This window comes from Rhodanobacter sp. FW104-R8 (assembly GCF_001617365.1).
GTDB lineage: Bacteria > Pseudomonadota > Gammaproteobacteria > Xanthomonadales > Rhodanobacteraceae > Rhodanobacter.
Map to the genome: position 1 here is coordinate 1 of NZ_LVJR01000122.1, position 54,222 is coordinate 54,222.

At 68.5% G+C, this 54,222-nt stretch carries 41 protein-coding genes, 1 tRNA gene and 1 pseudogene; 18 read left to right on the forward strand and 25 right to left on the reverse strand.

The genetic code is table 11. From position 1 onward, the window contains the following. Positions 1-1,834, reverse strand: a 1,834-nt coding sequence (locus tag RHOFW104R8_RS16080) for a CehA/McbA family metallohydrolase (RefSeq protein WP_068205469.1), incomplete at its 3' end; no start/stop codon positions are given. Positions 1,835-2,245: 411 nt separating this feature from the next. Here RHOFW104R8_RS16080 and RHOFW104R8_RS16085 point away from each other — a divergent pair. Further along, entirely contained in the window at positions 2,246-3,145 is a 900-nt protein-coding gene (locus tag RHOFW104R8_RS16085) for an EamA family transporter (RefSeq protein ID WP_068096471.1), read from the forward strand. A gap of 16 nt (positions 3,146-3,161) precedes the next feature. On the opposite strand, the gene RHOFW104R8_RS16090 is transcribed toward RHOFW104R8_RS16085, so the two are convergent. Further along, the gene (locus tag RHOFW104R8_RS16090; protein ID WP_068096469.1) at positions 3,162-6,587 is read right to left on the reverse strand and encodes a glycosyltransferase; all 3,426 of its coding nucleotides are present in this window, start codon (positions 6,585-6,587) and stop codon (positions 3,162-3,164) included. Between the two features lie 161 nt (positions 6,588-6,748). Continuing rightward, positions 6,749-8,179 (reverse strand): phospholipase, encoded by a 1,431-nt coding sequence (locus RHOFW104R8_RS16095; RefSeq protein ID WP_068096468.1) that lies wholly within the window; start codon positions 8,177-8,179, stop codon positions 6,749-6,751. 117 nt (positions 8,180-8,296) lie between these two features. Here RHOFW104R8_RS16095 and RHOFW104R8_RS16100 point away from each other — a divergent pair, with 117 nt between their 5' ends. After that, entirely contained in the window at positions 8,297-9,061 is a 765-nt protein-coding gene (locus RHOFW104R8_RS16100) for a YdcF family protein (RefSeq protein ID WP_068096467.1), read from the forward strand. 74 nt (positions 9,062-9,135) lie between these two features. Here RHOFW104R8_RS16100 and RHOFW104R8_RS16105 read toward each other — a convergent pair whose 3' ends face one another. From RHOFW104R8_RS16105 to RHOFW104R8_RS16120, 4 genes are all read right to left on the reverse strand, one after another. Continuing rightward, entirely contained in the window at positions 9,136-10,566 is a 1,431-nt protein-coding gene (locus tag RHOFW104R8_RS16105) for an aldehyde dehydrogenase family protein (protein ID WP_068096466.1), read from the reverse strand. Between the two features lie 13 nt (positions 10,567-10,579). After that, positions 10,580-12,223, reverse strand: coding sequence for an acetolactate synthase large subunit (locus tag RHOFW104R8_RS16110; protein ID WP_068096463.1), 1,644 nt, complete (start codon positions 12,221-12,223; stop codon positions 10,580-10,582). Between the two features lie 67 nt (positions 12,224-12,290). Beyond that, a complete protein-coding gene (gene xseA, locus RHOFW104R8_RS16115; RefSeq protein WP_068096462.1) occupies positions 12,291-13,640 on the reverse strand; it encodes an exodeoxyribonuclease VII large subunit in 1,350 nt (449 codons plus the stop codon). A gap of 92 nt (positions 13,641-13,732) precedes the next feature. Beyond that, positions 13,733-15,199 carry a phosphatidylserine/phosphatidylglycerophosphate/cardiolipin synthase family protein gene (locus RHOFW104R8_RS16120; RefSeq protein ID WP_068096461.1) on the reverse strand — a complete coding sequence of 489 codons (1,467 nt, stop codon included), beginning with the start codon at positions 15,197-15,199 and terminating at the stop codon, positions 13,733-13,735. A 65-nt stretch (positions 15,200-15,264) separates the two neighbouring features. Here RHOFW104R8_RS16120 and RHOFW104R8_RS16125 point away from each other — a divergent pair, with 65 nt between their 5' ends. Continuing rightward, positions 15,265-17,262 carry an acetyl-CoA hydrolase/transferase C-terminal domain-containing protein gene (locus RHOFW104R8_RS16125; protein WP_068096459.1) on the forward strand — a complete coding sequence of 666 codons (1,998 nt, stop codon included), beginning with the start codon at positions 15,265-15,267 and terminating at the stop codon, positions 17,260-17,262. On the opposite strand, the gene ccoS is transcribed toward RHOFW104R8_RS16125, so the two are convergent. From ccoS to ccoN, 7 genes are all read right to left on the reverse strand, one after another. After that, a complete protein-coding gene (ccoS, locus tag RHOFW104R8_RS17920) occupies positions 17,159-17,401 on the reverse strand; it encodes a cbb3-type cytochrome oxidase assembly protein CcoS (RefSeq protein WP_068096458.1) in 243 nt (80 codons plus the stop codon). The genes RHOFW104R8_RS16125 and ccoS overlap by 104 nt on opposite strands. After that, entirely contained in the window at positions 17,398-19,656 is a 2,259-nt protein-coding gene (locus RHOFW104R8_RS16130) for a cation-translocating P-type ATPase (RefSeq protein ID WP_068096456.1), read from the reverse strand. The genes ccoS and RHOFW104R8_RS16130 overlap by 4 nt, the downstream gene beginning before the upstream one ends. Further along, on the reverse strand, positions 19,653-19,889 hold the full coding sequence (locus RHOFW104R8_RS16135) for a hypothetical protein (protein ID WP_068096453.1): 237 nt from the start codon (positions 19,887-19,889) through the stop codon (positions 19,653-19,655). The genes RHOFW104R8_RS16130 and RHOFW104R8_RS16135 overlap by 4 nt, the downstream gene beginning before the upstream one ends. Then, the gene (gene ccoP, locus RHOFW104R8_RS16140) at positions 19,873-20,784 is read right to left on the reverse strand and encodes a cytochrome-c oxidase, cbb3-type subunit III (RefSeq protein ID WP_068096452.1); all 912 of its coding nucleotides are present in this window, start codon (positions 20,782-20,784) and stop codon (positions 19,873-19,875) included. The genes RHOFW104R8_RS16135 and ccoP overlap by 17 nt, the downstream gene beginning before the upstream one ends. Beyond that, a complete protein-coding gene (locus tag RHOFW104R8_RS16145; RefSeq protein ID WP_068096451.1) occupies positions 20,781-20,954 on the reverse strand; it encodes a cbb3-type cytochrome c oxidase subunit 3 in 174 nt (57 codons plus the stop codon). The genes ccoP and RHOFW104R8_RS16145 overlap by 4 nt, the downstream gene beginning before the upstream one ends. Next, positions 20,951-21,601: a cytochrome-c oxidase, cbb3-type subunit II gene (gene ccoO / locus RHOFW104R8_RS16150; protein ID WP_068096450.1), complete on the reverse strand. Its 651-nt coding sequence runs from the start codon at positions 21,599-21,601 to the stop codon at positions 20,951-20,953. Before ccoO ends, RHOFW104R8_RS16145 begins: the two co-directional genes overlap by 4 nt. 127 nt (positions 21,602-21,728) lie before the next feature. Continuing rightward, a complete protein-coding gene (ccoN, locus tag RHOFW104R8_RS16155; protein ID WP_068096448.1) occupies positions 21,729-23,195 on the reverse strand; it encodes a cytochrome-c oxidase, cbb3-type subunit I in 1,467 nt (488 codons plus the stop codon). A 54-nt stretch (positions 23,196-23,249) separates the two neighbouring features. Between ccoN and RHOFW104R8_RS17530 the strand changes: the two genes are divergently transcribed. The 3 genes from RHOFW104R8_RS17530 (at position 23,250) to RHOFW104R8_RS16165 (ending at position 25,664) form a co-directional block, all read left to right on the forward strand. After that, the gene (locus RHOFW104R8_RS17530; protein ID WP_153021751.1) at positions 23,250-23,519 is read left to right on the forward strand and encodes a hypothetical protein; all 270 of its coding nucleotides are present in this window, start codon (positions 23,250-23,252) and stop codon (positions 23,517-23,519) included. Then, entirely contained in the window at positions 23,516-24,775 is a 1,260-nt protein-coding gene (ispG, locus tag RHOFW104R8_RS16160) for a flavodoxin-dependent (E)-4-hydroxy-3-methylbut-2-enyl-diphosphate synthase (RefSeq protein ID WP_068096446.1), read from the forward strand. Before RHOFW104R8_RS17530 ends, ispG begins: the two co-directional genes overlap by 4 nt. Before the next feature lie 88 nt (positions 24,776-24,863). Further along, positions 24,864-25,664 (forward strand): HD-GYP domain-containing protein, encoded by an 801-nt coding sequence (locus tag RHOFW104R8_RS16165; RefSeq protein ID WP_068096445.1) that lies wholly within the window; start codon positions 24,864-24,866, stop codon positions 25,662-25,664. Between the two features lie 2 nt (positions 25,665-25,666). Here the strand turns inward: RHOFW104R8_RS16165 and aat are convergent, their stop codons facing one another. The 3 genes from aat to trxB all read right to left on the reverse strand — a co-directional run bounded on the left by aat (position 25,667) and on the right by trxB (position 28,589). Beyond that, a complete protein-coding gene (gene aat, locus RHOFW104R8_RS16170) occupies positions 25,667-26,395 on the reverse strand; it encodes a leucyl/phenylalanyl-tRNA--protein transferase (RefSeq protein WP_068096444.1) in 729 nt (242 codons plus the stop codon). Further along, a complete protein-coding gene (locus RHOFW104R8_RS16175; protein ID WP_068096440.1) occupies positions 26,392-27,537 on the reverse strand; it encodes a GNAT family N-acetyltransferase in 1,146 nt (381 codons plus the stop codon). The genes aat and RHOFW104R8_RS16175 overlap by 4 nt, the downstream gene beginning before the upstream one ends. Positions 27,538-27,623: 86 nt before the next feature. Next, a complete protein-coding gene (trxB, locus tag RHOFW104R8_RS16180; protein WP_068096436.1) occupies positions 27,624-28,589 on the reverse strand; it encodes a thioredoxin-disulfide reductase in 966 nt (321 codons plus the stop codon). A gap of 214 nt (positions 28,590-28,803) precedes the next feature. Here trxB and ald point away from each other — a divergent pair, with 214 nt between their 5' ends. The 3 genes from ald to lolA all read left to right on the forward strand — a co-directional run bounded on the left by ald (position 28,804) and on the right by lolA (position 33,032). Then, the gene (gene ald / locus RHOFW104R8_RS16185; protein WP_068096434.1) at positions 28,804-29,868 is read left to right on the forward strand and encodes an alanine dehydrogenase; all 1,065 of its coding nucleotides are present in this window, start codon (positions 28,804-28,806) and stop codon (positions 29,866-29,868) included. Positions 29,869-29,898: 30 nt separating this feature from the next. Then, positions 29,899-32,223, forward strand: coding sequence for a DNA translocase FtsK (locus tag RHOFW104R8_RS16190; protein WP_068096433.1), 2,325 nt, complete (start codon positions 29,899-29,901; stop codon positions 32,221-32,223). 143 nt (positions 32,224-32,366) lie between these two features. Next, entirely contained in the window at positions 32,367-33,032 is a 666-nt protein-coding gene (gene lolA / locus RHOFW104R8_RS16195; RefSeq protein WP_068096431.1) for an outer membrane lipoprotein chaperone LolA, read from the forward strand. A 121-nt stretch (positions 33,033-33,153) separates the two neighbouring features. Here lolA and RHOFW104R8_RS16200 read toward each other — a convergent pair whose 3' ends face one another. The 6 genes from RHOFW104R8_RS16200 to hyfB are packed head-to-tail and all read right to left on the reverse strand — an operon-like array spanning position 33,154 to position 40,316. Continuing rightward, positions 33,154-33,666: an NADH-quinone oxidoreductase subunit B family protein gene (locus tag RHOFW104R8_RS16200; RefSeq protein ID WP_068096429.1), complete on the reverse strand. Its 513-nt coding sequence runs from the start codon at positions 33,664-33,666 to the stop codon at positions 33,154-33,156. A gap of 6 nt (positions 33,667-33,672) precedes the next feature. After that, positions 33,673-35,217 carry an NADH-quinone oxidoreductase subunit C gene (locus RHOFW104R8_RS16205; RefSeq protein ID WP_235604208.1) on the reverse strand — a complete coding sequence of 515 codons (1,545 nt, stop codon included), beginning with the start codon at positions 35,215-35,217 and terminating at the stop codon, positions 33,673-33,675. Positions 35,218-35,222: 5 nt separating this feature from the next. Next, positions 35,223-36,674, reverse strand: coding sequence for a hydrogenase 4 subunit F (locus tag RHOFW104R8_RS16210; protein WP_068096427.1), 1,452 nt, complete (start codon positions 36,672-36,674; stop codon positions 35,223-35,225). A gap of 1 nt (position 36,675) precedes the next feature. Next, a complete protein-coding gene (locus tag RHOFW104R8_RS16215; protein WP_007508097.1) occupies positions 36,676-37,344 on the reverse strand; it encodes a formate hydrogenlyase in 669 nt (222 codons plus the stop codon). Next, entirely contained in the window at positions 37,345-38,298 is a 954-nt protein-coding gene (locus tag RHOFW104R8_RS16220; RefSeq protein ID WP_068096426.1) for a respiratory chain complex I subunit 1 family protein, read from the reverse strand. It abuts the gene before it with no gap. Continuing rightward, positions 38,295-40,316: a hydrogenase 4 subunit B gene (gene hyfB / locus RHOFW104R8_RS16225; protein ID WP_068096425.1), complete on the reverse strand. Its 2,022-nt coding sequence runs from the start codon at positions 40,314-40,316 to the stop codon at positions 38,295-38,297. Before hyfB ends, RHOFW104R8_RS16220 begins: the two co-directional genes overlap by 4 nt. 121 nt (positions 40,317-40,437) lie before the next feature. Between hyfB and RHOFW104R8_RS17125 the strand changes: the two genes are divergently transcribed. The 6 genes from RHOFW104R8_RS17125 to RHOFW104R8_RS16250 all read left to right on the forward strand — a co-directional run bounded on the left by RHOFW104R8_RS17125 (position 40,438) and on the right by RHOFW104R8_RS16250 (position 45,206). Then, positions 40,438-40,665: a CopG family transcriptional regulator gene (locus RHOFW104R8_RS17125; RefSeq protein WP_082823673.1), complete on the forward strand. Its 228-nt coding sequence runs from the start codon at positions 40,438-40,440 to the stop codon at positions 40,663-40,665. Between the two features lie 117 nt (positions 40,666-40,782). Beyond that, positions 40,783-42,117 carry a replication-associated recombination protein A gene (locus RHOFW104R8_RS16230; protein WP_068096424.1) on the forward strand — a complete coding sequence of 445 codons (1,335 nt, stop codon included), beginning with the start codon at positions 40,783-40,785 and terminating at the stop codon, positions 42,115-42,117. 129 nt (positions 42,118-42,246) lie between these two features. Next, positions 42,247-42,825 (forward strand): hypothetical protein, encoded by a 579-nt coding sequence (locus RHOFW104R8_RS16235; protein WP_068096422.1) that lies wholly within the window; start codon positions 42,247-42,249, stop codon positions 42,823-42,825. Between the two features lie 306 nt (positions 42,826-43,131). Beyond that, positions 43,132-44,619: a serine--tRNA ligase gene (serS, locus tag RHOFW104R8_RS17925; protein WP_068096473.1), complete on the forward strand. Its 1,488-nt coding sequence runs from the start codon at positions 43,132-43,134 to the stop codon at positions 44,617-44,619. Continuing rightward, entirely contained in the window at positions 44,616-44,999 is a 384-nt protein-coding gene (locus RHOFW104R8_RS16245; RefSeq protein WP_068096420.1) for an LrgA, read from the forward strand. Before serS ends, RHOFW104R8_RS16245 begins: the two co-directional genes overlap by 4 nt. Before the next feature lie 117 nt (positions 45,000-45,116). Continuing rightward, a tRNA-Ser gene (locus RHOFW104R8_RS16250) sits at positions 45,117-45,206 on the forward strand. 175 nt (positions 45,207-45,381) lie between these two features. On the opposite strand, the gene RHOFW104R8_RS16255 is transcribed toward RHOFW104R8_RS16250, so the two are convergent. After that, positions 45,382-45,561, reverse strand: coding sequence for a hypothetical protein (locus RHOFW104R8_RS16255; protein WP_068096419.1), 180 nt, complete (start codon positions 45,559-45,561; stop codon positions 45,382-45,384). 58 nt (positions 45,562-45,619) lie between these two features. Between RHOFW104R8_RS16255 and RHOFW104R8_RS16260 the strand changes: the two are divergent. Next, positions 45,620-46,741, forward strand: a pseudogene (locus tag RHOFW104R8_RS16260) (IS3 family transposase); the annotation flags it as partial. Positions 46,742-47,634: 893 nt separating this feature from the next. Then, positions 47,635-50,298, forward strand: coding sequence for a TonB-dependent siderophore receptor (locus RHOFW104R8_RS16270; protein ID WP_068096414.1), 2,664 nt, complete (start codon positions 47,635-47,637; stop codon positions 50,296-50,298). A gap of 95 nt (positions 50,299-50,393) precedes the next feature. Here the strand turns inward: RHOFW104R8_RS16270 and RHOFW104R8_RS16275 are convergent, their stop codons facing one another. Next, on the reverse strand, positions 50,394-51,680 hold the full coding sequence (locus RHOFW104R8_RS16275; protein ID WP_068096413.1) for an NRAMP family divalent metal transporter: 1,287 nt from the start codon (positions 51,678-51,680) through the stop codon (positions 50,394-50,396). 154 nt (positions 51,681-51,834) lie between these two features. Here RHOFW104R8_RS16275 and RHOFW104R8_RS16280 point away from each other — a divergent pair. Further along, positions 51,835-54,222: phosphoketolase (locus RHOFW104R8_RS16280; RefSeq protein ID WP_068096411.1), on the forward strand; the 2,388-nt coding region annotated here is incomplete at its 3' end.

A 54,222-nucleotide genomic window follows, 5' to 3' on the forward strand; every position in this document is an offset into this window, starting at 1 on the left:
CCAGCGCGTTGTCCACGTAGAACTCCACCTTGGTCACGCCCACGTTGTCGCTGGCGCTGGCCGACAGCGTGATGGTGCCTGAAGTGCCGCTCTCCGACACGCTCACCGTCGGGGGCGTGGTATCGCCGCCGCCCGCGCCCTGGGTGACCCACACCGGCGCGGACCACAACTGCTTGCCGTCCTCCTGGGTGATCTTGGCGTAGTAGAAGTGGTCGCCGTTGGTCGGCGTGATGGTGGTGGTGGCGGTGCTCGAGGTGGTGGTCACCGCGCCGTTGCTGCCGGGCACGCCTTCGAAAACCTGCACGCGCTGTGCGGTGTGGCCGGCGCTGCTGGCGTAGTTGACGGCAAGCGTCAGTGGACCGCTGTTGCCGAAGCGCTCGCCCATCACATGGCCGTTCGCCGTCAGCACGATCTGGCCGGTCTTGTCCTCGGTGGCGTATACGCGGCGCGCGCGCACCGCGTCGAGGAAGCTGGCGAGGCTGAGCGCCGTGCCGCTGGGAATCAGCACGCCGGTGCGGTTGGTGTAGCTGGCTCCCCAGTTGGCGCAGTGGTTGTCCTGGTCGGAGCTCGGCGCCACGTGGTAGCCGCGCGCGAGCAGGATGTTGAACGCCGCCTCATAGCTGGTACGGCTGGTTTCGGTCTCGGTGGTGTTGGTGGAGAACGCCGAGCTGTTGAGCACCTCGGCCAGCGCCATCACGGTGTCGCCGTCGGCGGTGTAGGCGAGGTCCGTTCCGCCGATGTTGAACTGGCCGGTGCTGGCGGGATGGTTGAACTGCCCCACCCAGCCGTTCGCCTTCATCAGCGTGTACAGCGAGCCATAGTCGCTCTTGGCGGTGAACACGTCGCCGATCAGCTGGTTGGAGCTGTTGTATTCCCACTCCAGCAGGCTGGGCGTGTTGAAGATGTTGAGGTGGCCGCCGTTGCTGATGACGCCCCACTCCAGGCCGTAGATCGCCAGGAAATTCGCATGTGCGGCGTTGAACGCGCTGGCCGCCTGCAGGCCGGACTGGTAGAGGTTGTGCGCCGTGGTCGGGCTGGCCGAGGTGTTGGTGCCGGTCGAACCGTCGTACATGTGGTTGTGCTCGGACGTCATCAGGATGTCCAGGCCGTCGTTCAGGGCGTACTGGTAGGCATCCGACGGGCCATAGGCGCCGCTTTGCGGGTTCTGCGCGCCGACGCAGCTGGAGAGCACGCCGCCGCCGTCGCTGTGGTTGGTCTGGCTGTGCAGGTTGCCGAAGTAGATGGTGTACGGCAGGCTGCCGGCGCTCGTCGCCGACATCGGCGACAGGGTGGTGGCGCTGCCGGTGTGGTGGCGCAGGGCCTGGAAGTGCGGCATGACGGGAGCGGCGACGGTGCCTACCAGCACGTCGTAGCGTTGCTCCTCGACCAGCTCCGGTGCCCGCTGTCGCGCCAGCGCCAGTGCTTGGCCGGGCAGGCCGCTGCCGATGCGCGCGACCGTGGCGCCATCCAGCGCCACGGCGCGCAGCCGCACCGTGACATAGCCGCTGGGCACAGCCTGGCCGTTGTGGCCCAGCCCGTCCCAGAGCACCTGGGCCTGCGTGCTGCCGGTGCCGAGCGCGCTGTGCCCCTGCCACGTACGCAGCTCGCTGCCATCGTGGCCGAGCAGGGCGACCTCCCACGCCACCTGTGTTCCCGGCGTCGCCCCTGGATAGGCGAAGTGCATCGTCACGGGACGCGCGCCGGTGCTGCGGAACGGCACCTGCAGCGTGGCGTCGAATTCCTCGTGGTCGGGCAAACTGCCGGCGAATGCCGGAACGGCAACGACTGCGCAGGCGAGCAGCAAGCCGCCAGCGATCCTGGTTTTCCAGTTCATTGATTAGTGTCCCCGGTTGAGTGGGTCGAGCAGGGCCCCCCGGCCCTCGTCTCGACCCGCCATTTATCCCAGTGCGAGATGACAAGCATGGGACCGCCGGTACATCGGTTTTTGACCGGGTGCTCAAAACCGCCACGACGTGGTCGAAGATTTTCGCGGAGAGGCGTTCGAGCGGGAGGGTGCCCGTCCGTTTTCTGGAATGCTCCCTTGAGCTGCGGATTCGGCTGGTCGATGCAACGTGCGGGGACTGCATGGGCGGCGGCAATCCCGGCTTCCGCGCATCACCCGCGAGCCGTGCCGCGCATTGCTGCCAGACATGGTCGGCAATGGCGACGGCGAGGCGGCCCGCGGGGTGGGTTTCACCGGGGTCTTCGAGCATCATGGCCGGGGTCTTCCGCCATGGCTGCACTCATGTCATCACGTTCCACCGTTGCTCCCCTCGCGCTTGCGGTCGGCATGCTGCTGGTCAGCATGGTTTCGTACCAGTGCGGCGCGTCGCTGGCCAAGCACCTGTTCCCGCAGGTCGGCGCGCAGGGCGCCACGGCATACCGGCTGGGGCTCAGCGCGTTGATCCTGCTGCTGTGGCGCCGGCCGTGGCGCCGGTCCGGCCCTGGTCAGGGCGCTGGCCGGCGCGACTGGCGCGCGCTGTGGGGCTATGGCCTCTCGATGGGGGCGATGAACCTGGTGTTCTACATGTCGCTGCACACGATCCCGCTGGGCATCGCGGTGGCGCTGGAATTCACCGGGCCGCTGGCGCTGGCGCTGCTCGGTTCGCGCCGGTGGCTCGACTTCGTCTGGATCGCGCTGGTGGTGGCCGGGCTGGCCCTGTTGCTGCCGCTGCGCGGGCAGGTGCAGACGCTCGATCCGGTGGGCGTGATGTACGCGCTGGGCGCCGGCGTGGGCTGGGCGCTGTACATCGTGCTGGGGAAGCAGGCGGGGGCGGCCCACGGCGCCGATGCGGTGACGATGGGCACCTCGATCGGCGCGTTGCTGGCGATCCCGTTCGGTGTCGCGCATGCCGGCAGCGCGCTGCTGACGCCGGTGCTGTTGCCGTACGCGCTGGGCGTGGCGGTGCTCAGCTCGGCGCTGCCGTATTCGCTGGAGATGGTCGCGCTGACCCGGCTGCCGGCGCGTACGTTCAGCACCCTGCTGAGCCTGGAGCCGGCCATCGCGGCGGTGGCCGGCGTGGCCTTGCTGGGCGAGCGGCTCAGCCTGCTGCAGTGGCTGGCCATCGGGGCGATCATCGTGGCGGCGGCAGGTACCGCGTTGAGCTTGCAACGGCCCGCGCTGGCCGAGCCGCTGGCGAACTAGGAGTCACTGGCGCCGCTCACGATTTCAATTCCTCGCTGGCGTTCACCGTCGCCTTGCGCTCCTGCTTGCCCCAGCCTACCGACGGGCCGCGGATGGCCGTCCAGACCGAGCGCACCACCACGTAGTACATCAGCTGGCGATAGCCGAAGCGCTGCAGCACCAGCCACCACAGCAGGCTCCAGCGTTCCTTCTTCTCCATCGCGAAGGCGAGCGCCGAGGCGCCGAGGTCGACTGCCATGAAGGCTGCGTAGAAGACCAGCATGCGCAGCAGGTTGGTGTCGTCGAACTGGCCGCGATGCTGCAGGTAGTCCATGCCGGTGTTGACGATCTGCCATACCAGCACCAGGTCGACCAGCGGCGACACCACCGAGAAGAAGATCTGGAACAGCCATACCTGCGGCAGCGCCACCGTGCCCAGCGCGCCGTAGCGCGGGTTGAAGGTGGCGTTGCGGTGCTTCCACAGGCACTGCAAGGTGCCGTAGGCCCAGCGGAAGCGCTGCCGGGCGAGGCCGCGGAAGGTGTCGGGCGCTTCGGTCCAGGCGATCGCCTCGGCGTCGAACAGGGTGTGGTAGCCTGCCTTCTGCACGGCGATGGTGAGGTCCTGGTCTTCCGCCAGCGTGTCGGCGGGGAAGCCGCCGAGTCGTTCCAGCGCCTCGCGCCGCCAGGCGCCGACGGCGCCCGGCACCACGGTGATCGCGCCCAGCGCGGCCAGCGCGCGGCGCTCCAGGTTCTGCGCGGTGATGTATTCCAGCGCCTGCCACAGCGTGATCAGGTTGATCCGGTTGCCGACCTTGGCGTTGCCGGCGACAGCGCCGATCTTCGGATCGGCGAACCAGCGCACCAGGTGGGAGATGGTGTGCGGCTCGAACTGGGTGTCGGCGTCCAGCGCCACCACTACCGTGCCGTTCGACTCGCGCAGGGCGGTGTTGACCGCGTGCGCCTTGCCGCCGTTGGGGATGCTGATCAGCCGCACGCGCGGCTCGCCGGCGTAGTGCTCGCGCACCACCGCCGAGGTGGCGTCGGTGGAGCCGTCGTCGACCACGATCACCTCGAGGTTGGCGTAGCGGCTCTTGAGGATCCGGCGGATCGAGCTGACGATCACCTTCTCTTCGTTGTAGGCGGGAATCAGCACCGAGACCAGCGGCGGGTCGTCCGGCAGGGCCGGCTTTGCGCGCCGGCGCTCCTGCGTCCGGTTGAACAGGGCGAGCCCGCCGAGCAGCAGCAGCCGGGCCACGCCCAGCGTGATGGCGACGGTCAGCAGCCAACGGATCAGGTGACCGAGCCAGCCCAGCGCGAGGAAGACCGAGCGGTCGGCCCAGCGCGACAGCGAGCCGGGCGGCAGCGGCGGCATGGTCTGCTCGCGGGTGAGCCCGGCCAGTTCGGAGACGGTGACGAATTCGTAGCCCTTCGCGCGCAGGCCGTCGATGATGCGCGGCAGCGCCGCTATCGTCTGCGAGCGTTCGCCGCCGGCGTCGTGCAGCAGCACCACCTGGCCGGTGCGCTCCGGGTTGCTGGCGGCGATCTGGGTCAGCACGTTGTCGACGATCTTGTCCGCGCCGGGTCGTTGCCAGTCCGCCGAGTCCACGTGCAGGCCGACCGAGATGTAGCCCATCTTCTGCGCGATTCCGATCGGCACCAGTTCGTCGGCCGTGGTCGGTTCGGCGTCACCGAAGTAGGGCGCGCGGAACAGCCGCATCGAGCGGCCGGTGAGCGCCTCGAACAGGCGCTGGGTCGCGTTGAGTTCCAGCGACACGATGCCGGAGGGGCTGTCGCCGAGGTTGGGATGGGTGAAGGTGTGGTTGCCGACGTCGTGGCCTTCGGCGACCTCGCGCTGCACCAGCCGCGGCGACATCTCGGCGTTCGCGCCGACGATGAAGAACGTCGCCGGCACCTGTTTCGCCTTGAGGATGTCGAGGATCTGCGGCGTCCACTCCGGGTCGGGGCCGTCGTCGAAGGTCAGCGCGATCTTGTGCGGCAGGGTGCCGGCGCGCTGGATCACGTAGGAACTGGGCAGGGCGGTGTAGCTCTCGTCGTTGACGCTGCCGTCGTCCTTGTCCAGGTCGAGGGTGCGTGCGCCCGGGGAAGGCTCCGAGACGATTTCCAGCACCTCGCCCTGGCCCTCGATGTCGATGTCCTCGCCCTGGCCGATCGTGCGCAGTTCCGGCGGCGCCGCGGCTCCGTAGGGGCGGCCCAGCACCGACCACACCGACGGGTCCTCCGAGCCCAGTCGCCACAGCGCGTAGCCGTAGGGCTTGTAGTCGTCGGCGGTATGGATCTGGTTGAAGGCGGTGACGCCGTCGAGGAACCAGACCTGGTGCGCGCTGCCGTCGTCCTCGCTGTAGGAGAAGTGCGGGTTCAGCGTGTCCGGGTCGAACGTGATGTCGGCCTGCGCATCGGAGGCGCGATCCATCGCATCCTGGAAGGTCAGCGTTTCGGCGTTCTTTCCGTGCGACCAGTCGTAGCCGTAGTTGCCGATCGCGATGATGGTGTGGTCGGGGTCGAGCTCCTTCATGCGCTTGTCCAGCGTCTGCTCGAACCAGTCGACACCGGCGATGCTGCCGGCGTCCTTGCCGGCCCAGTGCTGGTCGTAGGCCATCAGCAACTCGAAATCGACGATGCCGGCATAGCCGGTGTAGTCCCAGCCGGCTTCGTCGAACGGCACCGACAACACGATGCCCCAGCCATGCGGGCCGAACGCGTCGCTGAGCTCGGACAGGAACGCCTTGAAATCCGGCTGGGCCTCGGTGGGCACTTCCTCGAAGTCGACCGTCACGCCCTGGAAGCGGTTGGCGGCGAGGAACGAGACGATCTGCGCGATGCGCGCCTGGCGCAACGCGGGGTCGGCCAGCATGCGGGCGAGGCCGGGGCCGTCCCACTGCGTGTTCGCCGCGTTCTGCAGCAACGGCAGGATCGGCGTGGACGGCTTCTTCGAGCGGATCAGGTTCAGCGCCTTGGCGTCGACGCTGGTGTGCAGCGCCATGTCGGGGCCGCTGACGCTCATCCAGGTCGGGATCACCCAGTCCAGCGTGGGCAGCGTGCGCTTCAGCGAGGCGTAGCTGCTGTCGTCCCAGTTGACGTAGAAGCCGATCGCCAGCGGCCGGCCGGCCGGCTTGTCCAGCGACGGCGGCGGCGCATGCGCGGAGGCGGCCTTGCCGGCGTGCGTGCGCGGCGGGTGCAGCAGCTTCTGCCGGGCGCGCACTTCCGCGGCCAGTTTCGCCGCCGGCTTCAGCAGCTCCGGATCGGCCGCCTTCACGTTGGCCAGCGCATGCCGGGTGCGGTTGTGTTCGCCGATATGCAGACCCACCATGCTCGGCCAGACGAACAGGCTGATTGCACAGGCTGCCGCGAGCAGCGTGCTGAGCACGCCGGCGAGCAGCACCACCCGCGAGACATGGATGGCACGTCGGCCGGTGGGGTCGAAGAAGATCGGATTCTTATGCATGCCAGGGCTGGCTCGGCGTATGTCACGAAGTGAATCGGCGTTGGTCCCGGAGCCGCCGAAAGCCGACGCGGAACCGCGGGTACGCAGTATCGCTGATCTGCGTGCCTCCACGCAGCTGGCTGGCGGAGCCGGTCAGCCCGCGTTGCCCTCCCGGCGAGGCGCTAGCCGATCACCGGGCCTGCTAGCGGATCGCTGAAGTCCTCCGGCGCGAGGTTCCGGGTCAGCCGGAATACGCCCTCGTGGATCTTGCGCGGCAGCACCACGTCGAGCACGGTGGTCTGGTGCGGGCCGAGGATGGCGAACAGGTCGTCGCCGGCGGCGCTCTGTGCCAGCGCGTGGTGCACCAGGCCGCCGAGGTCGAGCGGTTGCACGCTGGCGCCGTATGGCCGGTGGCCGGCCACGGCGGGGCGGAGCGTCTTGCGGCTGTTGCGCGGGTCGGCCACGCGGTCGTCGCCGGCGAGCAGGCTGTGGTCGAGGAACAGCGAAATGGTGGTGCGCTGCTTCGAGTTCGCCTGGCGGTCGAGCATGAAGCCTTCCGGCAGCAGGTCCGGGCTGGCCGGCGCGCCGGCGGTGAGCAGGAAGCCGGCGCCGGTCAGCGGCTCGCCGGCCTCGTCGCCGAGCCGCACGATCAGCAGGCTGCGCGGATCGTGGATGTGCACGCGTGGCGCGAACAGGCCGGCGGGCTCCAGCTCCACCTTGTCGGCGTCGCGCGCGCCGTTCTCGCGCTCGAACGCGTCGCAGAGCGCCCCGTAGTCGTCCGCGCTGCGCACCTGCAGGCAGCGCAGGATCGCCTGCATCGTGGCCGGCGCGGCGCTGGCCATGATGCCCAGCGCGTCGCCGGAATGCGCTGCGCCAGGGATCAGCTTGAACGCGCAGCGCGGGCTGCGGCTGAGGTTCAGCGCCAGCGTGTCGCTGCCGCCGGACGGCGGTGACAGCACCGCATGCCGGGCGTTGAGGTTGGCCGCGGCGATGCGCACCACGCCGTCGGAGCCGTCCTCGCCGGTGTAGCTGTTGAGGTGGTCGTACAGCTGGCGGTCGGGCCGGTCGCCGGTGAGCACGAACAGGTACTGGCCGCGTCGGGCCGGGTCGTCGCCGTGGATGTGGTCGAGGTTGAGCGACAGCGATGCCGCGCTGCCCAGTTCCAGCCAGTCGAGGATGCGCTGGCCCGGGTCCACGCCGGCGAACCACGCCTTGAGCCGGCCCAGCGTGCTCTTGCCGAGCTGCGCCAGCGCGGAGCCGAAGTTCGCCGGCGCCAGCATCACCAGGTGGCTGAGCCGGATCGTGCTGTGCGTGCCCGGCATGTCGCGCTGCGCACGCAGCCACTCGCGCACCACCGGGCCGCCGGTGGAGTGGGTGACGCAGGCGAAGCTGGCGTCGAGCAGGTGCAGGTCGCGCAGCGCGTGGTCGAACGCGCGCACCAGGTCGGGCATGGTCACCGCGTCGTCGAAACTCACGTACTCGGACAGCCAGATGTCGGCCAGGGTGAGCGCGAGGCCGGCCGCGGCGGCCTGCTGCTGCAGCTGTTGCGGCAACTGGCCGTAGGTAGCGGTGGAGGTGACGCTCCAACCGTGCACGAAGACGAGGGTGGTCACGGCCTGATCTCCCGGCGATGGCCCGCCCAGCCTAACCAGATTCGACCCGGCCGCCCACCGGTCGGTCGGCATGCCGGCATAATCGGGGTCCTTCGTCGATTTCCGCTGGCCGTGCCGATGACGCTGAACCTGCTGCTCGTGCTGATCCTGCTGGCGGTCCTGCTGGCGCGGCTGCGCTGGCGGCGTTGCAGCCGCGCGCTGCTGGCGCTGGCCGCGGTGCTGCTGCTGGCAGTGGGCTGCGGACCGTTGCCGGGCTGGCTGCTGACGCACCTGCAGGCCGACTACGCGGCGGACGCGCCGGTCGCGTGGGGCCGGCGCAACGCGATCGTGCTGCTCGGCGCGAGCACGGTACGGGTGGCGCCGGGCGGCCGGGTCGAGGCGAGCCTGTTCGCCTACGGGCGCATCGACAAGGCGGCCGCGCTGTACCGCGAATGCCGCCAGGTTGCCGGGCGCGAATGCAGGCTGGAAGTGAGCGGCGGCGACGCGCGCGGGCTGGGCCGGCCGGAGGCGGCGGTCTACGCCGCGAACCTGCAGCGGCTGGGCGTCGATCCCGCCGACCTGCTGCTGGAGTCGAGCAGCATGAATACCTGGCAGAACGCGCAGTTCAGCGGGCCGCTGCTGCAGGCATACGGCGCCGACCGCGTGCTGCTGGTGTCGTCCGGCTACCACCTGCGCCGCGGCATGCTGTACTTCGCGCACTTCGGCATCCATGCCGTGCCGGTGCGCGCCGACTACGTCAGCAGCGCCGCGTCATGGACGCCGTCGTCGTACAACTTCGCCATGGCCGACCTGGCCCTGCACGAATACCTCGGCGTCGCGCGCTACCGCGTGTACCAGGCGCTGGGCTGGAATGTGCGGGCAACCCGGCCTGGTTCGTTGTAGGAGCCCACTTGTGGGCGATGCTGTTCCGCCGCGTTGCCCCGCAAATGCATCGTTCGCGAGCGAGCTCCTGCAAATCACGATTCGCGCATCACCATCAGGCGGATCTCGCTCATGTCCTCGATCGCGTAGCGCACGCCCTCGCGGCCCAGGCCGGACAGCTTCACGCCGCCGTAGGGCATGTTGTCCACGCGGAAGCTGGGGATGTCGTTGACCACCACGCCGCCCTGTTCCAGTTCGTTCCACGCACGCATCGCATGGTCGAGGCTGTCGGTGAAGATGCCCGCCTGCAGGCCGTAGTCGGAGTCGTTGACCATGGCGATCGCCTCGTCGAACTTCCGGAACGGGGCGAGCAGGGCGAACGGGCCGAACGCTTCCAGCCGGTTGGCCTTGGCATCCGCCGGCACGTTCTCCATCAGGGTGGCCTCGAGCATGTTGCCGCTGCGCCTGCCGCCGCAGAGGATTTTCCCGCCGGCCTTCTTCGCCTCCAGGATCCAGCCATGCAGGCGCTCGGCGGCGGCCTCGTCGATCATCGGGCCGAGGAACACGCTCTTGTCCTTCGGGTCGCCCGACTTCAGCTTCCTCGTGGCGGCAACCAGCCTGCGCTTCAGCGCGCCGTACACGTCGGCATGGGCATAGATGCGCTGCACGCCGATGCAGCTCTGGCCGGACTGGTAGAACGCGCCGAAGATCAGCCGCGCCACCACCTTGTCCAGTTTCGGCCCCTGGTCGGCGTCGACGATGCAGGCCGCGTTGCCGCCCAGTTCCAGCGTCACCTTCTTGCGGCCGGCGCGTGCCTTCAGCTGCCAGCCGATCTGGCCGCCGGTGAACGAGAGCAGCTTGAAGCGCTCGTCCTCCACCAGCGGCGCGGCATGTGCGCCATCCAGGGTGAGGATCGAGAACGCACCCTTCGGCAGGTCGGTCTCGGCCAGCACCTCGCCGATGATCAGCGCGCCGATCGGCGTCTTCTCCGACGGCTTCAGCACGAACGGGCAGCCCGCCGCGATGGCCGGCGCCACCTTGTGCGCCACCAGGTTCAGCGGGAAGTTGAACGGCGTGATGAACGACACCGGCCCCAGCGGCACGCGCTTCGTGTAGCCGTGGTAGCCGTCCAGGCGGCTGGCCAGTTCCAGGTTGATCGTCTCACCGTTGATGCGCACCGCTTCCTCGGCGGCGATGCGGAACGTCTCGATCAATCGCGTCACCTCGCCAGCCGCATCCTTGATCGGCTTGCCCGCCTCGATGCACAGCGCTTCGGCCAGCTCGTCGCGACGCTCGGCGAAGCGCTGCGCGCAATGCTGCAGCACGGCCTGGCGTGCCCACGGCTTGAAGTTGCGCATCGGCGTGGCGGCTTTCACCGCGGCGGCGATGGCCTTTTCGGTGGCCTTTGCGTCCGGCACCGCGACGCGGGTGGCGATCTTGCCGCTGAACTTGTCGCGCACGTCGAGCATTTCCTTCGACGCCTGCGGCTGGTTGGCGAGGTAGTAGGGGTAGGACTTGGCGAGCATGGGAATCTCCGGGTCAGACGGCCGCGCTCAGTCGACGGATTTCCTTGTCGAGGATGCGGTGGTTGTCGCTGTAGTCGATAGCAAGGTCGATCAGGTGCACGCCGCCTTCGGCATAGGCGCGCTGCAGGGTCGGCAGGAACTCGTCGGCGCTGGCCGGGCGGTGGCCGTGCGCGCCGTGTGCCTGGGCGAACAGCACGAAATCGGGATTGCCGAATTGCATGCCGTAGTCGGTGTAACCCATCTCTGCCTGCTTCCAGCGGATCATGCCGTAGGCGTCGTCGCGCAGCAGCAGGATCACCAGGTCGAGCTCCAGCCGCACTGCGGTTTCCAGCTCCTGCGCGTTCATCATGAAGCCGCCGTCGCCGCAGATCGCCAGCACCTTGCGCTGCGGGTACACCATCTTCGCCGCCATCGCCGAGGGCAGGCCGGCGCCCATGGTGGCCAGCGCGTTGTCCAGCAGCACGGTGTTCGGCTGGCGCGCACGGTAGTAGCGGGCGTACCACAGCTTGTACATGCCGTTGTCCAGGCACAGCACGCCGTCGTCCGGCATGAAACGGCGGGTATCGGCGACGATGCGCACCGGGTGCATCGGGAAGCGTGCGTCGTCCGCGTGTTCCTTCAGCTGCGCGTGGAAGGCCTGGCGCACCTTGCCGAACCAGGCGAAGTCCCAGTGCGGCTGCGGCTCCAGCGCGTCGGCGAGTCGTTCGACCGTATGCGCGATGTCGCCGACCACCTCGATCTGCGGGAAGTACACCGTATCCACCTCGGCCGAGGCGAAGTTGATGTGGATCACCGTGCGTCGGCCTTTCTGCATGAAGAACGGCGGCTTCTCCACCACGTCGTGCCCGACGTTGACGATCACGTCGGCGGCATCGATCGCGCGATGCACGAAATCGCCGTCGGACAGCGCGGCGTTGCCCAGCCACAGCGGATGGTCCTCGTCGACCACGCCCTTGCCCATCTGGGTGGTGAAGAACGGCAGGCCGAGCTTGTCGATGAAGGCGCGCAGGGCGACGGCCGTACGTTGGCGGTTTGCAGCAGCGCCGATCATCAGGATCGGCTTTCGCGCATTGCCGATCGCCTCGGCCGCCTGCACCAGCGCGGCATCGTCCGGCGACGGTCGCCGCGCGTATTCGGTGGGCAGCAGGATCGCGTCCTCGACTTCGTCGCGGGCGATGTCCTCCGGCAGTTCCAGATGCACCGCGCCCGGGCGTTCCTCCTCGGCGCGGCGAAACGCCTCGCGCACGCGCGCCGGGATCGTCGGCGCGGAAACCAGCTGGCGCGTGTACTTGGTCAGCGGCTGCATCATGTCGACCACGTCGACCAGCTGGAACAGGCCCTGCTTGTGCGTGCGGATCGGTTTCTGGCCGGTGATCATCAGCATCGGCATGGCGCCGAGCTGGGCGTAGGCCGCCGCGGTGACCAGGTTGGTGGCGCCGGGCCCGAGCGTGGCCAGCGCCACGCCGGCCTCGCCGGTCAGCCGGCCCCAGGTCGCGGCCATGAAGCCGGCGGCCTGTTCGTGGCGGGTCACGATCAGCCGGATCGAGGACTCGCGCAGGGCTTCCAGCAGGTCCAGGTTTTCCTCGCCGGGCACGCCGAAGATGCAATGCACGCCCTCGGCTTCGAGGGCCTTCACGAACAACGCCGCCGCCTTCATGCATCGCCTCCGTGGGAGAGGCGTGAAGGATGCGTGCCGCAACGTTCAGTTTGCGTGAGCGGAGCGGTCAGTCGTCGCTGACTCGCAGCGGCAGCTCGCCGTCGGCGAGGCGTGCACGCAGCCGCGTATCCGCGGCAACGCCCTGGGCCGAGCGCAATACCTGGCCATGCGCATCGAACAGGATCGCGTAGCCGCGCTCGAGCGTGGCCAGCGGGCTGACCGCGTGCAGTGCGTGACCGATGTGGCGCAGCGTCGTCTGCCGGCGTTCGAGGATGTGCGCGATCGCGCGGCGCAGGCGCTGATCCTGTTCGGCCAGCCGGCGCGCCAGCAGCGGCAGGCGCGCGTGCGGATGCTGCGCCAGCAGGCGCGCGTGCAGGCGTTCCAGCCGCGTGTGGCGCCGCTGGCTCTGTTCACGCAGCACGACGGCCAGGCGGTGTTGCAGGTGCTGCAGCCGTTCGCGGTCGCGCAGCAACCGTGCTTGTGGCCGCTGCGCCTGCAGTCGCGCCAGCAAGTGGTCCACGCGTTGCGACTGCGCCTGCAACTGGCGTTGCTGCAGGGTGACCAGACGCTGCTGCAACTGCCGCAGGTGGCGATCGACGGCCACCGCGTCAGGCACCAGCAGTTCGGCGGCGGCGGACGGCGTGGGTGCGCGCAGGTCGGCGACGAAGTCGGCGATGCTGAAGTCGATCTCGTGGCCCACCGCGCTCACCACCGGCACCGCGCAGGCATGGATCGCCCGCGCCACCGTCTCGTCGTTGAACGCCCACAGGTCTTCCAGCGAGCCGCCGCCGCGGGTGAGCAGCAGCACGTCGTAGCGTGCGCTGTTTGATGCCTTGCGCAGCATCGCCACGATCGCCGGCGGCGCCTCGCGGCCTTGTACCGGCACCGGCAGCACCTCTACCTCGGCCAGCGGCCAGCGCCGCGCCAGCACGCTCAGCACGTCGCGGATCGCCGCGCCGGTGGCCGAAGTGATCGCGCCGATGCGCCGCGCGTAGCGGGGCAGCGGGCGCTTGCGCGCGGCGTCGAACAGGCCTTCGGCGTCGAGCCTGGCCTTGAGCTGCTCGAACTCGCGCTGCAGCGCGCCTTCGCCGGCCGGCTCCATGGATTCGGCCACCAGTTGGAACTCGCCGCGCGGTTCGTACAGGCCGACCCTGGCGCGCAGCAGCACCTGCATGCCGTCGACCGGGCGGAAGCGCAGCGCGGCAACCTTCGGCTTGAACATCGCGCAGCGCACCTGGGCGCCGCTGTCCTTCAGGGTGAAGTACAGGTGCCCGGACGCCGGCTTGACCACGTTCGACAGCTCGCCCTCGATCCACACCAGCGGCAGCGCGTCGCCCAGCAGGTCGCGCACCAGCCGGTTGAGCGAGCTGGGGGTGAGGACGTGGCGTGGCGTGGAGTCGTCGAACGGCGCTGGCATAAGGGCGCGAGCCTAGCATGCTGACGGTATCAAGTTGTGAGAAAACATCTGCTTGAAGCACGAAGTGCAGGAACATCCTGAAGCATGGAGCTTCAGTCGTCGCCGGCCTCGCGCAATTCGAGCCGGCGCCGCCGGCGTACGCGCCAGGCGCGGATGCCGAGGTTGAGGGAGAGCCAGGCGGCGAAGGCACCCAGCGGCCAGCCGACCCAGGCCGGCCACAGGAAGGCCAAGATCGCCAGCACGAGCAGTCCCAGGGCCGCGACGAGCAGCGGGCCGCTGCCGGTATCGCCGAGCACGCGGCGGTTGGCCAGCACGGCACCGACGCTGTTGGCGATGCGCAGGGCGCCGGCGGCGGCGCGGCCGGAACTGCCGCCGCCATGGCGTACCCGCCGCGGGTGGGCTTCGCTGCTGCGGACCTGTTCGCGGCTGCCGTGGCCGTGCCGGCGGCGACGCGAGGCCAGCACGATCTCGGTGGCGTTGCCCAGGTCCTGTTCGTATTGCGCGGCGAGCTGCGCGGCGAGGCCGGCATCCTCGATCGCCACGTCGATCTCGCGGTTGCCCAGCCAGCTGGCGATGTTGAGGTTGGAGGAGCCGACCCGCGCCCACTGGCCGTCGGCCACCGCGGTCTTCGCGTGCAGCATCGAGCCGTTCCACTCGAACACGCGGATGCCGGCCTTCAGCAGCGGCCGGTAGCCCGAGCGCGACAGGCCCGCCACCACCGGGATGTCGCTGCTGCCCGGCACCAGCAGGCGCACGTCCACGCCGTCGCGCGATGCCGCCACCAGCGCCTGCACGTACGGCGCCAGGCCGACGAAGTAGGCGTCGGTGAGCCATAGCGTGCGGCGCGCCATCGAAGCGATCAGCTGGTCGAGGCGGTACATGCCGGCGGTGGCCGGCTGGGTGGCGATCACCCGCAGCGCCACGTCGCCGGCCGGCGCGGTCGCGTCCAGCGGCCCGGCGAACGGCGCCAGCGCGGGTCCGATCTCGGCCCAGCTCTGCGCGAACGCGGCCTCCAGCTCGGCCACCGCCGGGCCGCGCAGCGCCAGGCCGGTATCGCGCCACGGCGGCACGTTGCGCGCCGGGTCGCCCAGCCACTTGGCGCTGATGCACACGCCGGAGAGGAAGCCGTGGGTGCCGTCGACCACCAGCAGCTTGCGGTGGTCGCGGCTGATCCAGCCGAACGGCTGGCCCAGTTGCGGCGGGTTGAACACCCGCACCTCGCCGCCGGCCGCGCGCAGCGGCGCCCAGAAGGCGGCGCGCGACTGGCCCAGGCAGCCGAGCCAGTCGACCACCACCGCCACGAACACGCCCGCCTTTGCCCGCTCCACCAGGGCGTCGCGGAAGGCGCGGCCGACCTCGTCGTCGCGGATGATGTAGTTCTCCAGCAGCGCGCGCTGGCGTGCGCCGCGGATCGCGGCCAGCCACGCGTCGTAGTGCGCGGCGGCATCGATCAGCCATTGCGCGCAGTTGCCGCCGAGCAGCGGCGCGCCGGCGGCGCGGCTCAGCGCCTGTTCGGCCAGCAGACGGCTCGGGGCGGAGGGAATCAGCGGCGTGGGCATGGTCCGAGTGTAGGCGAAGGTCCGTCGACGCGTCGCCACGAGAGCCTGTCCGCGGGGCTTCTGGCATGATCGCCCGCATGCCGATCGAGCACCGCTACGTCGACACCGATGCCTGCGCGCGCCACCTTGCCGAGGAGCTGGGGCCGCATCTGCGCATCGCCGCGCCGCTGGGCCTGGGCAAGCCGCACGGGCTGCTCAACGCGCTGTACCGGCGGGTCGCCGCCGATGCGGCCTGCTCGATGCGGCTGTACACCGCGCTGTCGCTGACCCGGCCGCAGCCGGCGCCGGGGCTGGAGCAACGCTTCCTGGGGCCGTTCCTCGAACGCCACTTCGGCGCCGATGCGGTCGACCCGCAGTACGCGCTGGACCAGGCGCGCGGTGCGCTGCCCGCGAACGTCGAGGTGCACGAGTTCTATATGCAGTCCGGCGCGCTGCTGCATTCGGCCAGCGCCCAGCGCAGCTACATCAGCCAGAACTACACCCACGTGGCGCGCGACCTGGCGGCGCAGGACATCAACCTGCTGGTGCAACTGGTGGCCCGGCGCGAGGGGCCGGACGGCGTGCATTACAGCCTGTCGTGCAACCCGGACCTGACCCTGGATTTCCTGCGCCAGGTGCACCAGGCCGGCCGGCCGCGGCCGCTGTGCGTGGCGGTGGTGCATCCGGACCTGCCGTACCTGGGCGGCGACGCCGAGGTGGCGGAAGCGTATTTCGACATGGAGCTGCGCCCGGAACACTCGCCGCGGCTGTTTGCGCTGCCGCGGCTGCCGCTGGATCTCGCCGAATACGCGCTGGGGCTGCACGCCAGCGCGCTGGTCAGGGACGGCGGCTGCCTGCAGGTCGGCATCGGCGCGCTGTCCGATGCGCTGGTGAAATCCCTGCTGCTGCGCCAGCAGGACAACACCCTGTGGCGACGCGCGCTGGTGGCGCTGGATCCGGGCGGCGCCACCCACGCACTGGCCGGCCGGCTGGGCGGTCTGGCGCCGCTCGAGACCGGCCTGTACGGCGCCAGCGAGATGGTGATGGACGGCTTCATGCACCTGCAGCGCGCCGGCATCCTGAAACGGCGCAGTTGGGACAACCTGGCGCTGGAGCGCGCCGCCGCCGCCGGCCGCCTGGATCCGTCCGCCCCCGGCGGGCACTACCTGCGCGGCGCGTTCTTCCTCGGCTCGCGCGAGCTGTACGACTGGCTCGGCGCCACCGAGGCGGCCGACCCGGACGCGATCGACATGTGCGCGGTGTCCAACGTCAACCAGCTGTACGGCGACCATCAGGCGCTGGCGACGCTGCAGCGGCGCGGCGCGCGCTTCTTCAACACCTGCATGATGGCGACCCTGCTCGGCGCGGCGGTGTCCGACACGCTGGAGGACGGCGGCGTGGTCAGCGGCGTGGGCGGCCAGTACAACTTCGTGGCGATGGCGCACGAGCTGCCGGGCGGCCGCTCGGTGCTGCTGCTGCGCGCCACCCGCGAGAGCCGCGGCGGCATCGAGAGCAACATCCGCTGGAATTACGGCCAGACCACCATCCCGCGCCACCTGCGCGACCTCGTCGTCACCGAGTACGGCGTTGCCGACCTGCGCGGCAAGAGCGACAGCGAATGCGTCGAGGCGATGCTGTCGATCGCCGACGCGCGCTTCCTCGATGCGCTGTGCGCGCAGGCGAAGGCGCACGGCAAGCTGACTGCGGATTTCGCGGTCCCCGCGGCCTGGCGCCGCCATCATCCGCGCCACCTGCACGAAGCGCTGGCGCCGTTCCGGCACAAGGGCCTGCTGCCGGCGTTTCCGTTCGGCAGCGATTTCACCGCGGTCGAGCAGCGCCTGCTGCCGGCACTGGAATGGCTGAAGGCCGCCAGCGGCAACTGGCGTGGCCGCTGGCGCCTGCTGCGCGCCGCGATTCGCCCCGGCGAGGCGGTGGACGGCGAGGCCGAGGCGCTGGCGCGGATGGGCCTTGCCGGTCCGCTCAGCTTGGCCGATCGCCTGCAGCGTCGCCTGCTGCAGGCGGCGTTGCGTCGGATGGCGCCGGCGGATCCGGCGGCGCTTCCGGCGCCGCCGCCGGGCCCGTAGCCGGGTCGTCCATCAGCGGCAATACCGCGGGGCTGTCCAGGTCGTCGAATTGCTGGTGGTTGACCGCCCAGAAAAACAGCCACACTGCGACGATCACCACCAGCAGGGTGACCGGGATCAGCACCAGCAGGATGTTCATGCGCGCAGCTCGCGCGGGCGCAGCGCCGGGCCGGAACTGCCGGCGTGGCCAGGCTCGTCGCCGCCGACACGCAGCGCGTTCAGCACCACCAGCAGCGAGCTCAGCGACATGCCGATCGCGGCCAGCCACGGCGTCACCAGGCCGAGCGCGGCGAACGGCACCGCGGCCAGGTTGTACCACAGCGACCAGCGCCGCCCCTGCTGCGTCACCCGCTGCACCTGGCGGGCGATGGCGCGGGCATCGGCCAGGCTGCCGAGGTGGCCGTCGAGCAGCAACAGGTCGGCGTGGGTCTGCGCCAGCCCGGTGCCCGAGGCCAGCGCGGCGGAGACGTCGGCGCCGGCCAGCACCGGGGCGTCGTTGCTGCCGTCGCCGACGGCGAGGGTGACGCGGCCTTCGGCGCGCGCCGCCTGCAGCCGGGCCAGCTTGTCCTCGGGCGACTGGCGCGCGTGCCGGTCGGCGACGCCGAGGCGCTCGGCCAGCGCGGCCACGCGGGATTCGTGGTCGCCGCTGGCGATGGCGACGGCGACGCCGTCGGCGCGCAGCGCGTCGAGCAGGCGGCGGGCCTCGGCGCGCGGCTGTTCGGCGAGGTGGAAGGCGGCGATTGCGCCATCGGCATCGGCCAGCACCAGCGCGTCGGCGAGGCCGGCCGGTGCAGCTGCGCCGGCCAGCGCCAGCGCGAAGTCGGCGCGGCCCAGCCGCAGCGCGCAGCCGTCGACCTCGCCGCTGATGCCGGCGCCGGCGCTGACCCGCACCGCTTGCGCCTGCAGCGGCAGCGCCCGTTGGCGGGCCGCGTCGGCGAGCGCGCGGGCCAGCGGGTGCGAACTCTCGTGGGCCAGCGCGTCGGCCAGCTGCAGCACCCGTTCCGGCGTGTCGCCGCGCAGGGGTTCGATGCCGCGGTGGTCCAGCTGCGGCACGCCGAGGGTGCCGGTCTTGTCGAACAGCGCGTAGTCGACCCGGGCCAGCGTGGCCAGTGCCTTGCCGTCGGCGACCAGCACGCCGCGCCCGGCCAGCACGCCGAGCGCGCGGGTGAGCGCGGCCGGGCGGGCCAGCGCGAACGAGCAGGGACAGGCCACCACCAGCACCGCCACCGCGGCCTCGAATGCGCGCGACGGGTCGACCAGCAGCCAGCCCAGCGCGGTCAGCGCGGTCAGCGCCAGCACGCGGGCGACGAAGCGGCCGATCTCGCGGTCGCCCGGCGCCACCAGCGTGCGCGCCTGCCGCGCACGGGCAGCCAGCGCGCCCAGCCGCGCCGCCGCGGTGGCGGCGCCGCTGTGCTCCACGCGCAGTTCGGCCGGGCCGGACAGCAGCAGGCTGCCGGCGATCAGCCGTTCGCCGCGCTGGCGCCGTACCGGGCGCGACTCGCCCGACAGCAACGCCTCGTCCACCTGCACGCCGGGGCTTTCCAGCACGCCGTCCGCCGGCACCGCCTCGCCTTCGGCGACGTGCACGCGGTCGCCGGGCAGCAGGGCGATCGCGGCGACCGTTTCCAGCGCGCCGTCGCCGCGCCGTCGCTGCGCCAGCAGCGGCGTGGCGTCGATCACCGCGTCGCCGAGCGCGCCGCTGCGGTGGCGCGAGCGCAGCTCCACGTAGCGCCCGCCGAGCAGCAGGAACACGAACATGGCCACCGAATCGAAGTAGATCTCGCCGCTGCCGCGCAGCGTGTTGAACGCGCTGGCCAGGAACACCAGCAGCACCGCCAGCGCCACCGGCAGGTTGATGCCGAGCCGGCGCTCGCGCAGTTCGTGCACGGCGCCGCTGAAGAACGGCTGCGCCGAGTAGAACACCACCGGCAGGGTGGTCAGCAGGCCGAGCCAGCGGAACAGGCTGCGCGTGCTGAAGTCGACGAAATCGACCACGCCGATGTAGATCACGAAGGCGTACGTCATCACCTGCATCGAGCACATGCCGGCGACCAGCAGGTGCTTCAGCGCCTGGTGCTGCTCCCGCGCGCGGGCGTCGTCGATGCTGTCGCATTGCAGCGGCCGCGCCGGGCAGTGCGCGGCGTCGAAGTTGTCGAGCAGGGTCGGCAGTGGGGTGCGCCGGGCGTCCCACACCACCCGCACGCGCCGGGCGGGCCGGTCGATGGCGACGCGCCGCACGCCGGGCAGGGCGCGGATCCGCTGCTCCAGCCACAGCACCTGGCGCGGGTCGTGCAGCGACTCGACCCGCAAGGCGATTTCGCTGCCGCCGTCACGGCGGGTGCGCACTACCTGCGCGGCGAGCTGCGGGTGAGCCCACGCCGCGTTCGCGTTCATCGCGGCGGGCCCGAGGTCGGGTCGTGCGGCGTGGCAGCGCTGTGCGGCGCGACCGGCACGCCGAACACGGTATGCGAGGTGTCCAGCGGCGTGTCGGCGTGGCGGGCGCCGAGCACGATCATCCAGACGCAGCCGGCCAGCGACGCCAGGAAGACGGCGACGCCGAGCCACAGCACCGGCTGGCGATACCAGGTCGAGGCGCTGCGGATGGCGGGGTCATTGCCGGCTGGCATCGCTGGTCTGGTGCGACTGGTGGTAGACGTAGGCGGCGAGCACGTGGATCTGTTCGTCGGACAGACGCGGGCTCCACGCCGGCATGTGGCCCTGGCGGCCCTCGCCGATGGTCTTCTCGATGTCGGCCACGCTGCCGCCGTGCAGCCATATGTGGTCGGTGAGGTTGGGTGCGCCCAGCGCCTGGTTGCCCTTGCCGTCGGCGCCGTGGCAGGCGGCACAGGTGGCGAACAGCGGCTGGCCGGCCGCGGCCTTGGCGGCATCGTGCGGCGAGCCGGACAGGCTGAGCACGTACTGCGCCAGGTTCTTCACGTTGTCCGCGCCGAGGCTGGCCCACGGCGGCATCACGCCGCTGCGGCCGTCGTGGATCGAAGTGGTGATGTCGCTGCCGCTGCCGCCGTAGAGCCAGTCGTTGTCGGTGAGGTCGGGGGCGCCCAGCGCCATGTTGCCCTTCGCGCTGCGCTGGTGGCAGGCGGCGCAGTTGTCCTCGAACAGCACCTTGCCCATCTGCAGCGCCTTGGGGTCGGCGGCCAGCTGCTCGACCGGATACAGCTTGAAGCGGTCCATCAGCGGTGCGAGTTCGGCCCGGTTGGCGGCCACGTGCCTGGCCAGCTCGTCGTGCGAGGTCCAGCCGAGCACGCCCTTGAAGTTGCCGAAGCCGGGGAACAGCGCCAGGTAGACGAAGCCGGCCACGAACATCGCGCCGGAGAACAGCACCCACCACATCGGCAGCGGGCGCACGCCTTCGCGCAGCACGCCATGGGCCCAGACGTGGCCGCTGGTGCCGTCGGGCAGGGTGGGGATCTTCGCGCGCGGTCCCCACAGGTACAGGAAGAACGTGATGCCCATGTTGAGCACCACCAGGAACATCACCCAAAACGACCATCCTGCGCTCACGGGCGATCCTCCTCGACGTCGGCTTCGGGCTCGTCTTCCATCGGCAGACGCGCCATGCGGTTGAACACGGGCTTGTGGTACTTGCGCCACGCCCAGACCCAGATGCCGATGAAGCTGAACATCATCAGCAGGATCAGCACCCCGGCGACATGCCCCCACACCGGGTTCATGGCGCACCTCCGGCGCTGGCCGGCGCGGCGGCCGGATCCGCTTCGTTGCGGATGCCGAGGCCCTGCAGGTACGCAATCAGCGCCTCCATCTCGGTCTTGCCTTCCACCGCGGCGGGTGCAGCGGCGATGTCGGCGTCGGAGTACGGGTCGCCCAGCTTGCGCAGGACGCGCATGCGCGCCTGGATGTCGGCGGCATCGAGTTTCTTCCCGGCCAGCCACGGGTAGCCGGGCATGTTCGACTGCGGCACGACCTGGCGCGGGTTCATCAGGTGCATGCGCTGCCAGTCGTCGGAGTACTTGCCGCCGACGCGGGCCAGGTCCGGACCGGTGCGCTTGGAGCCCCACTGGAACGGACGGTCGTAGACCGATTCGGAGGCCACCGAGTAGTGGCCGTAGCGCTGGGTCTCGAAGCGCAGCGCGCGGATCATCTGCGAGTGGCACAGGTAGCAGCCCTCGCGCACGTAGACGTCCTTGCCGGCCAGCCGCAGCGGGTCGTACGGATGCACCCCGGGCGGCGCCTTCAGCGAGTGCGCCTCGACGAACAGCGGGGTGATCTCGGCCAGCCCGCCCAGCGACACCATGATCGCGATGCCGATGCCGAGCAGGCCGGCGTGTTTCTCGATTGCTTCGAAATGCTTGTAGGCCATGGTGTGAGCTCTACTTGAAGAGTGCGGCCATGGATGGCCGCTGTTGGATTTGCCGGGCCGGCTTGCCGCCACGCAAGAGGGACTTGATCGAAGCGGCGATCATGGACGAGCGCATCAGTCGGCTCCCTCAACCGGCGGCGGGCAGGGGGGCCGGTACCTGGTGCGGCGCCGGTTCGGGCACCGGCACCGGGATCGGCTTGATCAGCCGCGCCCGCGCATCCGCCGCGGTGTGCCACAGGTTCCACGCCATCACCACCATGCCCGACAGGATCAGCACGCCGCCCATCCAGCGGATCAGGTACATCGGCTTGATCGCGATCAGGCTGTCCAGGAAGCCGTAGGTGAGCGCGCCGTCGGGCTGGGTGGCGCGCCACATCAGGCCCTCGGTGACGCCGGCGGTCCACATCGCGCCCACGTACAGCAGGGTACCCATCATGTGCAGCCAGAAATGCACTTCCATACCCTTGTGCGAATACATCTCCGGGCGGCCCAGGGCGCGCGGCGCCATTGCGTACAGCGAACCGATGGTGATCATCGCCACCCAGCCCAGCGAGCCGGAATGCACGTGGGCGATCGTCCAGTCGGTGTAGTGCGACAGCGAATTCACCGTCTTGATCGCCATCATCGAGCCTTCGAAGGTGGCGGCGGCGTAGAACACCAGCGACATCACCATGAACTTCGCGGCGGGGTCGCTCTTCAGCCTGTACCAGGAGCCGTTGAAGGTGAGCAGGCCGTTCGCCGCCGAGCCCCAGCTGGGCATCAGCAGCACCAGCGAGAACGCCATGCCGACCGACTGCACCCAGTCGGGCAGCGCGGTGTACATCAGGTGGTGCGAGCCGGCCCACATGTAGACCGAGATCAGCGCCCAGAAATTGACGATCGAGAAGCGGTAGCTCCACAGCGGTTGCTGCGCCTGGCGCGGCACGAAGTAGTACATCATGCCGAGGAAGCCGGCGGTGAGGAAGAACGCCACCGCGTTGTGGCCGTACCACCACTGCACCATCGCGTCGACCACGCCGGAGTAGATCGGGTAGGACTTGGTCATCGACACCGGCAGGGCGAGGTTGTTGACGATGTGCAGCAGGCCCACCGCGATGATGAACGCGCCGTAGTACCAGTTCGCCACGTAGATGTGCTTGATGCGCCGGCGCGCCAGGCTGCCGAAGAACACCACGCCGAAGCTCACCCACACCACCGCGATCAGGATGTCGACGAACCATTCCGGCTCGGCGTATTCCTTACTCTGGGTGATGCCCAGCGGCATCGTGGTCATCGCCAGCACGCAGACCAGCTGCCAGCCCCAGAACGTGAAGGCGGCCAGGTTCTTGAAGGCCAGCCGTGCGTGGCCGGTGCGCTGTACCACGTAATAGCAGGTGCCCATCAGCGCCGAGCCGCCGAAGGCGAAGATCACGCCGAACGTGTGGTCGGGGCGGATGCGGCTGAAGGTCAGCCAGGGGATGTCGAAATTCAGCGCGGGCCACATCAGTTCGGCGGCGGCGTAGACGCCGACCGACATGCCGATGATGCCCCACACGGCCGCGGCCAGCAGGAACTGGCGCACGACCTTGTCGTTGTAATACTCGGTGTTCGGCATGGGCTTCCCCGGGAAGATATCAGCGCATTCTGGCGCGAAGCATGGATCGCCATCATGACTTCGATCAAGCGGCTGCGGCAATCCGCCTCCATCCCCTGCGGCGGCCCCCCCTGCGGGCGGCCGCCCGATACTGCCGAACGGCGCGTCGAGGGATTGTGCAGGCATTTCATGGCGACGCCCTCGCTGCTGCCGGAGCGGCCTGATCCGGTGCATGTCCCGGCGGTGCCGGCGTGCGCCGATTTGTCACAGGAGGACAGGCACGATCGGGTATCCTTGTTGCATCGCTGCGAGCCGTCGCGGCCTGCATTCCGGTTGATTCCATGAGTGAGATCGCTGCACAGAAACCGCGTCCGGCCGCGCCGGCGCTCCGCCGGCCCAGCGTGGCCGTGCAGATCGGCAAGGTGAAGGTGGGGGGCGGCGCGCCGGTGGTGGTGCAGTCGATGACCAACACCGACACCGAGGACCCGGCCAGCACCGCGAAGCAGATCGCCGAACTGGCCCGCGCCGGCTCCGAGCTGGTGCGCATCACGGTGAACACGCCGGCCGCCGCCGCCGCGGTGCCGCGGATCGCCGAGCGGCTGGCGATGATGGGCGTGGACGTGCCGATCGTGGGCGACTTCCACTACAACGGCCACCAGCTGCTGGAGCGCGAGCCGGCCTGCGCCGAGGCGCTGGCGAAGTACCGCATCAACCCCGGCAACGTCGGCTTCGGCAAGAAGAGGGACAGCCAGTTCGGCGCGATCATCGAGAAGGCGATCCAGTACGGCAAGCCGGTGCGCATCGGCGCGAACTGGGGTTCGCTGGACCAGGGCATGCTCACCGCGCTGATGGACGAGAACGCCCATCGCGCCGATCCGTGGGACGCCTCGCACGTGGCGCGCGAGGCGCTGATCCGCTCGGCGCTGGATTCGGCCGCGCTGGCCGAGAAGATCGGCCTGCCGCGCGAGCGCATCATCCTGTCGTGCAAGGTGTCCGGCGTGCAGGAGCTGATCGCGGTGTACCGCGACCTCGCCGCGCGCTGCGACTACGCGCTGCACCTGGGACTCACCGAGGCCGGCATGGGTTCCAAGGGCATCACCGCGTCCAGCGCCGCGCTGGCGGTGCTGCTGCAGGAAGGCATCGGCGACACCATCCGCATCTCACTCACGCCGGAACCGGGCGCTTCGCGCACCGGCGAGGTGATCGTGGCGCAGGAGCTGCTGCAGACCATGGGGCTGCGCTCGTTCACGCCGCTGGTCACCGCCTGCCCGGGCTGCGGCCGCACCACCAGCGAGTTCTTCCAGGAGCTGGCCAAGACCGTGCAGGAACATGTGCGCGAACAGATGCCGGTGTGGCGCATCAAGTACGACGGCGTGGAGAACCTCACCCTGGCGGTGATGGGCTGCATCGTCAACGGCCCGGGCGAGTCCAAGCACGCCAACATCGGCATCTCGCTGCCCGGCAACGGCGAGGCGCCGGCAGCACCGGTGTTCATCGATGGCGAGAAGGCGATGACCCTGCGCGGCGACAACATCGCAAACGAGTTCGTGGGCATCCTGGACGACTACGTGGCCCGCAAGTATGCGGCGCGCGCCGGCTGAGGCACGGGTCACAGCCTTTGCGTTCACGCTACTACACACTGCGCGCGGCCTGCAGCCGCAGGCCTGACGCATCGCCGGAGCCACGCGAGTGACGATCAGCCCACCGTTCCGTACGGCCTCGGTCTACGTGCTGGTGTCCACGCTGTGGATCTGGCTCTCCGACCGCGCGCTGGACCTGCTGGTGCAGGGGCAGGCCGAGCTGTCCTTCCTGCAGAGCGTCAAGGGCATCGTGTTCGTGCTGACCACCGGCGCGCTGCTGTACTGGATGACCGGCCGCGACCTGCACCGGCTGGAGGCTGCCAACCGGACCCTGCTGGAAGGCCACCGGCAGACGCTGGGTGCGCTGGTGTCGGCCATGGACGTCCGCCACCGCGAGACGGGCGACCACTCGGACCGGGTGATGCGCATGGCCACGGGCCTGGCGCGGCTGGCCGGCGTGCATGGCGAGGCGCTGCGCAACCTGAGCTTCGGCGCGTTGCTGCACGACATCGGCAAACTGGGCTTGCCGGACGCGGTACTGGTCAAGCCGGGCAGGCTGGACGACGACGAGATGGCGGTGGTGCGCCAGCACCCGCGGCTAGGCTACGAGCTGATGCAGCAGGTGGATTTCCTGCGCGGGGCCAGCGACATCCCGCACAGCCACCACGAACGCTGGGACGGCAGCGGCTACCCCCAGGGCCTGCGCGGCGAGGCGATTCCGCTGGCCGCGCGCATTTTCAGCGTGGTGGATATATGGGACGCGCTGATCACCGCGCGCGTGTACAAGCCGGCGTGGCCGGAGGCGGACGTGCTGGAGTACCTGCGCGCCGCCGCCGGCAGCCAGCTCGATCCGGACCTGGTGGCGCTGTTCCTGGAAAACTACGACGAGCTCAAGGCACTTGCTCGCTGAGGTCAGTGGCCGGCGCAGGGCTGGATCAGCCGCGGGGTGAGGCCGGCCCAGCTGCCGTCCGGTCCCGCCAGCCGGCCGAGTCGGGCGACTTCCTGCAGGAACTGCCCGCGCGGCATCTCGACGGCGCCGAGGCCAAGCGTGTGCGCATTGCTGACCTGGGCGTCGAGCAGCGGGAAATCCATCGCGTGCAGCAGCCGCGCCAGCGCGACCAGGGCCAGCTTCGAGCCGCCGCTCTCGGCGCTGAACATCGACTCGCCGCAGAACAGCCGGCCGACCGCCACGCCGTAGATGCCGCCGACCAGCCGTTCGCCGTCCCACACCTCGACGCTGTGCGCATGGCCCAGCTTGTGCAGCCGCACGTAGGCGTCGATCATCGCCGGCACCAGCCAGGTGCCGCTGTCGCGGGTGCGCGGCGCGGCGCAGGCGCGGACCACCTGCTCGAAGGCATGGTCGAGGCTCAGCCGCCAGCGTTTGCCGGCGAGCTGGCGGCGCAGGCTGCGGTTGATCCGCAGCGTCGCTGTAGAAAACAGGCAGCGCGGGTCGGGCGACCACCACAGGATCGGTTCGCCCTCGCCGTACCACGGGAAGATGCCTTGCCGGTACGCCGCCAGCAACCGCCGCGGCGACAGGTCGCCGCCGAACGCGAGCAGGCCGTTCGGCTCAGCCAGCGCGCAGCCCGGATCGGGAAAGCGATCCGGATCGTCGGGATCCAGCAGCGGCAGGTGCATCATCGTTCCGGGTGGCCGTGATCGGCGTAGGGGCTGTGGCCCTGCAGCTCGGCGGCATAAGCGTCGACCGCTTCGGCCTCGCTGGCAAGCGCCGCGGCCACCGCGGCACGGAAGTCCGGATTCGGCAGGTAGTGGCGCGAATGCGTGCGCACCGGCAGGAAGCCGCGCGCCAGCTTGTGCTCGCCCTGCGCGCCGGGTTCGAAACGCGCCAGCCGCTGCGCGATCGCGTATTCGATACCGCGGTAGTAGCACAGCTCGAAGTGCAGGCCGGGCACGTCGACTGCCGCGCCCCAGTAGCGGCCGTACAGCGTGCCGCCACCCTGCACGAACAGCGCCATCGCCAAGATGGCGTCGCCGTCGCGGGCCAGCGCCAGCTGCGCGGTCGCTTCCAGTTCGCCGAGCCGGCGGAAGAACGCCACGGTCAGCGCCGCGTGGTTGCCCTTCATATCAAAGGTGGCCGCATACAGCGCATGCACCTGCCGCCACTCGTCGCCGCTGAGCGTGTCGCCGCTGCGCCATTCGATGGCCAGCCCGCTGGCCACGACCTGGCGGCGCTCATGCAGGATGTTCTTGCGCTTCTTGTGGTTGAGCGCGGCGAGGAAGTCCGGGAAGTCGCGGTAGCCGCGGTTGTGCCAGTGGAACTGCACGTCCGAGCGGATGAGCCAGTCGTCGCCGAATGCGGCCAGTTCGGCGGGTTGCAGGAAGTTCGCATGCACCGACGACAGACCGAGCCGCGCGGCTTCGCCGCGCATGGCATCGACCAGCGCGCGCTGCAGTGGCGGCGTGCGTGCGCCGCTGCCGGCGAGCAGGCGCGGGCCGGGCACGGGCGAGTAGGGCACGCCGTTGAGCAGCTTCGGGTAGTAGGTGCCGCCGGCGCGCTCCCATGCGCGCGCCCAGCCCCAGTCGAACACGAACTCGCCGTGCGAGTTGCCCTTCAGGTACAGCGGCGCGGCGGCCAGCAGCCGGCCACTTTCATACAAGCCCAGGTGGTGCGCCTGCCAGCCCCAGTCGGGGCGGATGCAGCCGCTGCGTTCCAGCGCGTCCAGGAACGCGTGCGACACGAACGGGTTCGCCTCGGCGCGCAGGGCATCCCACTCCGCGGCTGGCAGCCCGGCGATCGCATCGTGGAAGCGGATCTCGTGCATGGCGTGGCTTGTAGGAGCCCGCTAGCGGGCGATGCTTTTCCGGTTCTCGATCGAGAGCATCGCCCGCTAGCGGGCTCCTACACCGGTCACCCCGCCGGCGTCTGCTTGTCCAGCCAGCGTTCGGCATCCAGCGCGGCCATGCAGCCGAAGCCGGCCGAGGTGACCGCCTGGCGGTAGATGTGGTCGGCCACGTCGCCGGCGGCGAACACGCCGGGCACCGAGGTCATCGTGGCCATGCCGTGCTGGCCGCTGTGGATCCTGATGTAGCCGTCGTGCATGTCGAGCTGGCCTTCGAAGATGCCGGTGTTCGGCGTGTGGCCGATTGCCACGAAGAAGCCGGTGGCGGCGATGTCGCGGGTGGCGCCGGAGTTGACGTCCTTCACGCGCACGCCGGTGACGCCGGAGTCGTCGCCGAGCACCTCGTCGATGCTGTGGTTCCAGACCAGCTCGATCTTGCCGGCGGCGGCCTTCTCGAACAGCTTGTCCTGCATGATCTTCTCGGCGCGCAGCTTGTCGCGGCGGTGCACCAGGTAGACCTTGCGGCCGATGTTGGCCAGGTACAGCGCCTCCTCGACCGCGGTGTTGCCGCCGCCGATCACCACCACGTCCTGGTCGCGGAAGAAGAAGCCGTCGCAGGTGGCGCAGGCGGACACGCCCTTGCCCTTGTATTTCTCCTCGCTCTCGATGCCGAGGTACTTGGCGGTGGCGCCGGTGGCGATGATCAGCGCGTCGGCGGTGTATTCGCCGGAGTCGCCCTTGAGCCGGAACGGGCGCTGCTTAAGGTCCACCGTGTGGATGTGGTCGAAGATCATCTCGGTGTGGAAGCGCTCGGCGTGCTCGGCCATGCGCTGCATCAGCGCCGGGCCCTGCAGGCCTTCGACGTCGCCCGGCCAGTTGTCCACGTCGGTGGTGGTCATCAGCTGGCCGCCCTGCTGCAGGCCGGTGATCATGGTCGGCTTGAGGTTGGCGCGCGCGGCGTACACCGCGGCGGTGTAGCCGGCGGGGCCGGAGCCGAGGATCAGCAGGCGGCTGTGTTTGGGGGCGACGGTCATGTTTATAATCCTTCGGGTTTTCTGGTGACTTGAGTGGCTATTCGCTCCGATCCCTGCGGCGGTTTCTCTTCGGGCAGCAGCGGATGATGACGACGGAGCGCACGACCCCGGAAGAATGGGGAATACGCGGCACCGATTCAAGGCATCGGCAGATCGGCGGCACGACCGCGTCGATGGCGCGATGGGTTCAACCTCCCACAGGACTCCTTATCCCATGCGCATCGGCATTCCCTGCGAAACCAAGACGATGGAAGGGCGCGTCGCGCTCATTCCCGCTGCCGCCGCCGACCTGGTGCGCCGCGGCCATGAAGTGTTCATCCAGTCCGGCGCCGGCCTGAAAAGCGGCTTCGCCGACGAGGCCTACGCCAGGGAAGGGATCACGGTGGTGGCGGACGCCGCCGCGCTGTACGGGGCCGGCGAGCTGATCGTCAAGGTGAAGGAGCCGATCGCCGGCGACCTGGCGCTGCTGCAGAAGCGCCACCTGCTGTTCTGCTACCTGCACCTGGCCGCCGAACCCGGGCTGACCCGCCACCTGCTCGACATCGGCCTCACCGCGGTGGCGTTCGAGTCGGTGACCGAGAACGGCCTGCTGCCGCTGCTGCTGCCGATGTCGGTGATCGCCGGCCGCATCGCCACCCAGCTCGGCACCACGCTGCTGCATCGCCCGCAGGGCGGCAAGGGCAAGCTGCTCGGCGGCATGGCGTCAACCCCGCGCGGCAAGGTGGTGGTGCTCGGCGCGGGCGCCGCCGGCGGCAACGCCGCGGCGCTGGCCGCGGCCGCCGGCGCCAACGTGGTGGTGTTCGACAAGCGCCACGACCGCCTGGCCGAGATGATGGCGATGGGCCCGAACGTCACCGCGCTGTACGCCTACGAATCGTCGGTGGCCGAGGAAGTGCGCGACGCCGACATCGTGGTCGGCGCGGTGCTGATCCCCAGCGCCCGGGCGCCGCACGTGGTCAGCGAGGCGATGGTCCGGACGATGGAGCCGGGCAGCGTGCTGGTGGATATCGCGATCGACCAGGGCGGCTGCTTCGAGACCTCGCATCCGACCAGTTGGAAGGAACCCACCTATGAGGTCCATGGCGTCACCCACTTCTGCGTGACCAACATGCCGGGCGCGGTGCCGCAGACCTCGTCGCTGGCGATTTCCGCCGCGATCCTGCCGTACGTGCAGCGTCTGGCCGCGGGCAACGAGTGGCGCCGGTTCGCTCCACTGAACAGCGGCATCAATGTCGATGACGGCAAGCTGGTGCATCCTGCGCTGCAAGGTATGCTCTAACCCTTGGCAGGCAGGAAGGGGGCACCCAGGGTGGCGCGCAGCTCAAACGTCAAGCAACAACCGAAGGAGGGCCTCAGCGAGGAGGTGAAGCGCCGGCTGCGTGAAGCCGGTGCCCTGTTGCTGCTGCCGCTGGCGCTGTACCTGCTGGTATGCCTGTTCAGCTACAACCCGCACGACCCCAGCTGGACGAACGCCGGCCAACTGGAACATGCGCGCAATTTCGGCGGCACCGTGGGCGCCTACATCGCCGACCTGCTGCGCTGGATCTTCGGCCTGGTCGCCTACTGCTTCCCGCTGCTGCTGCTGTTGCTGGGCGTGCAGGTGTTGCGCCAGCGCGGCGAACAGGTGGTGCATCCGTGGGAGCCAGCGCTGCGCCTGATCGGCTTCGTGTTCTTCTTCATCACCGGCCCGGCGCTGCTGTACCTCAATTTCCATGACGAGCCGGTGCTGCCGCAGGGCGTGGGCGGGATTATCGGCGTGTGGGTGGGCAGCGCCCTGCTCGGCGCGTTCGGCGACAAGGGGGCGCCGCTGCTGCTGCTGGCGCTGTTCCTGGTCGCGGTGACCCTGGCCACCGGGCTGTCCTGGTTCAAGCTGATGGACTGGACCGGGCAGGGCGTGTTGAAACTGATCGACTGGCTCAAGGCCAAGCTTCGCGAGGCGCCGCAGGCGCTGGCCGCGCGGCAGGCGCGCACCGAGCGCGAGGTGGTCAAGAAGGCCGACGCGGTGCGCCAGGCCAAGCGCGAGCCGGTGCGCATCGAGGCTGCGCCGGCGCCGGTGACCAAGAGCGAGCGGGCACGGCTGGAAACCCAGATCCCGCTGTTCACCGGCGCGGCCGCGCCGGGCGAACTGCCGCCGCTGTCGCTGCTGGACGAGGCGCCGCCGCAGGGGCCGGGCTACTCCGAGGAAACCCTGGAGGTGCTCTCGCGCCAGGTCGAGTTCAAGCTGAAGGACTTCAAGATCGACGTGAAGGTGGTCGGCGCCTATCCGGGCCCGGTGATCACCCGCTTCGAGATGGAGCCGGCGCCGGGCATCCGCGGCTCGCAGGTGTCCAGCCTGGACAAGGACATCGCGCGCGGCCTGTCGGTGGTCAGCGTGCGCGTGGTCGACGTGATCCCCGGCAAGAACGTGATCGGGCTGGAGATCCCCAACACCCACAAGCAGATCGTGTACCTCTCCGAGATCCTGCGTTCGGACAAGTACGACCAGGCGAAGTCGCCGCTGTCGCTGGCGCTGGGCAAGGACATCGGCGGCAAGCCGGTGGTAGTCGACCTGGGCAAGATGCCGCACCTGCTGGTGGCCGGCACCACGGGCTCGGGCAAGTCGGTGGCGGTCAATGCGATGGTGCTGAGCCTGCTGTACAAGGCCAGCCCGAAAGACGTGCGGATGATCATGATCGACCCGAAGATGCTGGAGCTCTCGGTGTACGAGGGCATCCCGCACCTGCTGGCGCCGGTGGTCACCGACATGAAGGAAGCCGCCAACGCGCTGCGCTGGTGCGTGGCCGAGATGGAGCGTCGCTACAAGCTGATGGCGGCGGTGGGCGTGCGCAACCTGGCCGGCTTCAACAAGAAGGTGAAGGACGCCGAGAACGCCGGCCAGCCGCTGCTGGACCCGCTGTTCCGTCCCAACCCGGAGATGCCGAACCTCGCTGCGGAGCCGCTGGAACCGCTGCCGTACATCGTGGTGTTCATCGACGAATTCGCCGACATGATGATGATCGTCGGCAAGAAGGTGGAGGAGCTGATCGCCCGCTTGGCGCAGAAGGCGCGCGCCGCCGGTGTGCACCTGATCCTGGCCACCCAGCGGCCGTCGGTGGACGTGATCACCGGCCTGATCAAGGCGAACATTCCCACCCGCATCGCGTTCCAGGTGTCCAGCAAGATCGACTCGCGCACGATTCTCGACCAGTCCGGTGCCGAGACCCTGCTCGGCCATGGCGACATGCTGTACCTGCCGCCCGGCACCGCCACGCCCGAACGCGTGCACGGCGCCTTCGTCGACGACCACGAGGTGCACCACGTGGTGGCGTGGCTGAAGGCGCAGGGCGCGCCCCAGTATGTCGAGGGCGTGCTGGAGGAAGTCCAGGCCACCGGCGACGGCAAGTTCATCAACGACGCCGGCCTGCCGCAGGAGGGCGAGGAAGGCGGCGACGCCGAAGCGCAGCTCTACGACAAGGCCGTGGCCATCGTCACCCAGACCCGGCGCGCCTCGATCTCGGGCGTGCAAAGGCACCTGCGCATCGGCTACAACCGCGCCGCGCGGCTGATCGAACAGATGGAGCAGGACGGCGTGGTCAGCGCCCCGCAGCACAACGGCAACCGCGAGGTGCTGGCGCCGCCACCACCCAAAAACTGAATCCGATGCCGTAGGGCGGGCACTGCCCGCCGGCCGTCGCTCACCATGGCGACGGAGCAAAGCGACGGGCAGTGCCGGCCCTACGGTTCGGTTAAGCCGGAGCTGTCCACAATTCATTACACCGTCATGTTTCGGGAAATCCGATGAAACGTTTCATGCTTGTCCTGCCCGCCGTCATGCTGGCGCTGTCGCTGGGCGCCGTGGCGCAGGCCGCCCCAGGCCCGGCGCGTGCGCGGCTGGATGCGTTCGCCACCGGCCTGCACTCGCTGACCGGCCATTTCAGCCAGACCCTGACCGACATCAACGGGCACACCAGCAAGAACAGCTCCGGCACGCTGGCGCTGCAGGCACCGCGCCAGTTCCGCTGGGACACGCTGGCGCCGTACAAGCAGACCATCGTGGCCGACGGCAGCCGGGTGTGGATGTACGACCCGGAGCTGGAGCAGGTTACCGTGCGCATCCAGAGCAGCGAGGAGGCGCACAGCCCGCTCACCGTGCTGACCGACCTCAAGCAGATGGACAAGGACTTCAAGGTGGTCGAGCAGGGCGAGCACGACGGCCTGGCCTGGCTGCGGCTCAGCTCCACCGGCAAGGATCCGCAGTTCGACCATGCCGACCTCGGCTTCGACGCCAACGGCCTGGCCCGCATGACCTTCCGCGACCAGCTCGGCTCCACCACCGAGATCCGCTTCTCCGGCTGGCAGCGCAACGCGCCGATCCCGCCGGCCACCTTCAACTTCGTGCCGCCGAAGGGCGCCGACGTGATCGGCGACGCGCCGGTGATCGACGTGCAGCCACTGAAGGACTGATGCGCCAGCCGCATGATCTGTGCGGACGAGCGGAGCCAGCTGGCCGTTTCCGGTGCGCGAGCAGGGTATCTTCGCGCTCACCGATTACGCATGAGGCCGCTGACCGGGTAGCGCGGAGAAGTCATGCCGGCCGCTTGCTGGTTATCTGCAGCAGGCCGCGCATGATCGCCAGTGGCTCGGGCGGGCAGCCGGTAACCACGGCATCCACCGGGATGACGGCACTGACCGGCCCCCGGGTCGCATAGTTGGCGCCGAACAGGCCGCCGCAGGCCGCGCAGTCCCCCACGGCGAGCACCCACTTGGGATCGGGCGTCGCTTCGTAGGTTTGCCTGAGTGCGTCTTCCATATTGACCGAGACCGGTCCGGTGACCAGCAGCAGATCGGCATGGCGTGGACTGGCTACAAACCGGATGCCGGCGCCTTGCAGGTTGTAGTACGCGTTGCTCAGCGCGTGGATTTCGAGCTCGCAACCATTGCAGGAGCCGGCGTCGACATGGCGAATGCACAAGGCGCGCCCGAACACGGCGTGCAGCTCGCGCTGGATCGCGGTTGACGCCGTCTCGTCAGTACCCGGCACCGGATACGGTTCGCTCAGGCGGCCGGTTCGACGAATGCGTGACAGGATATCGAACATGCGCGCTTACCCGTCGTGTCCGCTGTAGGAAAGGTTGAAGGATTTGTTGATCAGCGGGAAGTCCGCCACGATGTTGCCCAGAATGGCGACTTCGAGCAGCGGCCAGTTCTGCCACGAGGGATCATGCGCGCGGCAGCGCCGGATGCCACCGGCGGGGCCGGTTTCCAGCGCCAGCATGACCGGACCGCGCCAGCCTTCGATCAGGCCGATGCCGAGCTGGCCGGCGGGCGCCACCGGCACGTCGCAGACCCGCTCACCGGCTGGCAGCGCCTGCAGCCATTGCCGGCACAGTCGCAGTGATTCCAGCGTCTCCTCGAAGCGTACCTGCACGCGCGCCGCCACATCGCCTTCGGTGCTCGTGGCCAACGTCGGCGACGAGTGATCGTACGGCGACCATGGCAGGTCCACGCGCAGGTCGCGGGCGACGCCGGAGGCACGCCCGGCCAGGCCGATCGCACCCAATGCGGCAGCCTGGGCGGGGGTCAATCGGCCGGCACCGAGGAAACGATCCTGCAGGCCCGCGTGTCGAGCGTAGATTCCACGCAGGTCGCCTACCGCGTGTTCCAGTGCCGCGATCTCGTCGAGCATGCCCGGCAGCGCGCGTGCCGGCAGGTCGCGGGCGACGCCGCCGGGTACCACAAAGTCAAACAGGTAGCGCTGGCCAAACAGCTCCGCGTTGTGCCGCAAAAGCTGCTCTTTCAGGCTGGAGAACTGGGTCTGGCCGAAGGCAAAGCCGGCATCGTTGGCCAGTCCGCCGAGATCGCCCAGATGATTGGCGATGCGCTCGCGTTCGAGCGCCAGTGCACGCAGGACGAGGGCGCGCGGCGAAGGTCTGCTGGCGGTGATCGATTCCAGCGCGGCGCAATACGCCCAGCTGAAAGCCACCGTCGAATCGCCGCAGATATGGGCGGCCAGACGGTGGGCGTCGCGCTGGGCCTGCGCCTCGAAGCGTTTGGCGATGCCCTTGTGCGTGTAACCGAGGCGAACCTCCAGGCGCAGCACCTTTTCGCCGACCACGGCCAGCTGGAAACGCCCCGGCTCGATGGTGCCGGCATGCACCGGACCGGCGGTCATCTCGTGCACGCCGTCGCCGCTGACCGGGATGAAGGGATACGGGCTGCTGGTCACTGGCCAGGTCTGGGTCGCCGCGACGTCGCGGCGCAGCGGGAACACATCCTCCGGCCAGCCGCCGTGGCGCAGCCACGGCCGCGTATCGCCAGCGTCGGCGCGGATGCCGAGCAGGTCGTAGGTTGCGCGCTGCAGCCGCCCGGCCACCGGAAAGCGTGTGGCCAGCGAGGGGTAGATTGCCTGGCTGGCGGGCATCGCGTGCTCCACCACGACCACCCGATCGCGCAGCAGGTAGGCCGCGTGCACGCGCAGGCACCGGTCGCGGTCACGATCATCGCTGCCCCACAGCGACAGCAGGTCCGCACCGGCTTCGCGCATCGCGTCCGCGGCCGCGCACCAGCGAGTGGCATCGACCTGTACGCGGCAGGCCGCCACGTTGGAGGGCAAGGCCGCACATTCGGTGTCGAGAAAGTCAGGCCACATGGGATTCATCCGATCAGGCTCGCGGCGAGCCGATACCATTGGGCCAGGGCGGGCGGTATGTACAGGCCGAGCATCAGCACGATCGACAGGTGCACAAACACCGGCACCAGTGCAGGCGGGTGCGGCAGGCGCTGTGCATCCGTTTCGCCGAACACCATCGGCTGCACCTTGAAGAAGATCGCGGCGAATGCCACGGCCAGCGCGACGAGCAGGAACGGTGTCGCCCACGGGTGGTCGCGCATGGCCGTGATCAAGACCATGTATTCACTGGTGAATACGCCGAACGGCGGCGTGCCGAGGATCGCCAGCGAGCCCAGCATCAATCCCCAGCCGACGGTGGGACTCACCGCCAGCAGGCCGCGGATGCCATCAATGCGCTGGGTGCCCGCGATCTGCGAGGCATGGCCGGCGGCGAAGAAGATCGCCGACTTGGTCAACGAGTGCACCGTCATGTGCAGCAGTGCGGCGAAATTTGCCAGCGGCCCGCCCATGCCGAACGCAAACGTGATGATGCCCATGTGCTCGATCGAGGAGTAGCCAAACAGGCGCTTGATGTCGCGTTGACGCCACAGCAGGAACGCCGCCAGCACCGTCGAGAGCAAACCGAACACCATCAGCATGCGTCCGGGCAGCGCCGAGTGCATCGCGCCGGCCGCAAGGATCTTGCAACGGACCACAGCGTACATCGCCACGTTGAGCAGCAGCCCCGACAACACCGCCGAGACCGGCGTGGGACCTTCCGCATGGGCGTCGGGCAGCCAGTTGTGCAGGGGGGCGAGACCGACCTTGGTGCCGTAGCCGACCAGCAGAAAGACGAACGCGAGCCCGATCACCGTCGGATCGAGCTGCCCTTTCACCGCGTTGAGGTGGGTCCACAACAGCGCTTTCATGCCCTCGCCACCGAGCAGCCGCTCTGCCGCGAAGTACAACAGGATCGTGCCAAACAGCGCCAGCGCGATACCGACGCCGCACAGGATGAAATATTTCCAGGCCGCCTCGATGCTGGCGCGAGTGCGGTACAACGACACCAGCAGCACGGTCGACAGCGTCGCCGCCTCCATCGCGACCCACAGCAGCCCCATGTTGTTGGTCGACAGTGCCACCAGCATGGCGGCCATGAACAGCTGGTACATGCTGTGATAGAGCCGCAGGCGGTGCGTGTTGAGTCGACCGTGATCCTGTTCGATACGCATGTAGGGGCGCGAAAACACCGCCGTGGTGAAGCCGATCAGCGCGGTCAGCGCGATCAGGAACACGTTGAACGGATCGACGAAGAACTGCTCGTGGGCCACGGTCATCGAGCCGTGGCCGATGATCCTGAGTACCAGCGCCGCGGCGGCGATCAACGTCGCCAGGCTGATCACGACGTTGAGTTCGGCGGCGGAGCGCCGCGCACCGAGCACGGCCAGCACGATCGCACCGAACAATGGAGTACCCAGCACCCACGCAAGCTCCACGTCAGTCCTCCTTGAGTGCTTCGAGCTGATGCAGGTCGAGGCTGTCGAACTGCTCGCGAATCTGGAAGAAGAAGATGCCGAAAATGAACACGCCGACCAGCAGATCGAGCGCAATCCCCAGCTCGATCACCATCGGCATGCCGTAGGTCGTGCTGGTGGCGGCGAAGAACAAGCCGTTCTCCATCGCCAGGAAACCGATCACCTGGGTCACCGCCTTGTGTCGGGCAATCATCATCAGGAAGGCCAGCAGGATCACCGCCATCGCAATGCCAAGCGTCTGTCGGGTGACCGTGGTGGCCAGCGAACTGATCGGCTGGGCCAGCCCGAACGCGAAGATCACCAGACCCAGCCCAACCAGCATCAGGGTGGGAATGTTCACCAGCGGATCGCTGTCGCCCTCGATGCCCAGGCGACGCATCAGCCGCAGCAGGATCCACGGCATCAGCCAGACCTTTTCGATCAGGGTCAGCGCGGCGGAGTAATACAGATGCTGCAAGTGCGCTGTGACAGCGACCAGCAGCGTGGAGGCGGTCAGCACCACACCCTGCCAGGCCAGCAGCACGATCAGCCGCCGTGTCCGCCGCTGTGCGAGCATGGCGAACGAGATCATCAGCAGGCCGGCGGCGAGCACATGCAGCAACTGGGTGGCGAGGTTGAGTGGAGGCATCATTCAGGATTGCAGCAGTAGATGAACGAGCAGGCCCAGCACGGCGAGCAGGAACGCCATGCTCAGGAACTCCGGCGCCCGGAAGATGCGCAGCTTGGCCGAGACCGTTTCAATCACCGCCAACACCGCGCCGGCGACGGCCAGCTTGGCCAGCAACCACACGATGGCAAGCAACAAACCCAATGGGCCGGCCGTGTGCGGCGCGATGCCCCAAGGCACGAACAGCGTGAAACCGATGCACGCATAGTTGAACAGCTTCAACCAGGACGCCCATTCGATGAGGGCCAGATGGCGCGCGGAATATTCCAGCACCATGGACTCATGGATCATGGTCACTTCAAGGTGCGTGCCGGGGTTGTCGATCGGAATGCGGGCGTTCTCGGCCAGCAACACCATCACGAAAGCGACGCCGGCGAAGGCCAGACTCGGATGCAACGTCAACCCATCGGCGTCCAGCGTGCCTTTCACGATGGTCGGCAGCGCCGTGCTGCCAAACATCAGGAACGCGTTGAACAACACCATCAGCAACGCCGGCTCAGCGAGAAATCCGATCATCATTTCGCGTCGCGCGCCCATGCTGCCGAAGACCGTGCCGATATCCATCGCCGCCAGGGCGATGAACACGCGTGCCGTCGCGAACAGGCCGACCAATGCGATGGCATCGGCCACCCTGGCGAGGGGCAGGTCGGTGGTTACCGAGGGAATGATCGCCGCCGCCGTGACCATGGCGCCGAACACGGCGTAGGGCGCGGTGCGGAACAAGGGTGAGGCCTGCGTGGCCAGCGCCGCATCCTTGCGGAACAGCTTGCGCAAGGTGCGGTAGGGGAGCAGCAGGGGAGGGGCCGACCGATTCTGCAGCCAGGCCCGGCATTGTGCTACCCAGCCGGCCAACAGCGGCGCCAGTGCCACGGCCAGTACCACACCGCCGAGCTGGCTGACGAGTGCGAGTGCGTTCACAGGACGAACACCAGCAATACGATCAAAGTCAGGAAGCTGTACAGCAGATAGATGGCCAGACGGCCACGCTGCAGCACGGACAGCGCATCGGCCAGCCAGCCGACGATGCGGGCCAGCGGAAGATAGAGCCCATGCCAGAAGCGGTCATCGATCTGGATGCGGTAACGCGGGAGCTGATCATCCGGCGAAGGCACTTCGCGCTCGATGCGAAAAAACGGCCCGAACATGTGCCGGATCGGCTGACCGAATCCTTCGGCGGTGTCCTGCATGCGCGGGGTCAGCTCGGGGTAACCGCAATTCCATGGTGACACCCGGCGCACACGACCGTGGTACATCCGCCGTACCAGCACGAACATCACCGCGATCACGCCGGCCATGCCCAACAGCAGCCACAGGCCACTGTAAGAAGCCTGCGCCTGCGCCACCGGAGCGATCCACCATGGCGCCGGACCGCGCTGGATCACGGTGCCGAGCAGGGTCTGGGTCACGCCAGCGATGGCATCCAGCGCGGCTTGCGGGAACACGCCAATGAGGATGCAGCCCAACGCCAACCAGGCCAGCCCCACCCGTTCGAGCCAGCCCGCATCGTGGGCCTGCATCAGTGAGGGTTCGCGTGGCTGGCCTAGAAATATGACACCGTAGAATTTGACCATCACGTAGCCGGCCAGCGCGGCGGTGAGTGCCACCACCGCTGCGCCCAGTGGCACGATCATGTTGATGAACGCATGCGGGATGGACGGCGTGGACAAGAATGCCTGCAGCAGCAGCCATTCGGAAACGAAACCATTGAGCGGTGGCAACCCGGCGAGGGACAGGGTGCCGACGAGGGCCAGCGTGGCGACCCATGGCATCCGCCGGATCAGCCCGCCGAGTTTGCCCAGGCTGCGCTCGTTGGTGGCGTGCAGAACCGAGCCGGTGGCGAGAAACAGCAGGCTCTTGAACAGTGCATGATTGAGTGCGTGCAGCAACGCCGCGGTGAGTGCCAACGCCGCCAGCGGGCGCATGTTGAACGCGTAGCACAGCAGCGCCAAGCCAAGCGCGGCGAAGATCAGGCCGATGTTCTCGATGGAGGAATAGGCCAGCAACCGCTTCATGTCGGTCTGTACGGCAGCGAACACCGCACCGAACAGCGCCGTGACCAGTCCCACTGCCAGCGTCAGCATGCCCCACCACCATGGGCCGGCGTGGAGCAGATCGAAACTGATCCGCAACATGCCGTAGACCGCCACCTTGAGCATCAAGCCACTCATCATCGCGGACACCGGTGATGGCGCGGCCGGGTGGGCTTCCGGCAGCCACACATGCAAGGGCACCAGGCCCGCCTTGGCACCGAAACCGAACAAGGCCAGCAGGAAGGCCGCCGCGGCCCAGGCCGGCGACAGGGTGGCCGCACGCATCGAATCAAACGTCATCAGCCAGCTGCCGCCATGCAGCACGCCGAAGCACAGCAGCAGCGCCAGTGCACCCACGTGCGCCATCAGCAGGTACAGGAAGCCGGCGCGCCGGATCTCCGGCAACCGGTGCTGGGTGGTGACCAGGAAGTACGAACTCAGTGCCATGGTTTCCCAGGCCACCATGAACAGGTACGCGTCGTCGGCCAGGATGACCATCGCCATGCTGGCCAAAAACACGTGGTACTGCAGGCAGAGCAGGCCCGGTGCCGTGCCTTCGCCTTGCCGGAAATAGCCGGCGGCGAAGATCGAGATGCCAGCGCCCACGCTGCCCAGCAGCAGCAGGAAGAAGCCCGACAGTGCATCAAGCCGTACGTGGAACGGCAGGTCCGGCAGCCCCAGCGGCAGCACGGCGCTCTGCATCGCGAAATCCGCGCTCAGCGCCAAAGCGCCCATGCCGGCGACGGCGAGCGCCACCAATGCGCCCAACGGAAACAGGAGGCGGGCGACCCAGGCGATCCGGTGGGGCCGGGCCAAGCCGAGCACCCCCACCAGCAGCCATGCGGCGACCAGTTCCAGCAGCACGGCCAGCGGCGTGGCAGTTGCCAGTGCATTCACCGCAGCCATGCTCCCGAGTCCGGCATGCCATGGGTGATCTGCTGGGAGGTGAACGTCGGTGTCTGCGCCGATTTCATGATAATTGTATTATCATTGGAGTTGTTTCCAGTGTAAGACTGATGAGACGCTTATGCCAACGGAAAATCGCACTGCCCGCCTCACCATCCTGATCGATCCCCGCAAGAAGGCCGTTTTCGAGCGGTTGTGCGCCGGGGAAGACGCCACCCCGTCGCAGGTCGTGCGCCGGCTGATCCGGGATTACATCGAGCAGCGCTCAGGACGCCCTTGGCACGCCGGGGAAGGCGCTGCCGAAACGGCCGCGCCGGCATCCGGGAGTTCGCGCGTCCGAGCCCGGTGAAGGCCTCCGGCCACTGCGGCGGGCCGTCGATGATGCGTCAGCGGCGAACGGCCTGAACGGAGGATCAGGCTCCATCGGCCGGAATCGGGTACGCAGGGCATGCCGTATCATTCCTGTATGCCCCGTCCCGTCTCACCATCCACCCCCGCTCTGTTCGCCGAACCCGATGCGCTCAAGCCGCTGGCCGAACGCATGCGCCCGCGCAGCCTGGACGAGATCGTCGGCCAGCAGCGGCTGGTCGGCCCGGACAAGGCGCTGCGCCGCGCGCTGGAGGCCGGCAAGATCCACTCGATGGTGTTGTGGGGTCCGCCCGGCTGCGGCAAGACCACGCTGGCGCTGCTGGTGGCGCGCTACGCCGATGCGGATTTCCGCGCGATCTCGGCGGTGCTGTCCGGCCTGCCGGACGTGCGCAAGGCGCTGGCCGAGGCCGAGGTGAACTTCGCCCAGGGCCGGCGCACCGTGCTATTCGTCGACGAGGTGCACCGCTTCAACAAGACCCAGCAGGATGCGTTCCTGCCGCACATCGAGCGCGGCGTGATCATCTTCATCGGCGCCACCACCGAGAACCCCTCGTTCGAGCTGAACTCCGCGCTGCTGTCGCGCTGCCGCGTGCACGTGCTGGAGCCGGTTTCCACCGCCGACATCGTCGCCGCGCTGAAGCGCGCGCTGGCCGATGGCGAGCGCGGCCTCGGCGAGCTGCAGCTGCAGGTGGGCGACGAGGCGCTGGACTCGATCGCCCAGGCCGCCGACGGTGACGTGCGGCGCGCGCTGACCCTGCTGGAAATCGCCGCCGAACTGGCCGCCGACGGGCGCATCGACGAGGCTACCCTGGCCCAGGTGCTGGCCGATCGTACCCGCCGCTTCGACAAGCAGGGCGAGCAGTTCTACGACCAGATCTCGGCGCTGCACAAGTCGGTGCGCTCGTCCGATCCCGATGCGGCGGTGTACTGGCTGTGCCGCATGCTCGACGGCGGCGTCGACCCGCTGTACCTGGCCCGGCGCATGACCCGCATGGCGGTGGAAGACGTCGGCCTGGCCGAGCCGCGTGCGTGGCGCATGGCGCTGGACGCGTGGGATACCTACGAGCGCCTGGGCAGCCCCGAGGGCGAACTGGGCCTGGCCCAGCTGGCGATCTGGCTGGCCATTGCGCCGAAGAGCAACGCCGCCTACCTGGCCTACAACAAGGCCCGCGACGCGGTGCGCGAGGGCGGCACGCTGGAGGTGCCGATGCACTTGCGCAACGCGCCGACGAAATTGATGAAGGGCCTCGGCTACGGCAAGGGCTACCAGTACGACCACGACGCCGAAGGCGGCATCGCGCTGGACCAGCAATGCCTGCCCGACGCGCTCGCCGGCAGCGTGTTCTACGAGCCGGTCGAACGCGGCCTCGAACTGCAGCTGCGCGAGAAGCTGCTGGCGCTGCGCGCCGCCCGTGCCAAGGCCCGCAAGTAGGGGCCCGCTCGCGGGCGATGCTTCTTGCACGACACCGCTGCGCCACGCCCTCCGGCGCTGCTGCGCGCACCCTTGCTGCCGCCTCGCGGTCCGGCATAGATTCGCCGCATCAACCGGGGAGAGTGAACCATGCGCGTACTCGTGGCGGGCCTGATCGGCGGCATCGTGGTGTTCCTGTGGGGCGTGGCGGCGCACACGGCGCTGGGGTTGGGCAATGTGGGCATCCAACTGCCGGCCAACGAAAACGCCGTCTTGAGCAGCCTGCATGAAGGGCTCGGCAACCAGCCCGGCATCTACATCCTGCCGTCGCTGGATCCCAAGAAGATGGGCGACGAGGCGGTGATCAAGGCGTACTCGGAAAAGGCGGCGACATCGCCGTATGCCTTCGTGGTCTACCTGCCGCAGGGCGAGGACATGATGCAGATGGGGCCGCAGATCGGCCGGCAGTGGGCGTCCGACACGCTCGCCGCGCTGGCGCTGGCCTTCGTGCTGGGGCTGGCCGGGCTGGGCTTCCGCCGGCGCATGGCACTGGCTGCCGCGGCGGCGGTATTCACCTGGCTGTGCGCGATGGTGCCGTACTGGAACTGGTACCGCTTCCCGCTCGATTTCACCCTGGCCGCGCTGGTCGAGCAACTCGTCGGCTGGCTGCTCGCCGGCGCCGCGATGGCCTGGTGGCTGGGCCGCAGCGAACGCAAGTTGGCCAGCTGACCGCGCTCCCTCCCCTGCAAGGCAGGGGAGGGTTGGGGTGGGGCCAGCTCTTGATCTTCTTGCCAGCCCGGAGCAACCCCCTCCCGGCCTCCCCCTGCGATGCAGGGGGAGGAGCGGAGCGCCAGCTGCGGGCAGGGGAGTTGGCTGGCTGAGGCTCTGCTCCCTCCCCAGCGACCGAAGGAAGTCCCCTCACGGGACGTGTAGCAGGGGACGAGTGAAGTCTCCACGCCAGTCACGTGCTGCATTGCGGCCACAGCCACCCGACAGCGATAATTCACGGTTCAAGCCTTCACCCGGACTTTGATCATGCTGGATCCCGCCCTGCTGCGCTCGCGCCTCGCCGAAACCGCCGCGCGCCTCGCCGAAACCCGTGGCTACACGCTGGACGTGGCCGCCGTGGAAGCGCTGGAGAGCAGCCGCAAGCAGCTGGCGATGGAGACGCAGGAACTGCAGAACCTGCGCAACACCCGCTCCAAGGCGATCGGCCAGGCCAAGACCAAGGGCGAGGACGTGGCGCCGCTGATGGCCGAGGTCGCCGGCATCGGCGACAAGCTCAAGGCGAACGAACAGGCATTGACGGAAGTGCAGGCGAAGCTCGCCGGGATCGCGCTGGGCATCCCCAATATCCCGCACGCGTCGGTGCCTATCGGCAAGGACGAACACGACAACGTCGAAGTCAGCCGCTGGGGCACGCCGCGCGATTTCGCGTTCGAGGTGAAAGACCATGTCGAACTGGGCGAACCCCACGGCTGGCTCGACGGCGACGCCGGCGCCAAGCTGTCCGGCGCGCGCTTCACCGTGCTGCGCGGCCAGCTCGCCCACCTGCATCGTGCGCTGGGCCAGTTCATGCTCGACCTGCACACCGCCGAGCACGGTTACCTCGAATGCAACGTGCCGGTGATCGTCAACGCCGACAGCATGCAGGGCACCGGCCAGCTGCCGAAGTTCAAGGAGGATCTATTTGCGCTTCCAAGGCATATGGTTACGGGTGTTTCTTACAGCGAGGAACAGCGACGGATAGTTAAAAGTATTTCTGATGCAAAGAGTGCAGATGACCGAAGCGCGGCGCTCTGCGGGATAAACGAATATTTGAAATCCTTCAACATGCCAGCGAAGGGCTCACTTGATGATGACTTATGGTCGAAATTAAGCGGCGAGATCGACTATGTGTTGATGGGCCTGCTTACACGTGAGATGTACTTAATTCCCACCGCCGAAGTCTCGCTGACCAACCTGGTGCGCGACACCATCCAGGACGCCGACGCGCTGCCGCTGCGCATGACCGCGCACACGCTGTGCTTCCGTGCCGAGGCCGGCAGCTACGGCCGCGATACCCGCGGCATGATCCGCCAGCACCAGTTCGAGAAGGTCGAGATGGTGCAGATCGCCCGTGCCGAGCAGTCGCATGCGCAGCTGGAGGAAATGGTCGGCCACGCCGAGAAGGTGCTGCAGAAACTCGGCCTGCCGTACCGTAAAATGCTGTTGTGCAGCGGCGACATGGGCTTCACCGCGGTCAAGACCTACGACCTCGAAGTGTGGCTGCCCAGCCAGCGGACCTATCGCGAAATCTCCAGCTGCTCCAACTGCGAAGACTTCCAGGCGCGCCGCCTGCAGGCCCGCGTGCGCAACGCCGACACCGGCAAGCCCGAACTCGTGCACACCTTGAACGGCTCCGGCCTCGCCATCGGGCGCACCCTGATCGCGGTGATGGAGAACTACCAGAACGCCGACGGTTCGATCACCGTGCCCGCCGCGCTGCGCCCGTACATGGCCGGCCTGGACCGCATCGCATGAACGAACCGATGCCCGCACGCGGCACCTGGGGCAGGGTGGAGTTCTACACCAGCTTCTTCCTGCTGATCGTGCTGGCCTCGGTGATCGGCACCCGGCTCGGCTTCGAGAGCGTATGGCAGTTGCCCACGCTCGACCTCGGCCTCTCTGTGGTCGCGCTGGCGCTGGTCCTCGCCAGCTTCTGGTTCGCCCGCCACAGCCGCCGCTGGCGCCTCGCCATCATCGCCTTCGCCAGCGCCACCCAACTCGTACCGATGGTCGTCCGACAACCGGTGCTGCTGTTCCCGCTGCTCGGCGCGCTGATTCCCGTGGCGATCCTGGGGGGGTGCCTGGTGGCGTTGTCGAAGAAGGGCGGCAACGGTTCCTCGCAGAAGGGTTCCTGATAGGATTGCAGCCCGCGCATTGCACGTCCCGCAACCGTTCGCCCTGAGCGTAGCGCAGCGAAGTCGAAGGGCAACCTTCCGATTTCGTCAGGCCGAACGATTGGCGAAATAAGTTATGGAGAGATGGCCGAGCGGTTTAAGGCAGCAGTCTTGAAAACTGCCGTAGTGGTAACACTACCGTGGGTTCGAATCCCACTCTCTCCGCCAGAAAAGCATTTAAGCCCCTGATTCTATGGGCTTTTTTTGTTTCTGGCGCTTGGTGTGTCACGCTTTGTTCCCACCTATTGTGGACAAAAAAACGCCACCGTTGCGGGTGGCGTTGTATGTAGCTCCACAACGCCAGCTCATCGACGGTGCTGCACAAGCGCATCGCTGCCCCCGCTTACAGCTGACTCTTCTTCTCAGCCTCTTTGGCTTGTTCCGCCGCGAGTTTGAACTCCCTACTTTCGTAACCAATCAGGTGACGAATCTTAAAGTTGTCCCCTCCCAGCACATGCGTGATCTTCGTCCGAGGCGTCTCCCACTCTGAGCGCATCTGCATGCGGCCCGTCGCCACAGCCATGCCCCACTCCGAGCGGTCATTCTTGTAAAGATCGTCTGCCCATTCTGGTCCCGATATAGGCGTTGCCCGGGGACGAATGACCGCCCTGGAAGATCGCCGGCAGATCGTGGAAAGCATCGGCGAGGCGCACCGGGCCGGTGCCCGGCTGGATCGCGCCTGTACCCTGGCGGGCATTGATGTGCGGACCTTGCAGCGCTGGCGGCGACAGGGCGGCGGTACGGTACGCGACGACCGCCGACCGCATGCCGAGCGACCGCGGCCCGCCCACGCGCTGAGCGAGGCTGAGCGGACTGAGCTGCTGCGCGTGGCCAACGAGCCGCGTTTCGCCGCACTGCCGCCAGCGCAGATCGTGCCGCGGCTGGCCGACGAAGGCGTGTATCTGGCCAGCGAATCGACCTTCCATCGCGTGCTGCGCGCGCAGGGGCAAAGCATGCATCGCGGCCGCGCCAAGGCACCCGCGCCTGCGCGCCGGCCCACCACCCACACCGCGCACGGCCCCGGCGAGGTCTGGTGCTGGGACGTGACCTGGCTGCCCTCGCGCGTGAACGGACGCTGGTTCTACCTGTACCTGATCCTTGATCTGTACAGCCGCAAGATCGTCGGTCACGAGGTGCACGAGGCCGAGAGCGCCGAACACGCCGCGCAGCTGGTCAAGCGCGCCGCGCTCGCCGAAGGCGTGCACGCGACCGCGACCAAGCCGGTCCTGCACGGCGACAACGGCGCGATCCTGAAGGCGACCACGGTACTGGCGATGCTGCACTGGCTCGGCATCGCGCCGTCGTACTCGCGCCCGCGCGTCAGCGACGACAACGCCTTCGTCGAATCGCTGTTCCGCACCGCCAAATACCGTCCCGGCTTTCCTGCCGAAGGCTTCGCCGATCTGGATGCCGCGCGCCAATGGATGGTTGGCTTCGTGCACTGGTACAACCACGAGCACCGCCACAGCGCGCTGCGCTTCGTCGCCCCGGCGCAGCGTCATGCCGGCGACGACCACGGTGTGCTGCAGGCACGCGCGGCGCTGTATCACATTGCCCGCCAGCGCCATCCGCATCGCTGGAGCGGTGCGACACGCAACTGGACGCCGATCGGCCCGGTCACGCTGAACCCCGAGCGCGACGCGCTCGCGGCAACCTGCGGCAGCTCCGATCGAGCGGCGCAAAGTAAGCGATTGGCGGCATGAGTCAGGCGACAACTACCTTGACGCGCGTCGGCCCCCAACGGGTACCAACGGTAAAGGTGTCACCATTTCGCCGTCCGTAGTCAATAGGCCCGCACTTGCTCTTCCCCGGTGATCCCGAGGAGTGAGTGCCCGTCTTGCCGCTGACCACCCGCCGTTGTGTTTCATGCGGCGCCAAGATCGCGCCAGTCACCGTTCTGGTTAGGGTCGGGTAAAGGTGACACCATTTCTGCGGCTGTGCTGCTCGACGGCGCCCAGAACACGGTCGCCGTGGTGGACGCGTATTGCAAGCAGGCCGCACCGGCGGATGGCCAACGCTGCCGGCTGGTTTCCAGGCCGGTTGCAGCCAATGCGTCCGGCCGGAGCCTGGCGTCGAGCGAGGTGGGAAGCCTGCGTCTGACGGAAGTGGATTCGCATTGACCGAACCGGGATGCGCCCTGCCTGACTGACGCTGCGCCGGAAATCAGCCGAGGGCAGTCTGTCCCCATGTGATAAACAAGAACAGGGGCCGACGGTGTGATGCCGTCGGCCCCTTGTGGCGTGTTGCCGACCAGGCGCGGTGGTCGGCCGTGGCGTCGTATCCGCGTCCCGCGAGCGTGCGGGCGAAGCACCCGCACGACGGGTCGCCGTGCGTCGAATCGCCGTGGCTGGTGGCGGAAGCCCGCGTCATCGGCCGGCCCGGAGGGCCATGATTCGTCGCAGGAACTTTCGTCAATGACCGGACCCGGCTCGGCGTTGACGGCGCGCCGACCGCCTTCCGGCGCGGCTGGCGGTGCGATGCAGGAAAACAGCGGCGTGACGCCACGTCCGCAACTTCTTGGTGACCCTTTTTTGACGGGTCAGGCAGGAGTAGGTTGCGGCGCTGGGCCAATGGGGTCAATTCGAAGGGGAGAGCGATGCCTAAGCAAGTGGGGGTCAACGTGGTGCTTGTGCGTGCGGTGCGTACGGCGCTTGCCGCGGCGGCGCTGGTGGCGTGGTCGGCGCAGGCGCAGGATCCGGGGGTGACGGACAGCGGACAGGCCACAGCCAGCCAGGCGACCAAGGCGCAGGGACAGAAGGATGCAGCGAAGAACAAAGCGATCACCAACCTGCAGCAGGTGGTGGTGACCGGCACGCACCGGGCCGGCCTGTCGCCGACCGCATCGATATCGCCGATCGACGCCTTCAGCGGCAGCCAGATCGCGAACCAGCCATCGGCAGACCTGACCGACACGTTGACCAATATCGTGCCGTCGCTGACCACCCAGCGCTTTCCCATCGCCGACGGCACGGCGTTCGTGCGGCCGGTATCGTTGCGCAACCTGTCGCCCGACCAGACCCTGGTGCTGGTCGACGGCGTGCGCTTCCATCGTTCGGCGCTGGTCAACCTGCAGATCGATCCGCTCGGCACCTTCAACCAGGGCGCGCAGGCGGTCGATTTCTCGGTGTTCCCGTCCAACGCGGTCGAGCGCGTCGAGGTGCTGCGCGACGGCGCCTCGGTGCTATACGGATCGGATGCGATCGCCGGTGTGGTCAACGTCATCCTGAAGAAGGCCCCCAAGGGCGTGACGGTCAGCGCGGAATGGGGCAAGTACGGCAAGGGCGACGGTGACCTGCGGCGCTACGACGCCGACGCCGGGTTCCCGCTCGGGGCTGACGGCTTCGTGCACGTGAGCGCCGAGCGCGAGACCACCGATCCCACTTCACGCGGCATTCCACAGCACAACGCGGCGCTCGTCGCGGCGGCGGTGGGTGCGAACCTGGTGCCGTACGACGGCCTCGGCCAGCGCTGGGGCGATCCGCAGACCAAGTCGAACAAGCTCTTCGTCAACGCGGGCCTGCCGCTGGCGGGCGACGTGCAGCTGTACGGCTACGGCAATTTCATGGACAAGAAGGTCCTGTCCAGCTTCTTCTACCGCAACCCGGTATTGCCGGCGCAGTACGGCATCGCTGGCCGTTCGACGCTGGTCAGCTACGCCAGCGGCACCCTGACGCCGGCGAACGCGCCGCAGTCGCTGGTGGACAGCATCGTTGCCGGCGGCGGCAGCCCGGCGAACTATCTTACGGCCGCCGCCACGAGTCCGAGCGGCTGGGTGCTGCTCAACCCGATCTACAAGCAGTTCCCCGGCGGCTACAGCCCGATGTTCGGCGCCGACATCGCCGACCATCAGCTGGTCGGCGGCGTGCGCGGCGGCGGGCAGAGCAACTTCCAGTGGGATGCGCACTATCGCACCGGCAGCAACGAGGTCGACTACCGGCTGCAGGGTTCGATCAACCCGAGCCTGGGCAGCCTTTCGCCCACCAGCTTCCGCCCCGGCAAGCTGACCCAGCGCGAGCAGGGCGCCGGTGCGGATTTCGTCCGCTCGTTCGACAACTCGCCGCTAACGCTGGCCTTCGGTGCGCAGTGGCGCCAGGAAACCTACATCATCCATCAGGGCGATGCCGGTTCGATCCAGGTGGGGCCGACCGCGTCGGTGTTCGGCGTGGGTTCGGACGCCTTCCAGGGCTTTCCGACCAGCGCGGCCGGGCGGTTCACGCAGAACAGCGAATCCGCCTACTTCGACGCCGAGACGAACCTCACCGACAAGTGGTCGGGCGCCGCGGCAGTGCGCTACGAGCATGCGAACGGCTACGGTTCCAAGGTGGTCTACAAGCTTTCCAGCCGCTACGCGATCACCGACACGTTCGCCTTGCGCGGCACCTACAACACCGGCTTCCGCACGCCGACCCCGGGCCAGGCCAACACGCTGAACGTCACCACCACGGCGAATGCCCAGGGCGGCCTGATCCCCAGCGGCACCTATCCGGTGAACAACCCGGTGGCGCGTGCGCTCGGCTCGGCACCGCTGAGGACCGAGACGTCCAAGAGCCTGTCCGTCGGTGCCGTGTGGACGCCGACCGACAACGTCACCACCACCCTGGACTACTACCGGATCAGGATCGACAACCGCATCGGCCTGGTCAGCAAGACCATTACCCAGGCCACCGTCGACCAGCTCACCGCCGGCGGCTACCCGAACGCGCCACTGCTGCTCGGCAGCGACGCCAGCTATTTCGGCAACGCGTATGGCTCCCATGTCCACGGCATCGACTTCGTGCTCGACACGCGGCACCAGCTGGGTGACGGCAAGCTCAACATCGACTTCCGCTACAACCGCAACACACAGAGCGTGGTCAAGGTGAAGCCGGACACGCTCAACAACGATTTCGTGTACGACCTCGAACACCAGGTGCCCAAGAGCCGGGCAGTGCTCAGTTTCGACTATGGGCTGAACCGGTTCGACGCCATCGCGCGGATCAACCGTTACGGCGGCTGGAGCACCACGGTCGGCCTGTTCGGCAGCAACAATCCGCCGACCGACGCGGATCATTACAGCGGCAAGACGCTGCTCGACCTGGAGGCGCGCTACAAAATCAACGACGTCTTCTCGGTGGCCGTCGGCGGCAACAACGTCTTCGACACCTACCCGGGCAAGGAGCGGAACCCAACGCTGCGGTTTCTTGGCGTCAAGTACGCGCTCACCTCGCCGTTCGGTTTCAACGGCGCCTTCTGGTACGCGCGCGTGACGGCCAGCTTCTGACCGATCGTCGCCCGCAAGGCCATGTCCCCGGGCGCGCCCGGGGACATGGCTGACGGTGCCACCATTTCACCCTCGGGGGCGGGAAACAGTCCAGCTCACTTCCCCCACGTCACGAACATGCCCGCCGCCGCCGCCGCCATCGCGGCGGTGGCCAGCCAGCCGAACAGTTTCAGCGGCCACGGCATGGTGAATTCGCCCATGACCTTGCGGTGCGAGCCCATCAGCATCATCGCGACCATCAGCGGCACGGCGGCCACGCCGTTGATCACCGCGCTCCAGTACAGCGCCTTGATCGGGTCGAGCGGGGTGAGGTTGAGCGCGATGCCGAGCAGGGCCGAGCCGATCAGCACGCCGTAGAAGAAGCGCGCCTCGTGCGGCTTGTGTTCGAGCCCGCTGCGCTGGCCGAACGCGCCGGCGGCGGCGTAGGCGGTGGCGCCGGCCAGCACCGGCACGGCGAGCAGGCCGGTGCCGATGATGCCGGCGGCAAACAGTGCGAACGCCAGCTCGCCGGCCAGCGGCCGCAGGGCCTCGGCGGCCTGGGCCGAGGACTGGATGTCGGTCTTGCCGTGTGCGTGCAGCACCACGGCGGTGGTGAGGATGATGAAGAACGCGATCAGGTTGGAGAAGACCATCCCCACCGTGGTGTCGATGCCGATCCGGCGCAGGGCGCTCGGCGCCTGCTGTGGCGCGTCCTGCAGCGGCTGCCGCCGCACTTTCGATTCGATTTCCTCGACCTCCTGCGACGCCTGCCAGCAGAACAGGTAGGGGCTGATGGTGGTGCCGAGCAGGGCCACCAGGCCCACGGCGTAGGGCGCGCTCCAACTGATCGGCGGCAGCACGATGCTTCTCAGCACGGCGTGCCAGGGCACGTCGACCACCAGCACGGTGGCCACGTAGGCGAACAGGCTCAGGGTGAGCACCTTCAGGATCGGCGCATAGCGGGTGAACGGAATGAACACCTGCAGCAGCAGCGACAGCACCGCAAAACCGGCGGCGTAGAGCAGGGCCGGCCCGCCGACCAGCAGCTTCAGCGCCGCGCCCATGGCGCCGATGTCCGCCGCCAGGTTGATCACGTTGGCGATGAAGATCAGCGCCAGCAGCGCATACACCAGCGTGCGCGGGTAGTGCTGGCGCATGCCGTCCATCAGGCCGTGGCCGGTGACCCGGCCGATGCCGGCGCTGATCGCTTGGATCGCGATCATCAGCGGCATGGTCACCAGCGCCGCCCATAGCATGCCGTAACCGAACGCCGCGCCTACCTGCGAATAGGTGGCGATGCCGCTGGGGTCGTCGTCGGCCGCGCCGGTGATCAGGCCGGCGCCGAGGCTGGCCCAGGGCGGAGTTTCCGGGCCGCCGTCTTCGGTGTTTTCGCGTACGGCCATGGGGTCGTTTCCGCTGCGTGATCAAACCGGGTGGGGCGCCGAGGATGATGGAACCGTGGAATGCGGCGTGTGACGAGGTGCCGCAGCAAAATTCACGGCCCGGGGTATACATAGTGCAACAAGCCGGATTTCCGCATGCGATGGGTGCCAGACCATGACCACCGACGCCTTGGCCCGCCAGCCGTTCGACCCCGCCGTGCTGCACGGCATCGACGCCTGGTGGCGCGCCGCGAACTACCTTTCGGTCGGGCAGATCTACCTGCGCGCCAATCCCCTGCTGAAGGAACCGCTGGCGCTCTCGCACATCAAGCACATGCTGCTGGGCCACTGGGGCACCACGCCCGGGCAGAACTTCATCTATGCACACCTGAACCGGGCGATCCGGCAATACGACCTGGACGTGATCTATCTTTCCGGCCCTGGCCACGGCGGCCCTGCGGTGGTGGCGAACGCGTACCTGGACGGCACCTACAGCGAGGTCTACCCCGACATCAGCCAGGACGAGGCGGGGCTGCAGCGGCTGTTCAAGCAGTTCTCGTTTCCCGGCGGCATCCCCAGCCACGCCTCACCGGAATGTCCCGGCTCGCTGCACGAGGGCGGCGAACTCGGCTACTCGCTGAGCCACGCGTTCGGCGCGGTGTTCGACAACCCCGGGCTGATCGCCGCCTGTGTCGTCGGCGATGGCGAGGCGGAAACCGGGCCGCTGGCCACGGCCTGGCATTCGAACAAGTTCCTCGATCCGGTGGGCGACGGCGCGGTGCTGCCGATCCTGCACCTGAACGGCTACAAGATCGCCAACCCCACGGTGCTGGCGCGGATCGGCCGCGACGAGCTGGAGCAGCTGCTGCGCGGCTATGGCTGGGTGCCGCATTTCGTGTCGGGCAGCGAACCTGCGGCGATGCACCAGGCGATGGCGGCGGCGATGGACGCGGTGGTGGCGCAGATCCGGCAGATCCAGCGCGACACGCGCGAACACGGCGTCACCGCGCGGCCGCGCTGGCCGATGATCGTGCTCGATTCGCCCAAGGGCTGGACCGGGCCGAAGCTGGTCGACGGCAAGCCGGTTGAGGGCACTTTCCGTGCGCACCAGGTGCCGCTGCCGGTCTCCGCCAGCAGTCCGCCGGAGCACCTGCAGCAGCTCGAGGCGTGGCTGCACAGCTACCGGCCGGAAGAGCTGTTCGACGCGCACGGCCGGCTGCGGCCCGAGCTGGCCGCGCTCGCCCCCGCCGGCGCGCGCCGGATGAGCGCGAACCCGCACGCCAACGGCGGCCTGCTGCTGCGCGACCTGCGCCTGCCGGATTTCCGCGACTACGCGGTCGCGGTGCCGCAGCCCGGGGTGGGCGGCATCGGCGACACGCACGTGCTGGGGCCGTTCCTGCGCGACGTGATCCGCCTCAACGAGCGGTCGCGCAACTTCCGCGTGTTCGGGCCGGACGAGACGGTGTCGAACGGTCTCGGCGCGGTATTCGAGGCCACCAGCCGCCAGTGGCAGGCCGCGCTGAAGCCGGACGACGAATTCCTCGCGGCGCAGGGCCGGGTGGTCGAGATGCTCAGCGAGCACCAGTGCGAAGGCTGGCTGGAGGGCTACCTGCTGACCGGACGGCACGGCCTGTTCAACTGCTACGAGGCGTTCATCCACATCATCGATTCGATGTTCAACCAGCACGCCAAGTGGCTGAAGATGACCGCGGCGATCCCGTGGCGACGCCCACTCGCCTCGCTGAACTACCTGCTGGCTTCGCACGTATGGCGGCAGGACCACAACGGCTTCACCCACCAGGATCCCGGCTTCATCGACCACGTGGTCAACAAGAAGGCGGAGATCGTGCGGGTGTACCTGCCGCCGGACGCGAACTGCCTGCTGTCGGTGATCGACCACTGCCTGCGCAGCCGGCACTACGTCAACGTGGTGGTGGCAGGCAAGCATCCGGCGCCGCAATGGCTGCCGATGGAGGCGGCGCAGCGGCACTGCAGCCTGGGCATCGGCATCTGGCCGTGGGCCAGCAACGACCAGCACGGCGGCCCCGACGTGGTGATGGCCTGCGCCGGCGACGTGCCCACGCTGGAGACGCTGGCGGCGGTGTCGATCCTGCGGCGCTACCTGCCGGAACTGAAAGTGCGCGTGGTCAACGTGGTCGACCTGATGAAGCTGCAGTCGCCCAGCGAGCACCCGCACGGCCTGGACGACGACGGTTTCGACCAGCTGTTCACCCGCGACAAGCCGGTGATCTTCGCATTCCACGGCTACCCCAGCCTGGTCCACCGGCTGACCTACCGGCGTGCCAACCACGACAACCTGCACGTGCACGGCTACAAGGAGGAGGGCACCATCACGACGCCGTTCGACATGACCGTGATGAACGCGCTGGACCGCTTCCACCTGGTGATCGACGTGATCAACCGTGCGCCGCAGACGGGTGAGCGGGGCGTCTATCTCAAGCAGAAGCTGCTGGACAAGCTGATCGAGCACAAGCAGTACATCGACGCGAATGGCGAGGATTTGCCGGAAATCCGCCACTGGACGTGGGGCGCGCAGGACGCC

Coding starts and splice junctions, on each gene's coding strand:
- RHOFW104R8_RS16235 (WP_068096422.1), top strand. CDS start 42,247: ATGCGCGTACTCGTGGCGGGCCTGATCGGCGGCATCGTGGTGTTCCTG.
- RHOFW104R8_RS16255 (WP_068096419.1), bottom strand. CDS start 45,561: ATGGCTGTGGCGACGGGCCGCATGCAGATGCGCTCAGAGTGGGAGACG.
- xseA (WP_068096462.1), bottom strand. CDS start 13,640: ATGCCAGCGCCGTTCGACGACTCCACGCCACGCCACGTCCTCACCCCC.
- ccoO (WP_068096450.1), bottom strand. CDS start 21,601: ATGGCCTACAAGCATTTCGAAGCAATCGAGAAACACGCCGGCCTGCTC.
- RHOFW104R8_RS16230 (WP_068096424.1), top strand. CDS start 40,783: ATGCCCCGTCCCGTCTCACCATCCACCCCCGCTCTGTTCGCCGAACCC.
- RHOFW104R8_RS16175 (WP_068096440.1), bottom strand. CDS start 27,537: ATGCACGAGATCCGCTTCCACGATGCGATCGCCGGGCTGCCAGCCGCG.
- RHOFW104R8_RS16085 (WP_068096471.1), top strand. CDS start 2,246: ATGTCATCACGTTCCACCGTTGCTCCCCTCGCGCTTGCGGTCGGCATG.
- RHOFW104R8_RS16270 (WP_068096414.1), top strand. CDS start 47,635: ATGCCTAAGCAAGTGGGGGTCAACGTGGTGCTTGTGCGTGCGGTGCGT.
- RHOFW104R8_RS16245 (WP_068096420.1), top strand. CDS start 44,616: ATGAACGAACCGATGCCCGCACGCGGCACCTGGGGCAGGGTGGAGTTC.
- RHOFW104R8_RS16125 (WP_068096459.1), top strand. CDS start 15,265: ATGATCGCCCGCATGCCGATCGAGCACCGCTACGTCGACACCGATGCC.
- trxB (WP_068096436.1), bottom strand. CDS start 28,589: ATGACCGTCGCCCCCAAACACAGCCGCCTGCTGATCCTCGGCTCCGGC.
- RHOFW104R8_RS16275 (WP_068096413.1), bottom strand. CDS start 51,680: ATGGCCGTACGCGAAAACACCGAAGACGGCGGCCCGGAAACTCCGCCC.
- aat (WP_068096444.1), bottom strand. CDS start 26,395: ATGATGCACCTGCCGCTGCTGGATCCCGACGATCCGGATCGCTTTCCC.
- RHOFW104R8_RS16200 (WP_068096429.1), bottom strand. CDS start 33,666: ATGTTCGATATCCTGTCACGCATTCGTCGAACCGGCCGCCTGAGCGAA.
- RHOFW104R8_RS16120 (WP_068096461.1), bottom strand. CDS start 15,199: ATGCCCACGCCGCTGATTCCCTCCGCCCCGAGCCGTCTGCTGGCCGAA.
- RHOFW104R8_RS16215 (WP_007508097.1), bottom strand. CDS start 37,344: ATGATGCCTCCACTCAACCTCGCCACCCAGTTGCTGCATGTGCTCGCC.
- RHOFW104R8_RS16135 (WP_068096453.1), bottom strand. CDS start 19,889: ATGCCAGCCGGCAATGACCCCGCCATCCGCAGCGCCTCGACCTGGTAT.
- RHOFW104R8_RS16130 (WP_068096456.1), bottom strand. CDS start 19,656: ATGAACGCGAACGCGGCGTGGGCTCACCCGCAGCTCGCCGCGCAGGTA.
- RHOFW104R8_RS16090 (WP_068096469.1), bottom strand. CDS start 6,587: ATGCATAAGAATCCGATCTTCTTCGACCCCACCGGCCGACGTGCCATC.
- hyfB (WP_068096425.1), bottom strand. CDS start 40,316: ATGGCTGCGGTGAATGCACTGGCAACTGCCACGCCGCTGGCCGTGCTG.
- RHOFW104R8_RS17125 (WP_082823673.1), top strand. CDS start 40,438: ATGCCAACGGAAAATCGCACTGCCCGCCTCACCATCCTGATCGATCCC.
- RHOFW104R8_RS16205 (WP_235604208.1), bottom strand. CDS start 35,217: ATGTGGCCTGACTTTCTCGACACCGAATGTGCGGCCTTGCCCTCCAAC.
- RHOFW104R8_RS17530 (WP_153021751.1), top strand. CDS start 23,250: ATGACTTCGATCAAGCGGCTGCGGCAATCCGCCTCCATCCCCTGCGGC.
- RHOFW104R8_RS16145 (WP_068096451.1), bottom strand. CDS start 20,954: ATGAACCCGGTGTGGGGGCATGTCGCCGGGGTGCTGATCCTGCTGATG.
- serS (WP_068096473.1), top strand. CDS start 43,132: ATGCTGGATCCCGCCCTGCTGCGCTCGCGCCTCGCCGAAACCGCCGCG.
- RHOFW104R8_RS16100 (WP_068096467.1), top strand. CDS start 8,297: ATGACGCTGAACCTGCTGCTCGTGCTGATCCTGCTGGCGGTCCTGCTG.
- ald (WP_068096434.1), top strand. CDS start 28,804: ATGCGCATCGGCATTCCCTGCGAAACCAAGACGATGGAAGGGCGCGTC.
- RHOFW104R8_RS16105 (WP_068096466.1), bottom strand. CDS start 10,566: ATGCTCGCCAAGTCCTACCCCTACTACCTCGCCAACCAGCCGCAGGCG.
- ccoN (WP_068096448.1), bottom strand. CDS start 23,195: ATGCCGAACACCGAGTATTACAACGACAAGGTCGTGCGCCAGTTCCTG.
- ispG (WP_068096446.1), top strand. CDS start 23,516: ATGAGTGAGATCGCTGCACAGAAACCGCGTCCGGCCGCGCCGGCGCTC.
- lolA (WP_068096431.1), top strand. CDS start 32,367: ATGAAACGTTTCATGCTTGTCCTGCCCGCCGTCATGCTGGCGCTGTCG.
- RHOFW104R8_RS16110 (WP_068096463.1), bottom strand. CDS start 12,223: ATGAAGGCGGCGGCGTTGTTCGTGAAGGCCCTCGAAGCCGAGGGCGTG.
- ccoS (WP_068096458.1), bottom strand. CDS start 17,401: ATGAACATCCTGCTGGTGCTGATCCCGGTCACCCTGCTGGTGGTGATC.